General features: G+C 69.2%; 50 protein-coding genes and 2 tRNA genes (1 of these 52 running past the window's edge). 22 read left to right on the top strand and 30 right to left on the bottom strand.

From position 1 onward, the window contains the following. Together IEZ03_RS27905 and IEZ03_RS27900 are read right to left on the bottom strand one after the other, a co-directional pair. A protein-coding gene (locus tag IEZ03_RS27905) for a C40 family peptidase (RefSeq protein ID WP_229808628.1) crosses the window boundary here: on the bottom strand, positions 1-395 show its start. Its footprint begins 829 nt before the window's first position; 395 of the gene's 1,224 nt are visible here — the first part of the coding sequence; the start codon lies at positions 393-395; the stop codon falls past the left edge of the window. Positions 396-558: 163 nt separating this feature from the next. Then, positions 559-2,340, bottom strand: a complete 1,782-nt coding sequence (locus IEZ03_RS27900; protein WP_184889471.1) for a hypothetical protein — start codon at positions 2,338-2,340, stop codon at positions 559-561. 557 nt (positions 2,341-2,897) lie between these two features. Here IEZ03_RS27900 and IEZ03_RS27895 point away from each other — a divergent pair. Then, a complete protein-coding gene (locus tag IEZ03_RS27895; protein ID WP_184889474.1) occupies positions 2,898-3,755 on the top strand; it encodes a helix-turn-helix domain-containing protein in 858 nt (285 codons plus the stop codon). Next, positions 3,752-6,121 carry a VIT domain-containing protein gene (locus IEZ03_RS27890; protein WP_184889476.1) on the top strand — a complete coding sequence of 790 codons (2,370 nt, stop codon included), beginning with the start codon at positions 3,752-3,754 and terminating at the stop codon, positions 6,119-6,121. Before IEZ03_RS27895 ends, IEZ03_RS27890 begins: the two co-directional genes overlap by 4 nt. 151 nt (positions 6,122-6,272) lie before the next feature. Here the strand turns inward: IEZ03_RS27890 and IEZ03_RS27885 are convergent, their stop codons facing one another. After that, the gene (locus tag IEZ03_RS27885; RefSeq protein WP_184889478.1) at positions 6,273-7,751 is read right to left on the bottom strand and encodes an MFS transporter; all 1,479 of its coding nucleotides are present in this window, start codon (positions 7,749-7,751) and stop codon (positions 6,273-6,275) included. A 75-nt stretch (positions 7,752-7,826) separates the two neighbouring features. On the opposite strand from IEZ03_RS27885, the gene IEZ03_RS27880 reads away from it, so the two are divergent. After that, positions 7,827-8,207: a MarR family winged helix-turn-helix transcriptional regulator gene (locus IEZ03_RS27880; protein ID WP_184889480.1), complete on the top strand. Its 381-nt coding sequence runs from the start codon at positions 7,827-7,829 to the stop codon at positions 8,205-8,207. Between the two features lie 122 nt (positions 8,208-8,329). Here the strand turns inward: IEZ03_RS27880 and IEZ03_RS27875 are convergent, their stop codons facing one another. After that, positions 8,330-9,046, bottom strand: coding sequence for a VOC family protein (locus IEZ03_RS27875; RefSeq protein WP_184889482.1), 717 nt, complete (start codon positions 9,044-9,046; stop codon positions 8,330-8,332). A 73-nt stretch (positions 9,047-9,119) separates the two neighbouring features. On the opposite strand from IEZ03_RS27875, the gene IEZ03_RS27870 reads away from it, so the two are divergent. Next, positions 9,120-9,587, top strand: coding sequence for a MarR family transcriptional regulator (locus IEZ03_RS27870; RefSeq protein WP_184889484.1), 468 nt, complete (start codon positions 9,120-9,122; stop codon positions 9,585-9,587). 293 nt (positions 9,588-9,880) lie between these two features. Here IEZ03_RS27870 and IEZ03_RS27865 read toward each other — a convergent pair. Both IEZ03_RS27865 and IEZ03_RS27860 read right to left on the bottom strand, forming a co-directional pair. Beyond that, positions 9,881-9,953, bottom strand: a tRNA-Thr gene (locus IEZ03_RS27865). Positions 9,954-10,018: 65 nt separating this feature from the next. Then, positions 10,019-11,500 (bottom strand): alpha/beta hydrolase, encoded by a 1,482-nt coding sequence (locus IEZ03_RS27860; RefSeq protein ID WP_184890973.1) that lies wholly within the window; start codon positions 11,498-11,500, stop codon positions 10,019-10,021. A gap of 293 nt (positions 11,501-11,793) precedes the next feature. Here IEZ03_RS27860 and IEZ03_RS27855 point away from each other — a divergent pair, with 293 nt between their 5' ends. Both IEZ03_RS27855 and IEZ03_RS27850 read left to right on the top strand, forming a co-directional pair. Further along, on the top strand, positions 11,794-12,873 hold the full coding sequence (locus IEZ03_RS27855; RefSeq protein WP_184889487.1) for a ferredoxin reductase: 1,080 nt from the start codon (positions 11,794-11,796) through the stop codon (positions 12,871-12,873). A 13-nt stretch (positions 12,874-12,886) separates the two neighbouring features. Further along, complete coding sequence (locus IEZ03_RS27850) at positions 12,887-13,996, top strand: fatty acid desaturase family protein (protein WP_184889489.1); 1,110 nt, start codon at positions 12,887-12,889, stop codon at positions 13,994-13,996. Positions 13,997-14,006: 10 nt separating this feature from the next. On the opposite strand, the gene IEZ03_RS27845 is transcribed toward IEZ03_RS27850, so the two are convergent. The 9 genes from IEZ03_RS27845 to topA form a co-directional block, all read right to left on the bottom strand. Further along, positions 14,007-14,816, bottom strand: coding sequence for a GNAT family N-acetyltransferase (locus IEZ03_RS27845; RefSeq protein ID WP_184889491.1), 810 nt, complete (start codon positions 14,814-14,816; stop codon positions 14,007-14,009). A 66-nt stretch (positions 14,817-14,882) separates the two neighbouring features. Then, positions 14,883-15,722 (bottom strand): PSP1 domain-containing protein, encoded by an 840-nt coding sequence (locus tag IEZ03_RS27840; RefSeq protein ID WP_184890974.1) that lies wholly within the window; start codon positions 15,720-15,722, stop codon positions 14,883-14,885. A 65-nt stretch (positions 15,723-15,787) separates the two neighbouring features. Then, positions 15,788-16,798 (bottom strand): hypothetical protein, encoded by a 1,011-nt coding sequence (locus IEZ03_RS27835; RefSeq protein ID WP_184889493.1) that lies wholly within the window; start codon positions 16,796-16,798, stop codon positions 15,788-15,790. A gap of 89 nt (positions 16,799-16,887) precedes the next feature. Next, positions 16,888-17,826 (bottom strand): fructosamine kinase family protein, encoded by a 939-nt coding sequence (locus tag IEZ03_RS27830; RefSeq protein ID WP_229808627.1) that lies wholly within the window; start codon positions 17,824-17,826, stop codon positions 16,888-16,890. Continuing rightward, entirely contained in the window at positions 17,810-18,310 is a 501-nt protein-coding gene (locus IEZ03_RS27825) for a low molecular weight protein-tyrosine-phosphatase (RefSeq protein ID WP_184889495.1), read from the bottom strand. Before IEZ03_RS27825 ends, IEZ03_RS27830 begins: the two co-directional genes overlap by 17 nt. 129 nt (positions 18,311-18,439) lie before the next feature. Next, positions 18,440-20,104 carry a S8 family peptidase gene (locus tag IEZ03_RS27820; RefSeq protein ID WP_229808626.1) on the bottom strand — a complete coding sequence of 555 codons (1,665 nt, stop codon included), beginning with the start codon at positions 20,102-20,104 and terminating at the stop codon, positions 18,440-18,442. Between the two features lie 173 nt (positions 20,105-20,277). Next, positions 20,278-21,417: a DNA polymerase III subunit delta' gene (locus IEZ03_RS27815; RefSeq protein WP_184889499.1), complete on the bottom strand. Its 1,140-nt coding sequence runs from the start codon at positions 21,415-21,417 to the stop codon at positions 20,278-20,280. 27 nt (positions 21,418-21,444) lie between these two features. Further along, entirely contained in the window at positions 21,445-23,541 is a 2,097-nt protein-coding gene (tmk, locus tag IEZ03_RS27810; RefSeq protein WP_184889501.1) for a dTMP kinase, read from the bottom strand. Positions 23,542-23,569: 28 nt separating this feature from the next. Continuing rightward, entirely contained in the window at positions 23,570-26,284 is a 2,715-nt protein-coding gene (gene topA, locus IEZ03_RS27805) for a type I DNA topoisomerase (protein ID WP_184889503.1), read from the bottom strand. A 247-nt stretch (positions 26,285-26,531) separates the two neighbouring features. On the opposite strand from topA, the gene IEZ03_RS27800 reads away from it, so the two are divergent. Beyond that, positions 26,532-26,717, top strand: a complete 186-nt coding sequence (locus IEZ03_RS27800; protein WP_021596264.1) for a DUF5703 family protein — start codon at positions 26,532-26,534, stop codon at positions 26,715-26,717. 163 nt (positions 26,718-26,880) lie between these two features. Here IEZ03_RS27800 and IEZ03_RS27795 read toward each other — a convergent pair whose 3' ends face one another. From IEZ03_RS27795 to IEZ03_RS27785, 3 genes are all read right to left on the bottom strand, one after another. After that, the gene (locus tag IEZ03_RS27795; protein ID WP_184889505.1) at positions 26,881-28,782 is read right to left on the bottom strand and encodes a chaplin family protein; all 1,902 of its coding nucleotides are present in this window, start codon (positions 28,780-28,782) and stop codon (positions 26,881-26,883) included. 129 nt (positions 28,783-28,911) lie between these two features. Beyond that, the gene (locus IEZ03_RS27790) at positions 28,912-29,571 is read right to left on the bottom strand and encodes a hypothetical protein (RefSeq protein ID WP_184889507.1); all 660 of its coding nucleotides are present in this window, start codon (positions 29,569-29,571) and stop codon (positions 28,912-28,914) included. An 82-nt stretch (positions 29,572-29,653) separates the two neighbouring features. Beyond that, entirely contained in the window at positions 29,654-30,973 is a 1,320-nt protein-coding gene (locus IEZ03_RS27785) for a M20/M25/M40 family metallo-hydrolase (RefSeq protein ID WP_184889509.1), read from the bottom strand. Positions 30,974-31,089: 116 nt separating this feature from the next. Between IEZ03_RS27785 and IEZ03_RS27780 the strand changes: the two genes are divergently transcribed. Next, positions 31,090-31,175: transfer RNA gene (locus IEZ03_RS27780), tRNA-Leu, on the top strand. Here IEZ03_RS27780 and IEZ03_RS27775 read toward each other — a convergent pair. The 6 genes from IEZ03_RS27775 to istA all read right to left on the bottom strand — a co-directional run bounded on the left by IEZ03_RS27775 (position 31,140) and on the right by istA (position 38,160). Further along, complete coding sequence (locus tag IEZ03_RS27775) at positions 31,140-32,864, bottom strand: recombinase family protein (RefSeq protein WP_221480917.1); 1,725 nt, start codon at positions 32,862-32,864, stop codon at positions 31,140-31,142. The two genes, IEZ03_RS27780 and IEZ03_RS27775, sit on opposite strands and share 36 nt — an antisense overlap. 324 nt (positions 32,865-33,188) lie before the next feature. Next, positions 33,189-34,076 carry a TRM11 family SAM-dependent methyltransferase gene (locus tag IEZ03_RS27770; RefSeq protein WP_184889512.1) on the bottom strand — a complete coding sequence of 296 codons (888 nt, stop codon included), beginning with the start codon at positions 34,074-34,076 and terminating at the stop codon, positions 33,189-33,191. Continuing rightward, a complete protein-coding gene (locus IEZ03_RS27765) occupies positions 34,073-34,978 on the bottom strand; it encodes a hypothetical protein (RefSeq protein WP_184889513.1) in 906 nt (301 codons plus the stop codon). The genes IEZ03_RS27770 and IEZ03_RS27765 overlap by 4 nt, the downstream gene beginning before the upstream one ends. A gap of 153 nt (positions 34,979-35,131) precedes the next feature. After that, a complete protein-coding gene (locus tag IEZ03_RS27760; RefSeq protein WP_184889516.1) occupies positions 35,132-35,788 on the bottom strand; it encodes a DUF6461 domain-containing protein in 657 nt (218 codons plus the stop codon). A 309-nt stretch (positions 35,789-36,097) separates the two neighbouring features. Beyond that, complete coding sequence (istB, locus tag IEZ03_RS27755; RefSeq protein WP_184889518.1) at positions 36,098-36,925, bottom strand: IS21-like element helper ATPase IstB; 828 nt, start codon at positions 36,923-36,925, stop codon at positions 36,098-36,100. Then, entirely contained in the window at positions 36,925-38,160 is a 1,236-nt protein-coding gene (istA, locus tag IEZ03_RS27750; protein ID WP_184889520.1) for an IS21 family transposase, read from the bottom strand. The genes istB and istA overlap by 1 nt, the downstream gene beginning before the upstream one ends. 251 nt (positions 38,161-38,411) lie before the next feature. On the opposite strand from istA, the gene IEZ03_RS27745 reads away from it, so the two are divergent. The 9 genes from IEZ03_RS27745 (at position 38,412) to IEZ03_RS27705 (ending at position 49,052) form a co-directional block, all read left to right on the top strand. Then, positions 38,412-39,233: a hypothetical protein gene (locus tag IEZ03_RS27745; protein WP_184889522.1), complete on the top strand. Its 822-nt coding sequence runs from the start codon at positions 38,412-38,414 to the stop codon at positions 39,231-39,233. A gap of 232 nt (positions 39,234-39,465) precedes the next feature. Then, a complete protein-coding gene (locus tag IEZ03_RS27740; RefSeq protein WP_184889524.1) occupies positions 39,466-39,876 on the top strand; it encodes a pilin in 411 nt (136 codons plus the stop codon). A 128-nt stretch (positions 39,877-40,004) separates the two neighbouring features. Further along, complete coding sequence (locus IEZ03_RS27735; protein WP_184889526.1) at positions 40,005-41,540, top strand: TrbL/VirB6 family protein; 1,536 nt, start codon at positions 40,005-40,007, stop codon at positions 41,538-41,540. Then, a complete protein-coding gene (locus tag IEZ03_RS27730) occupies positions 41,537-42,502 on the top strand; it encodes a PrgI family protein (RefSeq protein ID WP_184889528.1) in 966 nt (321 codons plus the stop codon). The genes IEZ03_RS27735 and IEZ03_RS27730 overlap by 4 nt, the downstream gene beginning before the upstream one ends. Next, on the top strand, positions 42,499-42,921 hold the full coding sequence (locus IEZ03_RS27725; RefSeq protein ID WP_184889530.1) for a hypothetical protein: 423 nt from the start codon (positions 42,499-42,501) through the stop codon (positions 42,919-42,921). The genes IEZ03_RS27730 and IEZ03_RS27725 overlap by 4 nt, the downstream gene beginning before the upstream one ends. Beyond that, positions 42,918-44,720 (top strand): VirB4 family type IV secretion system protein, encoded by a 1,803-nt coding sequence (locus tag IEZ03_RS27720; protein WP_229808625.1) that lies wholly within the window; start codon positions 42,918-42,920, stop codon positions 44,718-44,720. Before IEZ03_RS27725 ends, IEZ03_RS27720 begins: the two co-directional genes overlap by 4 nt. Before the next feature lie 2 nt (positions 44,721-44,722). Beyond that, positions 44,723-47,176 (top strand): type IV secretory system conjugative DNA transfer family protein, encoded by a 2,454-nt coding sequence (locus IEZ03_RS27715; protein WP_221481806.1) that lies wholly within the window; start codon positions 44,723-44,725, stop codon positions 47,174-47,176. Beyond that, a complete protein-coding gene (locus IEZ03_RS27710; protein ID WP_184889534.1) occupies positions 47,176-48,090 on the top strand; it encodes a replication-relaxation family protein in 915 nt (304 codons plus the stop codon). The genes IEZ03_RS27715 and IEZ03_RS27710 overlap by 1 nt, the downstream gene beginning before the upstream one ends. Further along, complete coding sequence (locus tag IEZ03_RS27705) at positions 48,081-49,052, top strand: C40 family peptidase (protein WP_184889536.1); 972 nt, start codon at positions 48,081-48,083, stop codon at positions 49,050-49,052. Before IEZ03_RS27710 ends, IEZ03_RS27705 begins: the two co-directional genes overlap by 10 nt. A gap of 113 nt (positions 49,053-49,165) precedes the next feature. On the opposite strand, the gene IEZ03_RS27700 is transcribed toward IEZ03_RS27705, so the two are convergent. The 4 genes from IEZ03_RS27700 to IEZ03_RS27685 form a co-directional block, all read right to left on the bottom strand. Then, the gene (locus IEZ03_RS27700) at positions 49,166-49,582 is read right to left on the bottom strand and encodes a hypothetical protein (protein WP_184889538.1); all 417 of its coding nucleotides are present in this window, start codon (positions 49,580-49,582) and stop codon (positions 49,166-49,168) included. 202 nt (positions 49,583-49,784) lie between these two features. Further along, positions 49,785-49,961: a recombinase family protein gene (locus IEZ03_RS27695; RefSeq protein WP_184889540.1), complete on the bottom strand. Its 177-nt coding sequence runs from the start codon at positions 49,959-49,961 to the stop codon at positions 49,785-49,787. Between the two features lie 1,045 nt (positions 49,962-51,006). Next, positions 51,007-51,207: a DUF397 domain-containing protein gene (locus IEZ03_RS27690; RefSeq protein WP_184889542.1), complete on the bottom strand. Its 201-nt coding sequence runs from the start codon at positions 51,205-51,207 to the stop codon at positions 51,007-51,009. Further along, positions 51,204-52,088, bottom strand: coding sequence for a helix-turn-helix domain-containing protein (locus IEZ03_RS27685; RefSeq protein WP_184889544.1), 885 nt, complete (start codon positions 52,086-52,088; stop codon positions 51,204-51,206). The genes IEZ03_RS27690 and IEZ03_RS27685 overlap by 4 nt, the downstream gene beginning before the upstream one ends. 338 nt (positions 52,089-52,426) lie before the next feature. Here IEZ03_RS27685 and IEZ03_RS27680 point away from each other — a divergent pair, with 338 nt between their 5' ends. From IEZ03_RS27680 to hemC, 5 genes are all read left to right on the top strand, one after another. Continuing rightward, positions 52,427-52,783: a hypothetical protein gene (locus tag IEZ03_RS27680; protein ID WP_184889546.1), complete on the top strand. Its 357-nt coding sequence runs from the start codon at positions 52,427-52,429 to the stop codon at positions 52,781-52,783. Beyond that, positions 52,780-53,409, top strand: coding sequence for a hypothetical protein (locus IEZ03_RS27675; protein WP_184889548.1), 630 nt, complete (start codon positions 52,780-52,782; stop codon positions 53,407-53,409). Before IEZ03_RS27680 ends, IEZ03_RS27675 begins: the two co-directional genes overlap by 4 nt. Before the next feature lie 14 nt (positions 53,410-53,423). Continuing rightward, positions 53,424-53,876, top strand: coding sequence for a hypothetical protein (locus IEZ03_RS27670; RefSeq protein ID WP_189241243.1), 453 nt, complete (start codon positions 53,424-53,426; stop codon positions 53,874-53,876). Positions 53,877-54,046: 170 nt separating this feature from the next. Further along, positions 54,047-54,943, top strand: a complete 897-nt coding sequence (locus IEZ03_RS27665; protein ID WP_184889552.1) for a porphobilinogen synthase — start codon at positions 54,047-54,049, stop codon at positions 54,941-54,943. Positions 54,944-54,955: 12 nt separating this feature from the next. Continuing rightward, on the top strand, positions 54,956-55,969 hold the full coding sequence (gene hemC / locus IEZ03_RS27660; protein WP_184889554.1) for a hydroxymethylbilane synthase: 1,014 nt from the start codon (positions 54,956-54,958) through the stop codon (positions 55,967-55,969). 200 nt (positions 55,970-56,169) lie between these two features. Here hemC and IEZ03_RS27655 read toward each other — a convergent pair whose 3' ends face one another. Both IEZ03_RS27655 and IEZ03_RS27650 read right to left on the bottom strand, forming a co-directional pair. Further along, entirely contained in the window at positions 56,170-56,451 is a 282-nt protein-coding gene (locus tag IEZ03_RS27655; RefSeq protein WP_184889556.1) for a hypothetical protein, read from the bottom strand. A gap of 97 nt (positions 56,452-56,548) precedes the next feature. Continuing rightward, positions 56,549-57,367, bottom strand: a complete 819-nt coding sequence (locus IEZ03_RS27650) for a GAF domain-containing protein (protein ID WP_131951836.1) — start codon at positions 57,365-57,367, stop codon at positions 56,549-56,551. Positions 57,368-57,671: the final 304 nt, after the last annotated feature.

The raw sequence follows: 57,671 nt of genomic DNA, 5'->3' as shown, positions 1-57,671 counted from the left end.
TGGTCATAGCCGGTGTTGTTCCGGTAGAGCTGAGCGGCGAGCAAGGCCAGCCCGGTGCGTGCCTCCTCCAGCCTCTCGTTCGCGGCCGCCATCCGCGCTTGGGCGTCTCCATGGGCCCGCTGGGAGCGTTGCTGGGCGAGCCGTTCGCCGTTGTAGCGTTCCACGGCCGCCGCGGCGGCGACGGCCAGCCGGTGGAGTTCGCCGTCCGCCTGCGCGAGCTTGGCCTTCGTCCGGCCGACCTCGGCGGCCCGTTCCCTGACCTGTTGCTCGCTGCGTTCGACGTCCCCCGCGCTGGGGGAGGGATCAGCGGCGGTGGGCCGGGCGGAGGCGACAGGTGCCAGCAGGCTCATCCCGATCAGCGCGGTGGAGGAGAAGGCGACCATTCGTAGCGCCATGCCACGGGACGAGTATTTCCTGAGGGGAAGCGAGGGCGCGCGACGAGCCTCTGCTGCACCAGGTGCCATGAGCACGTCCTCCCCCAAGGCGATACTGCTTAGCGCAAACGATCACCTACGAAGAGTAGTTGAGTCAGGCAAGGGTGAGTACGCGCCACTCCAGTCAGGAGCTGGACGTCGGACTCGCCCCGGAAGAGGCCGGCGTAGTGGGCGCCGGCTCTGCCGCGGGCGGCGGAGGCTCCGGTTCTGTATTGGACGGCGGTGGCTCGGAAGGCGACGGCTCAGAGGGTGGCGGTTCGGAGGACGACGACGGCTTCGTTCTGGAAGGCGATGGATGTTCGGGACGGTGCGTCCCCGGCGGTGTGGACGGGTCCGCGGGGTTAGAGCGCGTCGGTGTCGGTTCGGGGGTCGGCGTGGGGTCAGGGTTCGGGGCGTCGGGTCGCCAGGTGACCTGCACCTGGCTCCCGCCGGGTTGGAACGTGACGGTGCCGCTCCCCTTGGAATTGGTCCGGCGCGAGACATGAACGCGCACGGTGACGCTCTGATCGGCCGCAAGGCGTCCGGACGAGGGGTGGACCCTGAGGGCGCCCTGGGTCTTCGCCTTCCAGGTGACAGGTCCGCCTTCTGCCCGTAAGTCGATGGATCCGTCCGAATCTCCCGCCAAGTCGAGAAAGAGCGGGGAGACCGCCAGGGTGCCTCGGGTCGAGGCCCCTACCGGGAGGGCCACGTTCGCGTTAGTGGGCATCGTCTCTGGGGGCGATGCCCAGAGGGCGGTCGGCGGTGCGGACGAGACCTTGGAGCCGAGCGGGAAAGTGGCCGACACCGGGGCGGTGTTGAGATAGCCCACACTTTCCGGGTGGCCAAGGGTTCGCCGTCCGGGCACGGGTTCCTGTGTGTGGCCCGGAATCACTGTCGGGTGCGGACCGGCGACAGTGTCAGCGTTGTCGGCGCCCAGGAGCCCGTAGATGGAGACGATCCCACCGCCGGACAGCAGTGCCACCACAGCCAGCACCATGGCGACACGGACGGCTTGCGCCCTGAACTCGAGCCCTTCTGGCGGGGACAGCACTCTGCGGAGGCGGCGCAGCCACGACGGTCCACCAGAACTCGGTGCCCGGGGCGGACGGGCCGGTTCCATGGCCTGGATGGGAAACCCGTCGGGAGTGAACTCGGTGACCCGGCCGCTGACGAAGAGCCTGTAGCCGACGAGTTCCGGGTCTAGGAAGCAGCTCATCACCCGTAGGCGCAGCTCCGGTGGGGGACTGGTCTTCGGGAGTAGGCCGTAAACCTTGGCGGCCGATACGTTCCGGGGACGGAAGGCGGCACATGTAGCGCATTCCTCCACATGCTCCATCAGCCGGTGGTTCAGGCCCTGGACGGGCCCACCGTGCCTCTGCCTCAGCAGCACGGCACGTTCTGCACAACCGTAAGGACCCTGGTACGCGAGTACCTCGGCCGTCAACGCTTCTTCAAGGGATCGGCGCGCGCCTTCGAGCGTGGTCTGCGCGTCCTTCAGCGGCACGTCGAACACTGCGGCGAGGTCGGGAACCGAAAGCCGGTGCCTCACCCCTAGCTCCAGGATCTCCCGGGAGTCCGGCGGCAGGGCCAGGACGGCGTTCCAAGCGATGATGCGCTTGTCGGCGTCCTGCTGGTCGTGGCTGGCGATCGGCATGTCCGGCGCCTGGTTCCGGGGCGGCAGCCTGCGTGCACACTCCAGCCTGGCGATGGCATAGAGCCATGGCGTGAGCCGGCCCGGGTCGCGCAGCTTGCCGATGTGCGCGTCCGCGAGGATGAACGTCTCACGTAACGCGACCTGGGCCGCGTCCCGGTTCCGCAACTGGAACCAGCAGTAGGCGTAGAGGCGGTCGGCATAGGCGTCGTACACGGCGGGCCGGGCGTCCGGTTCACGTTCACGGAGCGCCTCGACCAGAAGATGGACGTCCATGCCACAAAAGGTAAATGGTTCAAGCCATCCTTACTGGCAGATTCAAGAGATCAAACTCGGCCGCCAACCACCATTCTCACTATATGTAGAGTGATTTGTAGAGTGTCGCGATTGCAGGCACTTGGTCGATTCGTCGGAAGTAGGGGCATCTGGGGAGCGGATTTTACTCGGCAATGAGGATTTCCATCATCGGCGGCAGCAGGCGTTCGGCGGCGGTCGCAATGGTCGCGACCTGGGCGCTGGGTACACGACCGGCTCCCTCGCGATGGCACGCGGGATCGTCCTGGCCGCACAGAACAGCACGAGATTGGCCACCGGCCTGAAAGCGTCCGGCAAGGCCCGGTCGGGCAGAACGTGATAGCCGGCCGGATCCAGTAGGGCCAGCCTCCGCCCAGTACGCCGTTCAGCGAAGCACCCCGTCGCCATCCCGTCACCGGTCCCGAGCCGCACCTGGCGGCACAAGCGTGCGTCAGCCCGGCGGCCGCGGCAAGGCCGCACAGAAGTTGATCTCCGCGCGGATTTGACACTGTCACCGTGACAGTGTCATCATCGGACACATGGAAGGCACCTGGACGATCAGCGAGCTGGCCGAGCGGGCCGCCGCGGCACTTGCCGTGGACGGATCCACGCAGGTCAGCGGCCGGGTGCGCGACATTCCCAACGAACGGCTGATCCGCTGGTACACCACGATCGGCCTGGTCGACCCGCCCCTCGGCCGCCGCGGCCGCACCGCCCTGTACGGACCGCGCCACCTCCTGCAGCTCGTCGCGGTGAAACGCCGCCAGGCCGCGGGTCTCTCGATCGCCCAGATCCAGGTCGAGCTCACCGGCGCGACCGACGCGACCCTCGAACGGATCGCCGCCCTCCCCTACCCGGCGCCTCAACCGCCCGGAGGACGCGGCGCAGCAGGACGTGGCACAGCAGGGCGCGCGGCCCGCCCTCCGGCGCCCTCCACGCCGGCTCCTTCAGGCCAACCCACAGTCCCCGCCGGCCTTCCGGCGCACCTCGACTTCGGTGACATCGAACCGGCCCCATCCGCGAACTCCGCAGCCGAATCGGCGCCCCGCCAACCCGAGGACGGCGCCGCGTCGGCCGGCCCTACCGGCGACGAGCACGACACCGCGCACTCCGCCTTCTGGCGGGTGCGCCCGGACATCTCCTACACCGAGGCGGCCGTCGCCGATGACTACGGGGCGGACGCCCCCGCCGAGTCTCGTCCCACGGTCGTCCAGGGCGTACGACTAATTCCCGGCCTCACCCTTCTCCTGGACGTCCCCGCGCTGAACGGCGAAGACCTGGCCGCCATCGAGACCGCCGCACGTCCGCTGCTCGACGAGCTGCACCGGCGCGGTCTCCTCGCCCCCGCCTCAAGCCCCGCGTTCCTGCCCGCCGATCCCACCCGGAGGTCCCAGTGACCGTGCGCATACTGCCGCTACCCGACACCGAGCCCCCGGCCACCGACCGCGGGATCGGCGCCCTCACCACCGAAAGGGGCAACCTGCCGCTCGACTCCGTGAGCGTGCACGCCTCGATCACCGGGCTGGCCGCCGGCATCGAGGTCGTCCAGGAGTTCCGCAACCCGTTCGACGTGCCGCTGGAGGCCACCTACATCTTCCCGCTGCCCGACCGCGCCGCCGTCACCGCGCTGCGCATGGAGGCCGCCGACCGGGTCATCGAGGGGACGCTGAAGGAACGCGGCCAAGCCCGGCAGGACTATGACGCGGCCATCGCCGCCGGGCAGCGCGCGGCGATCGCGGAGGAGGACCGCCCGGACGTCTTCACCATGCGGGTGGGGAACATCCTTCCCGGCGAACGCGTGACGATCACGCTGACGCTCGACCAGCCCCTTCCCCACGAGTCGGCCTCCAGCGCGGTGTTCCGTTTCCCGCTCGTCGTCGCGCCCCGCTACATTCCGGGCACCCCCGTGGAGGGTGAGCGTTCCGGCTCCGGAGTCGCCGACGACACCGACGCCGTGCCCGACGCGTCCCGCATCAGCCCGCCCGTCCTCCTCCCCGGGTTCCCGAACCCCGTCCAGCTCGCCGTCAGCGTCGACATCGACCCCGCCGGGCTGCCACTGACCCAGATCCGGTCGGCGCTCCATGTAGTCGCCGAAGAAGACGAGGGCGAGCGCACCACCGTGCGGCTGCAACCAGGTGAACGCCTCGACCGCGACTTCATCCTGCGCCTCGACTACGCCCCGCACGAAAGCGCGGCGCTCTCCCTGGTCCCGGACGAGACCGGCGATGAGGGAACGTTCACCCTGACCGTCCTGCCCTCCGGAGAGGCACGCCCCAGGCCACGGGACGTGGTGCTCGTCCTCGACCGCTCCGGCAGCATGCAGGGCTGGAAGATGGTCGCGGCCCGCCGCGCCGCCGCCCGCATCGTCGACACGCTCCGCACCGAGGACAGGTTCGCGGTCCTGTCGTTCGACACCGTCATCGAACGCCCCCGAGACCTCGGCACCGGCCTGGTCGAGGGCACCGACCGCAACCGGTTCCGCGCCGTCGAACACCTGGCGGCGCTGCACGCGCGCGGCGGCACCGAGATGCTCACGCCCCTCGACGAAGGCTGCCGCCTCCTCACCGAGACCGGCCGCGACCGGGTACTGGTCCTCATCACCGACGGTCAGGTCGGCAACGAAGACCAGATCCTGGCCCGCCTGGAACCGCGGCTGCGCGACGTTCGCGTCCACACGGTCGGGATCGACCAGGCCGTCAACGCGGGCTTCCTCAACCGCCTCGCCGCCGTCGGCCAGGGCCGATGCGAACTCGTCGAGTCCGAAGACCGCCTGGACGAGGCGATGGAACACATCCACCACCGGATCGCCGCGCCGCTCGCGACCGGGCTCACCCTCCACGCCGACGGCCTGGAGATCATGCCCGACTCCGTGGCCCCAGCCCGGCTGGGCGCACTCTTCCTCGGCGTGCCCCTGGTGATCGCCGGACGCTTCCGCGGAACCGCCACCGGGTCGCTGACCGTCCGCGGCACCGGCTCCACGGGAACGGCCTGGCAACAGCGGGCCACGGCCACCGTCGCCGAGAACTCCGCCACCACGTCCATCTGGGCTCGCGCACACCTGCGCGACCTGGAAGACCGCTACACGACCGGCGGCCCCGACGACCTGGAACAACGCATCGTCACCGCGTCCCTCCGCTTCGGCGTCCTGTGCCGCTTCACCGCGTTCGTCGCGGTCGACAGCCGCGTGGTCACCGACGGCACCGCCCCCCACCAGGCCGTCCAGCCGGTGGAGACGCCCCGAGGCTGGGCCGCCCAGCCCGCCGCGGCCCCGCTGATGGCCGAATTCGCGGCCGCTCCGGACAGCGCAACCGTGGCCTGGGCAGCACCGCCTCCTGCGCCTTCCGGCCCGCCGCCCCCGTCCAGCACCGCCGGCATGCCCACGAGAAGCTCTGGCCGCCCCCGCAGCGCCGCCCCGCGTCCGGGATCGATGCCACGGCGGACCCGCACGCCGGCACCGACCGAGATCCAGCGAGAACTGGCCAACGTGCTCGACCGTCTCCGCCAGGCTCCGGACACCCCTGACCAGCGCGTCCACCACCTGCTACGCGATCTCCTCCCCGTCCTGGAGTGGATCGTCCAGCGCATGGAGACGCAATCCCCGAACGCCACGCCCCTAGCCAACCTCCGCGACGACCTCCGCCGCCTCACCCCCGCAGCGGACCAGGCCACCGTGGACGCCCTGTGGACTCGCGCCCTCCAGACCCTCAGCGACTTCACGGGCTCCCCAAGCCCTCGCCGCCCCTTCTGGAAACGCCACCCCTGACCCGCCCACCGACTCCCACCGAACGCCGACCAGTCACCTGACGAACCGCAGAACCAGCGAGCAACCCAGCTGCACCTAGGGACTCGCCGGGGGGCATCATCTGGCCTTTCTGGGGTGGGTAGGCGGGGCGGTTTGTTGGTGGAGGGTCGCGTTAGGCGGGGGTGTGGTGGGTGGAGCGGCGGCGGAGGGCGAGGAGGTTCAAGAGAAGGCCGGTTACGGCTACGGCGCTGACGAGGTTGACGCCCGGGGTGAAGTCGGAGAAGCCGTCTCCGCCGGTGGTGGTTCCGGTCGCGACCAGGGCGGTCACGAGTGCGAGGACCAGGGCGGCGCCGACCTGGCCCGAGGTGTTGACCAGACCGGAGGCGAGGCCCTGCTCGGAGTCGTCGATGCCGTCCGTCGCCTGGCTCATGATCGAGCTGAACCCGAACGCGAACCCGCCGCCCAGCAGCAGCATCGTCGGCAGGATGGTCAGGACGTAGTGGGGGGCGCTCCCCGCCGTGGCCAGGAACCATCCGTACCCGAGGGTCAGGGACGTCATGGAGGTGATGATCAAGCGGGCCGTCCCGTAGCGGTCGATCAGGCGGCCGACGAACGGCGACCCGAAGGCCACGAAGAGCCCCGCGGGCAGCAGCGCCATCGCCATCTTCAGCGGCGACCAGCCGAGCACGTCCTGCAGGTAGAGCGTCATCATGAACTGGAAGCTGAGGTACGAGCCGAAGAGCGCGACGATGCTCAGGTTGGCCTGGACGACCGCCCCGATCCGCAGGATCCCCAACCGGACCAGCGGGTGCCGCACCCGGTTCTCGGCGACGAAGAAGGCGACCAGCAACGCGGCCGCCGACGCGGCGACGCCGAGCGTGACCGGGTCGAGCCACCCCCGATCCGGGGCGGAGACGACGGTGTAGACGGCCAGCAGCATGCCGCCGCTCAAGGTCACGGCGCCGACGAGGTCATGACCGCCGCTCGCCGCCGGCTTGTCCCGGGGAATCAGCGCGGCGCCCGCGACCAGGGCGATGAGGGCGATCGGCACGGGCGTGAGGAACGTCCAGCGCCACCCGAATCCGGTGAGCAGCCCACCGAGGATCAAGCCGGACGAGTAGCCGCTGGCCCCGAAGACCGAGAACACGGACAGCGCCCGGTTGCGTGCGGGCCCCTCATGGAAGGTGGTGGTCAGGATGGAAAGTGCGGTCGGTGCGGTGAACGCGGCCGCCAGTCCCTTGACGAAACGGGTGGCGATCAGGAGCACCCCGTTGTCCACGAGGCCGCCGACCAGGGAGGCGAGGGCGAACACGGCCAGTGCGGTGAGGAAGACCCGGCGGCGTCCCAGCAGGTCGGCGGTGCGCCCGCCCAGCAGGAGCAGACCACCGTAACCGAGCACGTAGCCGTTCACGATCCACTGCAATGACGTCGTCGAAAGGCCCAGCTCGGCCCCGATCGACGGGAGCGCCACGCCCACCATCGAGACGTCGAGCGCATCGAGGAACAACACGGCGCACAGCACCGCGAGGACCCCCCAGAGCCGGGGGCTCCAGGCCTGTCCGGCCGCATCCGAGGCGGCCGGCCCACGGACTGCAGAAGCGGTTGAGGTGTCAGTGATAGTCACGTCGGAGGACGGTACATGCGTGTGCATCAAATGTCTACGCACTAGATTCTCGCGAATTTAATGACCGAGCATCTGATGCGTACGCATGCTAGGATGCGCGCCATGAAGGCGGAGGCTGACCTGATCGTTCGGTGGCGCGAGCTCGCGACCTGCTACAACGCGGTCGCGTGTGCTCTCGAGCGCGCCCTGCAGGACGCTCACGGCCTCACCATGAGCGAGTACGAGACCCTCGACCGCCTCGTCGACCTCAACAGTAAGAAGTGCCGCATGCAGGAGGTCGCCGCGGCCATGTACCTGAGCCAGAGCGCCCTGTCCCGCACCGTCGCCCGCCTGGAAAAACAGGGTTACGTCCAGCGAGCCCTATGCCAGAACGACCGCCGCGGCATCTTCGTCGAACTCACCGACGCAGGCCGCCGCCACCACGCCGAGGCCCGCGAAACCCACCTGAAGATCCTCGCCGAACACCTGACCCCGAATCCCTAACCCCGGCCTTACCGCCCGCCCCTACCGCCTCATCGCCCGCCCCTACAGGCGCTGGCAAGCCACCCGACCACCTCCGTTCATGACCGGACGGGTGGCGGACGGGCTTCGCCGGCCGTTTGCGGTCACGCTTCTTGGGCGGCGAGTTTCGCGAGGCCGGCGGCGGCCGAGGGGGCGCGTAGGGCGATCTCTGCGCCGTCCCCGGTGGTTAGCCCTACGCCGTGCAGGCCCGCTGGGCCGTCGACGAACCGGAGTGGAAGCGCGGCGAACGTCTCGGGGCCCACGTGCTCCTCCAGTTCGGACGGGTCGCCGCCCACCTCCAGCCAAGAGATCTCGCGGAGCGGGCGCTCGTGGGTCATCGCGGCACGGCGCGCGGGGTGCTGCGTCAGGTCCTCGTGGAAGTACCAGTTCGGCAGTCCGCGCGCCCACGTCACCGCGGCGTCGCCGGGCGCCATGATCGTCGTTGTGGTGGTGCCGTCGGGTCGCCGGGCACCCGGGGCCGTCACCACCTCGCCGCCGAAGCGCCAGGCGACCTCTTCCAGGTCGGCGCGGCTGCGGGCCCTCAGGTTCCAGGTCATCCAGTGGTTCCCGCGGCGGGTCGTCTCCGCGAACCAGGTGCGGAACGCGTCCACCCCGGGCGGCAGCTCGGCTTGGTGGTCGATGACCGATTCGACGTTGACGTAGACGTCGCCCGGCAACGGGATGACGCGGTGCGCGGTCGGCATGACGTCCAGCCAGCCGCCCTCGTGGCTGCGCAGCCCGGTCTCGACGCGCAGCTGCTCGGCGGCGGCATACAGATGCCGCACCCCGAGCGTGAAGTGATCCAGGTCGTGGACAGCCATGGGCCCCTCCGCCAGGATGAAGGTGTTGCTTGACAAACTGATTTGAAAGCAAATCTAAATTTGGAGAGGTCCGATGTCAACGGGCGAGCCCAGCGTCGATCAGGGTGTGCGCGAGATGATCCTGCTGATGCCGCGGCTGATGGCGCGGGCGAAGCGGACGCCGATCCCGGAGCGGTTGCGCGACTTCGCTCTCACGCCCCGGCACCTGTCCCTGCTGGCACTGCTGCTCTACGACGAGTCCGCCACGGTCAAGCAGCTCGCGGCCCAACTCCAACTCGCCTCCACCACGGTCAGCCTCATGGTGGGAGACCTGAGTCGCCAGGGCATCCTGCTGCGCCGGGAGGACGAGCGTGACCGCCGCAGGACGATCGTGAGCATCTCCGACGTCCACCGCCCCGCGATCGAGACGTGGCTGGGGGCCGGCGCGGCGGCGTGGCGGACCGTCTTCGAGCCGATGTCCCCGGACGAGCGAAAGCTGGTGATCGACGCCCTGCTCACCTACGAGCGGGAGACCATGGCCCTGACCCGCCAGCCGGACTGAGCCGACCTCTGCCGCCGTCAGCCCGCACCGCCAGGCGCCTCCTGGGCGGCCGTGGCGTCGCCGGCCGGGGGCGGCATTACGGGCCGGGGCGGGGTTTTGCGGGTGCGGTAGGCGCGAGCAGTCGCCGCTCCCCGGAGCGATGATGCCCGGAACGTCCGCGTGCTCGGCCCGGTCGGCCAGCCAGCTGATGACAGGCGCTGGCGGTCCGTTCGCGAGGTCGCTTAGACGCTGCTGTTGGCAAGCCTGTTAGCAAAGAGGCCCCTTCCATGATCGGAAGGGGCCTCTGACGTGGGAGCCGCCTATCGGAATCGAACCGATGACCTATTCATTACGAGTGAATCGCTCTGCCGACTGAGCTAAGGCGGCTTGCCGGGTCGGGCACGGCGGGAAAGAGTCTACCGGGTCCGCGGGGGTGGGTGTGCACTGGTTATTCAGCGGCACCTGGTTCCGTTGTCGGGCGGGTCGCCGGTGATCAGGTAGTCGCCGGTGGCCTTGGTGATGCAGGGGTTGCCCTGGAGGTAGGCGGTGTGGCCGTCGCCGTCGTAGGTGAGCAGGACGCCGCTGGAGAGCTGGTCGGCGAGGTTCTCGGACCACTTGTACGGGGTGGCGGGGTCGCGGGTTGTGCCGATGACGAGGATGGGGGCGGCGCCGTTGGCGGTGAGGGGTTTGGGTTCCTGGTCGGTCTGGGTGGGCCAGTAGACGCACGGGACGCCGCCCCAGACGACGAAGGGGCCGAAGCGGGGGGCGACCTTCTTCGCTTCGGCGGCGGCCTTGCCGTAGGTGGCGAGGTCCGGGGGGTTGGGCTTGTCGACGCAGTTGACGGCCATGTTGGCGTCGGTCTGGTTGCTGTAGGTGCCGTCGGGTTCGCGTTCGACCATCTCGTCCGCGAGGCCGAGGAGGGTGGTGCCGTCCTTGTTCTGCATGGCCGCGGTCAGGGCCTGGCGGAGGACGGGCCAGTACTCCTTGACGTAGAGGGACCGGGCGATGCCCATCACGGCCAGGGACTCGGTGACCTTGCGGGAGTCCCGGGAGCTGGTGAGGGGCTGCTTGTCGGTTTCGGCGAGGAAGGTGGAGATGCTCTCGATGACGGCGTCGGCGGAGGTGCCGAAGGGGCAGTTGCCCGTCCCGACGCAGTCTTCGGCGAAGGCGCGCAGGGCCGTTTCGAAGCCCTTGGCCTGTTCGATCAGGAGGTCGGTCGAGGAGAGGTTGGGGTCGACGGCGCCGTCCAGGACCAGGGCGCGGAAGTTCTTGGGGAACTGCTCGGCGTAGAAGGCGCCGAGGTAGGTGCCGTAGGAGGCGCCGTAGTAGGTGAGCTTGTCGTCGCCCAGGGCGGCGCGGAGGATGTCCATGTCGCGGGCGGCGTTGACGGTGCCCACGTAGGGGAGTTTGTCCTCGGCCTTGGTCTCGCAGTTCTGCGCGAACTTCTCGCCTTGGGCGCCGAGTCGCTCGGTCTCGCGCTGGTCGTCCGGGGAGGCGTCGGTGGCGAAGAAGGCGTCGAGCTGGGCGCCGGTGTTGCAGCGGACCGCGGCGCTGTCGGCGACGCCGCGGGGGTCGAAGCCGACGAGGTCGAAGCGGCTGCGGAGGTCGGCGCCGAAGGCGCGGGCGGCCTGGCGGATGAAGTCGACACCGGAGCCGCCGGGGCCGCCCGGGTTCGTGAGCAGCGAGCCGATGCGGTTGGAGCCGTCCGAGGCCGGGAGCCGGATGACGGAGATCCCGATCTTCTCGCCGGACGGCTTGGAGTAGTCCAGCGGCACCTGGACGGTGGCGCACTCGAAGTCGTCCTTGCAGTCCTTCCAGGACGGCTTCTGCTCGTAGAACGTGTCGAGCCCGGTGGGGACGGCGGACCGGGCGGTGTTCTCGCCGCCCCCGTCGCTGCACCCGGCGACCGCCGTGAACGCAAGCACGGTGGCCACGCCGATGGTCTTCGCTGCCCGCACCCTTGACCCCGTCTCGTCGTAGCGGCACGTACGCCGCCGCCTACGCTACGTCGGCGCGGCCGCCGGCGGCCACTTCCCGGTGTTCGTGTTCCATCCCTTCGGGCACGGAGTTCCAAACACCCGGCCAAGAAATCGGGGCGATGACACCGCCGGATGAAACATCAGCCGATGGTGTGATTCCGATCGCTTTAGCGGCCGATGTCTTGAAACCTCTGGTTACCTCTCCGTAGCTTACGGAACCGTAAGTTACGCGCCATCGGGGAGGCATCTTGGCCGCCGCAACCCGGAACACACCCACCACCGCGAGCCGAGCCACGGTCGCGCAGCGGCTCACGGCGTTCGCGCGGCAGCTGACCACGCCGCTGCTGCCGGAGGACTACCTCGGCCTGGTGAACCCGCTGCTGTCCACGGAGGAGCTCCGGGGCCGGGTCGAGGCCGTCCGGCACGAGGCGCCGTCCGTGGCGACCCTGCTGATCCGGCCGGGCCGGATGTGGCGGGGGCACCGGCCGGGCCAGTGGGTCAAGGTCGGGGTCGACATCGACGGCGTCCGGCACTGGCGGACGTTCTCGCTGTCGTCCCCGCCGAGGCCGGACGGCCGCATCACCGTCACGGTCAAGGCGGCGCCGGACGGCTTCGTCTCCGCGCATCTCGTCCGCGAGATGCGTCCGGGCACGATCGTCCGGCTCGCCCCGGCGGAGGGCGACTTCGTGCTGCCCTCGCCCGTCCCGGCGAAGCTGCTGTTCGTCACGGCGGGCAGCGGGATCACGCCGGTCATGGCCATGCTGCGGCACCTGCGCGGCACGTCCGACGTCGTGCTCGTCCACTCGGACCGGACGGCCGGCGACGTGATCTTCGGCGCCGAGCTCCGCCGGATGGACGGGGTGCGGCTGCACGAGCGGCACACGACGGCGGACGGCCGCGTCAAGCCGTCCGACCTGCCGGACATCTGCCCCGACTGGGCCGAGCGCGCGGCGTGGGCCTGCGGCCCCGGCGCGATGCTGGACGACCTCGCCGAGCACTGGCGGGCGGCCGGAGCCGAGGAACGCCTGCGCGTGGAACGTTTTCAAACCGTCCTGGCCGGCGGCACCGGTGCGGGCGGGCGCGTCACGTTCAGCAAGAGCGGGATCGAGGTGGACGCGGACGGCGCCACCCCGCTGCTGGTCGCCGGCGAGGAGGCCGGGGCGCTGCTGCCGAGCGGCTGCCGGATGGGCATCTGCTACAGCTGCGTCGGCCGGCTGTGCTCCGGCAAGGTCCGCGACCTGCGCACCGGCGAGGTCCACGGCGACGAGGGCGAGATCGTCCAGACCTGCGTCTCGGCCGCCGCCGGCCCGGTGGAGATCGAACTCTGAGAGGAGCACGACGATGACCGTCACCACGACCAAGGCCCCGGAGGCCGGTACCGCGGACCGGCTCACGCCCGAGGACTACGAGACCATCGCCCGCGAGCTCGACGCACTCCGCGACGAGATCACCGCGACGCTCGGGGCGCGCGACGCCGCCTACATCCGGCGGGTGATCCGCTGGCAGCGCGGCCTGGAGGCCGGCGGCCGCGCGCTGCTGATGGCGTCCTCGCTGCCGCCCGCCTGGGTCGCCGGGACCGCGACGCTCGCCGTCGCGAAGATCCTGGAGAACATGGAGATCGGGCACAACGTCATGCACGGCCAGTGGGACTGGATGCGCGACCCGAAGATCCACTCGACGACGTGGGAGTGGGACAACGTCTCCCCCGCCGAGCAGTGGAAGCACTCGCACAACTTCGTCCACCACACGTTCACCAACGTGCTCGGCAAGGACAACGACGTCGGCTACGGCATCCTGCGGATCGCGCCCGAGCAGAAGTGGGCCCCGGTCTACCTCGCGCAGCCCCTCTACAACCTGCTGCTCGCGATGTTCTTCGAGTACGGGGTCGCGGTGCACGACCTGGAGATCGACAAGATCCGGACGGGCCGGCACGACGAAGAGGTCACCAAGGAGAAGCTGCGCGCGATCGGCCGCAAGATCCGCCGCCAGTGGGGCAAGGACTACCTGGCGTTCCCGCTGCTCACCGGCCCGCAGTTCGTCCCCACGCTGGCGGCGAACTTCACCGCGAACGTCGTCCGCAACTTCTGGGCCCACATGATCATCTTCTGCGGGCACTTCCCGGGGGACGTGGAGGTGTTCGAGGAGGAGCGGCTGGAGGGCGAGACGAAGGGCGAGTGGTACGTCCGGCAGCTCTGCGGGTCGGCCAACATCACGGGCGGGCCGCTGCTCCACCTGATGAGCGGCAACCTCAGCCACCAGATCGAGCACCACCTGTTCCCGGACCTGCCGAGCAACCGCTACGCCGAGATCGCCCCGCGCGTCCGGCAGCTCTGCGAGAAGTACGACCTGCCGTACCACACGGGGTCGCTGTCGAAGCAGGTCACGAGCACGTGGAAGAAGATCTTCCGGTACGCCCTGCCCGGTGGGGCGCGCACGGCGAAGGCCGGCTGAGCGGCGCGGTTCAGCCGAGGGCCTGCGCCACCGGGAGGAAGAGGCGGGACGGGTCGTTCGCGACGGGGGCGCCGAACTCCATGATCGTCGTGGTGAACGCGGGACGCAGACCGTGCCGCTCCGCCCAGTCGATCAGCTCGGGGTGCCGGTGGTCGATGTCGAGCCTCACCAGCCCTTCGGGGACGACCTCGTCCACCAGCGTGAGCGCGGTTTCGGCGTCCTGCGCGATGATAGGGCCGACGATGACCTGGGCGCCGTTGCGCCACGCGCCGCCGTAGCCCGCGATGCCTGTCCCGTCCCGGACGACCCGTAGCGTCTCGCAGAACGTTGGCAATCCGTCGACCACCTGCGAGCGGTCGGCGCCGAACACTTCGGTATCGAGTGCGTGGACGGCGGCCATGTCGGCTTCCTCTACCGGCTTGGTCGCGCTCCGGTGGGACGACCCCTCGGACACTCCCGTGTACGTGGTGCACAGCCCCATGGACCTGAAGCCCATACGCTCGTACAGCGGACGCCCATAATCCGTGGCAGTCAGGCAGGTGCTGGCGGTCCCGGCCTCGTCCATCACGTGGCGCATCATCCGTCCGCCCAGGCCGCGCCGCTCGAAGCGCTTGGCGACCAGCACCATGCTGATGGCGGCGACGTCCTTCCCGTAAGGGGTGCACACCACCGTCCCGGCAAGTTCGCCGTTCCCGTCGTCCACGCCGTAGACGTGGCCGACGGAGAACAGGAAGCGCCACTTGTGGTCCTCCGGCCCCCACCCCCGGTCCTTGGCGAGCCGCTGGCAGGCACCGAGCTCGTCTATTCCGAGCAATCGCATATCCCCATCCACGGGACGCGACCATAGATCTGCCCCGGACCGCGCCACAACCGGATTTGCGGCCGGTCAGGTCGCGTCGCCGGTGCCTTCGCCGTCGTTGTAGTGCGCGTCGTGCTGGCGGCGCGGCGAGCAGACCGAGGCGGACGGGCAGGAGCAGCGCCCGCCGCTGTTGAGCCGGACGGTGACCTTGTCGGACGGGACGTTGCGCCCCACGACCTGCCCGGGCCCGCTGGGAGTCTCCACGCGGGAGCCGAGGGCGGGCATCCGCTCGTGCGCCTTGACGTAGAGGGGGTGCTCGTACTTGAGGCAGCACATCAGCCGCCCGCACGCCCCGGCGATGCGCAGCGGGTTGACCGGAAGGTCCTGCTCCTTCGCCATGCGGACGGAGACCGGCTCGAAGTCCTTGAGGAAGGTGGCGCAGCACAGGTCGCGGCCGCAGGGACCGATGCCGCCCTGGAGGCGGGCCTCGTCGCGGGGGCCGACCTGCCGCAGCTCGACCCGCGCCTTGATGCCGCGGGCCAGGTCGCGGACGAGGGCGCGGAAGTCGACGCGGTGCGGCGCCGTGAAGTAGATCTTGAAGACGTTGTCGGTGTCGAGGTAGTCGACGCCGATGACCTTCATCGGGAGGTCGTGCTTGCGGATGAGCCGCTTGGCGATCGAGCGGCCCTCGGCGCGGCGGCGGCGGTTGGCCTCGTCGCGGGCGAGGTGCTCGTCGGTGGCGGGGCCGGCGCATTCGGGGAGGCCGCCGATGTCGTCGGAGACCCACTGCGGCGCCCACACGCACTCGGCGACCTCGGGGCCCGAGTCGGTCGGGACGAGGACCTTGTCGCCGACCTTCGGGGTGTGCGGACCCGGGTCGAGGTAGTAGAGCCGGCCGTAACGGGTGAAGCTGACTGCCATCACCATGCCCACGGTTTCGCTCCGTTCGCCCGGTTTCGTGCGATCCACTTTAGGCCGTCCAGGCGGGCCGCTCACCAGGCGGCGTCGGTGAGGTCCTCTCCGGGAACGGGGTGCGTGCCCTGTGGATAGAGGTCGCCGGCGGTGGCGAGGAAGCCATTGCCCATGGGGGTCGCGTCAAGGTCGGTGAGGTCGCCCTTCACGTTCTGCTGCCACACGACCTCGCCGGGCTGCCCCTCCAGCGTGTACGCCTGTACGGAGAGCTGGGAGTTCTTCATGATGCCGACGGCGATGCCCTTGCCGTAGAAGACCGCCGCCGTGCCGCCCTCGGGGAGGGGCATGAGGGCCTTGCTCACCCTCAGGTCGCCCCCGGCACCGTCCGTGTCGAGGGTGCGGACCTCGTGCTTGGTCTCCTTGACCTCGCCGCCCACCGCCCGGACAGGGCTCCAGACGAACGACAGCGTCGCGCCGGACCACGAGAGGCTGCCGATACGGCCGGGCGACTTCGTCGTCCACACCTTGCGGGCACCGTCCTGGAACGACACGACCTCCACGCGGGCGCGCATGCCCTTGTAGGTGACGTAGGCGAAGCGGTCGCCGTTCGAGCTCACGGCGAGTTCCGACCACTTGGTGGACGCGCCCGTACCGGAGATGCCGGCCTTCGCGATGTCCTCCAGGGACTTGGGGCGCCCGTCCTCGTCCAGGAAGAAGCGCTGGAACGCCACGTCCCTGCCGGCGTAGGACGCGACGACGTACGAGCCGTCCCGTGCGGGGGCGACGCGGTGGAAGCGGCGGTCCGGCGGCGCGGCGACGGGGAGGCCGACGTCGTCACCGGTCTGCGTGTCCCGGACGACGAGCGCGGCACCGGACTCGGTGATCCCGACGACGTAGCGCGCCGGGGTCTGCGCGGCCTCAGCCGAGGTTTTGGCCTCGCTCTCCTTCTTCGCGGCGCGCTGGTGGCTCCGCACCACGTCCACGCCCGCGCCGATGACGAGCGCCGCGGCGGCGGCGACGCCGATGGGGACGAGTCCCTTCCACGAGCCGAGGCTCGTCCCGGGGGGTGGATCCTCGCGCCTGTCGCTCATGGGGTCGACCCGCACCTGCCCTTCCGTTGCCCGTGCCCGTCGTTTCTACCTCATGCAAGCGCCGCTCCGCACCGGAGTCGCGGGCGGCGTCAGCCGAGCGCCGCCCGCGCGGCATCGACCAGGGAAGCACGATACGACCCGCCGAAGAGCGCCACGTGCACGAGGAGCGGATGCAGCTGGTGCAGCGGGACCCGTGCGCGCCAGCCGTCCGCAAGGGGCGCGGCCTCGTCGTAGGCGGCTAGGACGCGGTCCAGGTGCGGCGTCCCGAACAGCGCCATCATCGCCAGGTCGGTCTCGCGGTGGCCGCCGTGCGCCGCGGGGTCGATGAGCATCGCCCGGTCGCCGGTCCACAGGACGTTGCCCGACCACAGGTCGCCGTGGATGCGGCTCGGCGGCTCCGGCGGCCCGGCGAGCGCCTCGACGTCCGCCATCACCCGCTCGACCAGCCGGACGTCGCCGGACGAGAGGTGCCGGGCGCCGCGGCGGAGGAACGGTTCGAGCCGGCGCTCGGCGTACCAGCGGGGCCAGCCGCGGTCGTCGGGCGTGTTGTCCAGCGGCAGGTCGGCGATGTAGCCGTCCCAGGGCGCCCCGTAGGCCCGCGGGCGGGCGCCGGTGTGCAGGGCGGCCAGTTCGCGCCCGAGGCGCTCGGCGGCGGCCGGGGTGGGCGACGCGGACGGCAGCCACGGCAGGACGAGCATGCCGCCGTCCGCCGCGACGACCTCGGGGACGGGCGTCCCGGGGCCTGCCTCCCCCAGCCACCGCAGCCCGGCGGCCTCTGCGGCGAAGACGTCCTCCTGATCAGAGGCGGTTGCCGGGGGGTTTGGGGGGTCGTCCCCCCAAAACGACGCAGAGGCGGTTGCCGGGGGGTTTGGGGGGTCGTCCCCCCAAAACGACGCAGAGGCGGCCTTCACGAAGACTTCGCGGCCGTCGGCCAGGGACGCGCGGTGCAGCGTCCAGGAGTGGCTGGACCCCAGGTCGGTCAGGTCGTCGACCGGTGTTCCGAGCAGGCGCTCAAGCCCGTCCCTCACCCGGCTCAGCCTCCTTGAGCGCGGCGCGGATCTCCTCCAGGAGGCCCGGCATGGCCGCCTCCACCTGCTCCATGACGAGGTCGAAGTCGTCGCGGCCGCCGTAGTAGGGGTCGGGGACGTCGAGATCGGGGCCCGCGTCCGGGTCGAACTCGCGCAGCAGCCGGATCCTTCCGCGCGCCTCCTCGTCCGGCGCCATCGCCCGCAGTGCGCGCTTGTGGCCCTCGTCCAGCGCGACGATCAGGTCGTAGCGGTCGAACCAGCCGGCCTCGAACTGGCGGGCGATGTGCGCGGACCGGTATCCCGCCCGCGCCAGCGCGGCGACGGTCCGCTCGTCGGCGTCGTTGCCCACGTGCCAGTTCCCGGTGCCCGAACTGTCCACCTCGACGTCCAACCCCTCCTCCTCCACGTGATGGCGCAGGACCCACTCGGCCATGGGCGAGCGGCAGATGTTGCCGGTGCAGACGAACGTGACTCGGTACGACATGCCCTCATCATGCCCGAGGCATCAAAACCGGAGCCTGCCGATGCCGCAGCCCAGGGGCTACGCAAAGAACGCGGCCCCCGGCCACGTGGGCTGGGGGCCGCGTCCCTGGGGTGGGTCTCAGGCCAGGGTTCAGCGGACGGCGTTCAGCGCGTCCACGATGCCGTTGCCGAAGAACCCGTTCCTCTCCTTCGACCCTTCACAGGTCTGGGTCGAGGTCCGCTTCACCCATTCGTCGCCCGACCGGGCGTACCAGACGTACTCCACCGTCCGGGGGCTCGGGCAGGGCTTGGCGGTGGCGGTACCGCGCAGGACCTGCTCGACCCGGCGCGGGCTAAGGGTGAGGCCGCCGTTGTGGCGGTCCCGGTGGCCGTACTTGCTGACGATCAGCGCGGCGACGCCGACGGCGTGCGGCGACGCCATCGAGGTGCCCTGGATGGACTGGTAGTAGGCGCAGTCGTCGGCCTTGCAGCTCTGGACGAGGTACGGCACGTTCGGCGTCCCGTCGGCGTTCAGCTCACCGCGGGCCTTCGCGAGCCGCTCGGGGTAGGCGGCCCAGATGCCGGCGCGGTCGTCCGGACGCTGGTCGGCGGTGTCGACCTTGTCGCCGCCGGGCGCCGCGACCGCGACGTAGCCGTCGCCGAAGCTGCTGTAGTACGACTTGCGGCCGCTCGGGCCGGTCGACGACACCGGGATGACGTGGTCGCCCTCGGACGGCATCGACACGCACTCCGGCGGGATCGTCCGCTCGTACGGCTCCTCGCCCGGCACGGACGGGAAGCCGGGGCTGCCGCTGTCGGTGTTCGTCTTCGTGTAGTCGACGAAGTCGTTCCCGGCCGCGGAGATCAGCGTGACGCCGCGCTCGTGCGCGAAGTTCAGCGCCCGCTGCGTCGCCTTGATGATGGTGCTCTGCTCGAGCTGGGCCTCAGGGCTGTCGGCCGGGTTGCTCACGCAGTTCCAGAGCCACGGGTCGACGTAGTAGCTCATGTTGACCACGTCGATGCCCGTCTTGCCCGCGTAGGTGAGGCCGTCGACGGTCGGCTGCAGGAAGAAGTAGCCGGAGTCCTGGCCGACGCGGAGGTTGACGAGCGACACGTTCGGCGCGACGCCCGCCATGCCGAGCCCGTTGCGGGGCGAGGCGATCGTGGACGCGACGTGCGTCCCGTGGTCGTTGTCGTCCCAGTCGTCGGGGTCGACGCACGACTCGAACTCGCAGGGCCCGTCGAGCTCGTCGCCGTTCCCGTCGGTCGGGATGTCGCGGGTGAAGTTGCGGCTGAGCTTCCGGTTGAAGTTCGGCTTGATGTCCGGGTGGTCACCGTCGACGCCCGTGTCGAGGATGCCGACCAGGACGCGCTTGTCGCCCGGCTCCCTCTGGTACGAGCCGTCGGCCGTCGCGTGGATCTGCTTCATGTCCCACTGCAGGTCGGCCAGCGGTTCGGTGTCCTTCGACGGCTTGCCGGTCAGGGAGACGGTGGCCTTGTCGCCGACGGTCTCCTCGACTTTCGCGACCTTCTTCTTCGGCGCCTTCGGCGCCTTTCCGATGATCCGGTTGTGCGCGACACCCTCCAGTTCCCTTTCACGCATCGCGGCGCGGATGAACTGCGGATTCTTCGAGCGGACGGTCGCGACGCCCACATCGCGGTTCTCGTGGACGACCTTGCCTCCGGCCTCCTTCACCGCCTGACGCGCTTTGCCGGGCTGCACGCCCTCCCTGTAGAGGACGACGTACTCCGACTCCTCGCCGTTCGCGTGCCCCGGATTCGGGGCCGCGGACGCGGGGAACGCGAGGGCCGTCACTGTGGTGACGGCACACGCGGCGGAAATCAACGCTCGCCGCAAAGCAGAACCTCCTGGCCGTTGGGGGGATAGCCCGGTTCGGTCGATGATCAGCCAGGTGACGTTACTCGTGTGTTCATTGAGAGGTGCGTACGGAAATGTAACGAATGGGAGCAGTTTTTGTAAGGCTCACGTCATCCGGTACGCAGCGTGAGCGTCAGCGCTTCGAACGCCAGCAGCGGATTCACGTTCGCGTCCAATCGCTCCCGGCACATCATGATGGCGTCGAGGCGTTTCAGCGTGTCCTCGGGGCGGCCGTTCTGCGCGGCCGTCCGCAGCTCCGGGCCCAGGTCGATGTTGACGAGGTCACTGCCCGCCCCCAGTTGCAGGGTCAGCACGTCCCGGTAGTAGGAGGCGAGGTCGAGGAGCGTACGGTCCAGCGCATCGCGCAGCACCCGCGTCGCCCGCGACTTCTGGCGGGCTTCGAGGTCCTTGAGGGGGCCCGCCGTCCCGCGCGGCATCCGCCCCTTCTCGCTCTCCCCCAGCGCCTTGCGCAACGCCGACGTCTCCGACTCGGCCAGCTCCGCCGTCTGCGAGTCCCGCTCCGCCTCGGCGGCCTTCACGAGCGTCCCCGCCGCCGCGACCGCCGGGCCCACCCCGGTCAGCCGGCGCGGAACGGCCACCACGTCGTCGCGCACCTTGCGCATCCGGGGGTCCGAGGCGAGCCGCCGCGCACGGCTGATGTGCCCCTGCGCGGCCCGCGCCACCACCTCGGCGGTGTCCCGGTCGACACCGTCCCGCTGGACGAGCATGTCCGCGACGGCCGCGATCGGCGGGGTCCGCAGCGTCACCAGCCGGCACCGCGACCTGATCGTCACCAGGAGATCCTCCGGCGACGGCGTGCACAGCAGCCACACCGTCCGCCGCGGCGGCTCCTCGATCGCCTTCAGCAGCGCGTTCGCCGCGCCCTCGGTGGCCCGGTCCGCCTCCTCGAAGAGCACGATCTGCCAGGCACTCCCGCTCGGCGACGACGACGCCCGCAGCACCAGTGCGCGCGCGTCCTTGATCCCGAAGGACAGCCCCTGCGGACGGACGACCTCGACGTCCGCGTGCGTCCCCTGGAGGACCTGGTGGCAGGACGCGCAGTGCCCGCAGCCCCGCGGCGTCTCCCGGCACTGCAGCGCCGCGGCGAACGCCCGCGCCGCGGCGACGCGGCCCGACCCGGGCGGCCCGGTGAACAGCCACGCGTGCGCCGGGGCGGCCGGTCCCGCCGCGGCGGCCGACAGCTCCGCGACGACGGGCTCCTGCCCCACCAGGTCATTCCAGACGCTCATGGCAAGAGGCTAACCGCGCCGCGGCGGTCAGAAGTCCCTGATGACCGGGAAGGTGCTCGTGGCGTCCTCGGTCCCGGCGGGGACGGGGTCGGGGAGGATCTCGCGGATGCGGTACTGGATCTCGCGGCTCAGCTCCCCCTGCGGGCGGCTCGCGTCCAGGATCAGGTACCGGTCCGGGTCGGCCTCCGCCAGCGCGCGGAACCCGGCGCGGACCCGCTCGTGGAACTCCTGCGACTCCGACTCGATGCGGTCGGCGGGCGCGGACAGCCGGCCGAGGCCCGTCTGCGGCGGCACCTCCAGCAGGACGGTCAGGTCCGGCACGAGCCCGCCGGTCGCCCAGGCGTTGACGCGCGCGATGTCCTCGACCGCCTGCTGGCGCCCGAACCCCTGGTAGGCGAGGGACGAGTCGACGTACCGGTCGCTCACCACGATCACGCCGCGCTCGATCGCCGGCTTGATCACGTTGGCGACGTGGTCGGCGCGGTCGGCCGCGTACAGCAGGCTCTCGGCGCGGTCGGACAGGCCGGTGGTGTCGCGGTCGAGCAGCATCGCGCGCAGCCGCATGCCGATCTTCGTGGCGCCGGGCTCGTGCGTCGTGACGACGTCGTAGCCGTGGTCGCGCAACCAGATCGCGGCGAGCCGCGCCTGGGTGGTCTTCCCGGCGCCCTCGCCGCCCTCGAACGCGATGAACACGCCGCGCTCGCGCCGGACGGGCTGCTGCTGCGCCGCGGCGGCGGCCTGCTCCGGCGGCGTGTAGATCTCGCCGTGCAGCGCGGCGCGCAGGTCGGGGCCGAGGGGGATGCCGCGCCGGTCGTCCAGCCGCCGGTACGCGACAGCGCCGAGCAGCAGCGCGACGACGGCCGCGGCGAGCATCGCGGCGCCGGACCCGTCGACGTCGTAGACGGCGCCGCCGAGCTCGATGCGGTGCGAGCCGACCACCCCGGCGATCAGCGGGACGGCGGCGAACGCGACCACGGCGGTGACGAGCACGACCGCGCGCAGGTAGGCGGCCGGGCGGCTGTCCTCCGGCGCCTCCGCGTCGGCCGTGCCCTCGCGTGCCGCGGCGGTGCCGGTCGACCACGCGGCCCCCGCGAACACCCCGAGGAAACCGGTCACGAACACGACGACGACGAGGTTCTGCACGAGGGCGATCACGACGAGCGCGAGCGCGGCGGCGATGACCGCGAGCCCGTTCAGCCGCCGGCGGCTGAACGGGACGAGCGCGCGGGGTCCGAGGAACAGCCCGAACGCGAGCCCGAACGCGAGGCCGGCGAGGACGCTGCCGTACCCCGCGTCACCTCCGCCCAGCTCGCCGGTGTGCACGCGGGCGACGGCGACGACCGCGCCCGCGGTGACGGACGCGGCGGCGACGGCGAGGCCGAGCCCGCGGGCGGCGGCCGTGCCCGGCCCCTGGAAGAGCGACTTCAGCGGCGCCGGCACCGGATGCGGCGGCTCCGCGGGGATCTCCCGGATCATGGCGACGGCCGCGGCCGAGGCGAGGAACACCGCGGCGGTCACGTACAGGGCGAGGTCGGCGCGGGAGCCGCGGCCGAGCGTCCCGTCCGCGACCAGGGCGAGGACGGCGAACAGCGGCGCGGCGAACAGCGCCGGGCCGAAGATCGCGCGGGTCGCCCAGCGGCGGGCGCCGGGACGCAGGTCGTCGTGCGCGACCATCGCGGGCAGCGACACCCGTGCCGTGGGCGTCCACAGCAGGTTCAGGCAGGCGACGAGGAACGCGGCGGCCAGCGTCCACGGCAGCAGGTCCAGCAGCGGCACCGTCACGATGACCACCAGCCGCAGCACGTCGGCGATCAGCAGCATGAGCCGGCGGTCGGCGCGGGCGGCGAGCGCCGCGCCGACCGGGGCGAGCAGCACCGCCGGCAGCAGCATCAGGGCCAGCACGCCTCCCACCGCCTGCGCGCGGGTGGCGGCGTCCTCGTCGCGGGTCAGCGCCGCGGCCATCGCGGTCAGCGCCGGGACGGCGAGCCACAGGCCGAGGGCCGACAGCGACAGCGCGAACCGCAGCCGCCGGAACGGCCCGTCCGCCGAGCGTGACGAATGTGACGAAACACCCGGCGGCTGGGACGCTGCGGGGTACGGCCGGTGTGCGCCCGTTCTGGTCATGTCGGTCAGGGTATCGGCGTAGATGTCCCTAGGAGCCGGACTTCGCGGAGGTTCGGCGACGCGTTGTGGTCTTCTTCGCGGGCTTCTTCTTCCCGCCGCTCGCCGCCACCTTCTCGCGCCGCTCGGCGAGCAGTTCCGCGGCCCGCTGGATGGTGATCGACTCGACCTCGTCGCCCTTGCGCAGGCTCGCGTTCGTCTCGCCGTCGGTGACGTACGGGCCGAACCGGCCCTCCTTCACCACGACCGGCTTCCCGCTGGACGGGTCGTTGCCGAGCTCGCGCAACGGCGCGGCGGCCGCCGCCCGGCGCCCCCGCTGTTTCGGCTGCGCGAACAGCTCCTTCGCCTGCTCCAGCGTGACCGTGAACAGCTCCTCTTCCGAGCCGAGCGAACGGCTGTCGGTGCCCTTCTTGATGTACGGCCCGAACCGCCCGTTCTGCGCCGTGACCGGCTCGCCGTCCAGCTCGCCGAGCGTGCGCGGCAGCGACAGCAGCTTCAGCGCGTCGTCCAGCGTGATCGTGTCGAGCGACATCGACTTGAACAGCGAGCTCGTGCGCGGCTTGGCGGCGTCGGCCTTCTTCGTCCGCTTCTTCTTCTCCCCTTCGGCGGGCGGCGCCGCCTCCGGGAGGATCTCGGTGACGTACGGGCCGAACCGCCCCGACTTGGCGACGATCGTGTGCCCGGTCTCCGGGTCGGTGCCGAGTTCCCGGTCGCCGGACGGCTGCGCGAACAGCTCCTCGGCCTTCTCGGCGGTCAGCTCGTCCGGCGCGATGTCGTCGGGGATGTTGACGCGCTCGCCGTCCCGGTCCAGGTAGGGGCCGTAGCGCCCGACCCGCACCATGATGTCCGTGCCCTTGATCGGGAAGGAGCTGACGCCCTTGGCGTCGATGTCGCTGATGTCGCTGACGAGCTCCTTCAGGCCGTCCTCGGAGTTCTCGCCGTCGCCGAAGTAGAACCGGCTCAGCCAGCGGACGCGCTCGGCCTCACCGCGGGCGATCTCGTCGAGGCCGTCCTCCATGTGGGCGGTGAAGTCGTAGTCGACCAGGTTCCCGAAGTGCTGCTCCAGCAGGTTCACCACGGCGAACGCCAGGAACGACGGGACGAGCGCGGTGCCCTTCTTGAACACGTACTCGCGGCCCAGGATCGTGCCGATGATCGCGGCGTACGTCGACGGCCGCCCGATCTCCCGCTCCTCCAGCTCCTTGACCAGGCTGGCCTCGGTGTAGCGCGCCGGGGGACGGGTCGAGTGGCCCTCCGCGTCCACGGCGGCCGCGGTCAGCGGGTCGCCCTCCGCCAGGTTCGGCAGCCGCCGCTCCTGGTCGTCGCGGTCGGTGGCCGGGTCGTCCGCGCTCTCCACGTACGCCTTGAGGAACCCGTGGAACGTGATCGTCTTGCCGGTCGCGCTGAACTCGGCGCGCTCGTTCCGCGTCGACAGGCCGGTCACGCGGATCGTCACCGACTGGCCCGCCGCGTCCTTCATCTGGGACGCGATCGTCCGCTTCCAGATCAGCTCGTACAGCCGGAACTGGTCGCCGGACAGGCCCGTCTCCGCCGGGGTGCGGAACGTCTCGCCCGCCGGGCGGATCGCCTCGTGCGCCTCCTGCGCGTTCTTCACCTTGGAGGCGTACACGCGCGGCTTGTCCGGGACGTACTCGGCGCCGAACAGCGCCGCCGCCTGCCGCCGCGCCGCCGTGATCGCCGTCTCCGACAGCGTGATCGAGTCGGTTCGCATGTAGGTGATGAAGCCGTTCTCGTACAGCTTCTGCGCCACCGACATCGTGTACTTCGCGGAGAAGTTCAGCTTGCGGCTGGCCTCCTGCTGGAGAGTGGTCGTCCGAAACGGGGGGTACGGCTTGCGCGTGTACGGCTTCCGCTCGACGGACTTGACCTCGTACGGCCGGCCGCGCAGCCGCTCCGCCAGGCCGCGGGCGGCGCCCTCGTCCAGGTGCAGCACGTCCCGCGCCTTCAGGGTGCCGTCGGACGCGAAGTCGCGGCCCTGCGCCACCCGCTTGCCGTCCACGGACACGAGCCCGGCCTTGAACGCCTTCGGCTCCTCGTCCCGGCCGGTGTCGAACTGCGCCGCGATGTCCCAGTAGTGGGCGGGGACGAACGCGATCCGCTCCCGCTCCCGCTCCACGACCAGCCGCGTCGCCACCGACTGCACCCGGCCCGCCGACAGCTTCGGCATGACCTTCTTCCACAGGACGGGGCTGACCTCGTACCCGTAGAGGCGGTCGAGGATGCGGCGCGTCTCCTGCGCGTCCACCAACCGCAGGTTCAGCGACCGCGGGTTCTGGGCGGCCTGCTGGATCGCGTCCTTGGTGATCTCGTTGAAGACCATCCGGTGCACGGGGACCTTCGGCTTGAGCACCTCCTGGAGGTGCCAGGCGATCGCCTCGCCCTCCCGGTCCTCGTCCGTCGCGAGGTAGAGCTCGTCGGCCTCGGCGAGCAGCTTCTTCAGCTTCTGGACCTGCTGCCGCTTGTCGGCGTTCACGACGTACAGCGGTTCGAACTCGTGCTCGACGTTCACGCCGAGCTTGGCCCACGACTCGCCCTTGTACTTGGCCGGCACCTCCGAGGCGCTCCCCGGGAGGTCCCGGATATGGCCGATACTGGACTCCACGATGTAGCCACGACCCAGGTACCCGGCGATCGTCTTCGCCTTCGCGGGCGACTCGACGATCACCAGGCGGGTACCGGCGCCGTTGCCCCGGCCACTGTTCGCGGTGCCGTTGTTGGCTGGCACAGTCGCTCCAACCTCGCTGTCTCGGTCCTCTAACACAAGCTCTTTCTTACCGGCTTGGTACAACGTCGCAGGACGGCACGTTCATGCCCGCGGTCCGCATCCGCCGCCTCACCACCGTCATTCCGCCCCGGGACGGGATTCTCATCGCCGCGCGCCCCAGACAGGATGACATGCCGCCGGACGCCGCGCGGACCGGGTCGCCACGGTACGGTGCCGCATCCCGGTAGACCAAGTAATAATGGTCCCAATGGCGGAGTACACCTACCTCGTCCTGTCACTGCCCCGTGGAACGACACGCGACACGGCGCGGCAGATCCTGACCGAGCACGCGGAGCGCGGCGGCTGGGAGATCGACCGCCTGCGCCTCTACCCGGACGGCCGCCGCCGTATTCAGCTCCGCCGCAAGGTCATCCGCGCCGTCCGCACGTTCTGAACCGTTCCCGCCGGTCCGCCCGGAGCGTAGCACTACGTACGTCCCGAATGACGCAACGTGAACATAATTCCTGATGAGAAGGCTTCGCCCGCCCCGGGCCGCGCCAACCGGGACGGGCGAAGCGTCTCTCACCGGCGCAGAGCGCGGCGGTTCCGGCTCCGGCTCAGCGTCGGCCGAGCCTGAGCCTCCGGGTCAGCCCCAGCGCCCCGGCCATGAAGGCCAGCAGCGCCGCGGCCCCGAACGTCCACGTGGCCCCGGCCGAGTCCTCGGCGGCGATCGCCTGCTCGGCCGAGACGTGCTTCACCGGCCCGAGCCCGGCCGGCAGCTCGATCCCGCCGTCCTCCGCCAGCCCCACCGCCTGCAGGGACGGCACGACCGGCGAGCCGGGCACGACCACCCCGCCCGCGGTCCCGGGCACCTTCCCGTCCAGCCCGCGCGCCACCGGCAGCCGGACGACCTCCGCACCCTCCGAAGGAACGCCGATCGCAGGCACGTGATGCGAGTTCGCGCGCGCACCGGCCCCCGGCACCCCGGCCAGCGCACCCGCCGCAGGCAGCCTGACCACCTTCAGGTCGCCCGCCCCGGGAAGCGCGCCGACCGGGGAAGATGCGCTCAGCCCGGGGATCACGCCACCCGCGGACCGCTTGGTCAGTCCACCCGTCGCGGGGAGCTTGACCACCTCGAGGTCACCGGCCCCGGGAAGTGCACTGACCGGAGAGGAACCGCCCTGCCCCGGGATTACGTCGTCTGCGGACCGCGCTCCGGGCACGCCCTTCACCTCGGTCAGGCCAGCCGTCGCAGGAAGCTTGAGCGGCTTGAGGGCAGCGGACGGGGGTGCGTGGTTCGGCTTCGTCCGTGCGTCGGACGCGGGGACGCCGAGCTCTTGGAGTGCGCTGATGGGGGACGTGCCGCCCAGGCCCGGGAGGGCGTTGAGCGTGACCATGTCGCCCGCGTTCGGCTGGGCGTTGAGCAGCGGGAGGGTGGGCGGCGCGGTCGTCCGGTAGCCGTCGTGGTCGCCGTAACCGTCGTGGTCGCCGTAGCCGCCGTGGTCGCCGTGGCATAGGGCGGACGCCTGGCCGACCAGTGCGGCGGCGTTGCCGCACACGTTCGCGGGGATCTTGGCCGGTGCGTGGGCCTGGTCGCCGGCGAGGATCCCGGCCGTTCCGGACGTGTGCAGGTCGCCGCCCGAGGGGCTCCGCACGTGGGAACCGCCCTCGCAGAACGCGCCCGCCTGCCCGACGATCGCGGCGGCGTTGCCGCAGACTGTGAGGGGGAGGCTGATCGGGGCGTTGGCCTGGTCGCCCGCGATGACGCCGAGGGCGCCGTTGGTGACCTGTCGCCCCGTCCGGTGGCCGCCGTTGCGGACGGACGCGCCGCCCCCGCAGGCCGCCGCGGCGTTGCCGACCGCGTTGCCGCAGATGTCGACGGGAATGGAGATCGGCAGGTTCGCCTGGTTGCCGCTGCCGACGCCGAGAACGCCGGACGTCTCCTGCCCCGACCCCGTGTGCCCGCCGTTCTTGACCTTGGCGCCGCCCTCGCAGCCGGCGACCGCGGCACCGGCGACCGCGACCGCGTTGCCGCACACGTTGACGGGGAGGGAGATCGGCGCGTTCACCTGGTTGCCCGCCAGGATGCCGCCCGACCCGCTGGTGGCCTGGTCGCCGCTTCCGCCGTCCTCGACCTTCGCGCCGCCCTTGCAGCCCGCGTCCGCGTGCCCGAGGACGGCGGCGCCGTTGCCGCAGACGTTCACCGGCAGGGAGATGGGGGCGTTGATCTGGTTTCCGGACGCGATGCCGTGGTTGCCGGAGGTCTGCTGCGCGCCGCCGCCGGTCTCGCGGACCTTGGCGCCGCCCTTGGACGCGGCGTGGCTCGTCCCGAGCAGGGAGGCGCCGTTGCCGCTGACGTCGACCGGCACGGAGACCGGTATGTCGATCTGGTTGCCGCTCAGCACTCCGCCGTTGCCGCTGGTGACGTCGGCGTGGGACGGGGTGGCGGTGACGCCGAGGGCGACAAGGCCCGCGGCGACCACGGCGGCACGAGATATGCCTTTTGCCCGCGTTCGCATGATGCTCCGTTCGTGAAGGGGGGACGCACGTTGCACGTGTGTCTGGGGGAATTGCCGTGCGAGGGCACGGCGGATGGCCGGATCGGCGCGCCCGAGCCGCACGGGCACGCGTCCGGAGAATGTGGGGTGTCAGTCAGGCGCGAAGGACGGCTCGTCCGCGGCGGTGCGGACGGCCGGGGGAACCACGCTGAAGACGTGCGAGCCCGACGTGCGCGGCGGGGCGGAGGCCCACGCGGCGACGTTCGGGACGGCCGCCGTCACGCCGGAGAAGGCGGATCCACCGGCGGCCGAGGGCTCGGCGGGACGGTCCGGCGCCGGCATCGGAGCCGGAGGATCCTGGACGGCCGGTGGCGAGATCTCGTCCTGGGCCGCTGGGGCCTTGACGGCCGCCTCGGCGCGCTCACGCTCGGGGGCACGACGCTGCAGCTGCGGCCTCTGCACGGGAGCGGCCGAAACGCCGGCCTCGTGCACTTCGGGAGCCGCCGCAACCGGCGGCACGTCCCGTACCACTTCCGTCCCGCGCGGCTTCTCCGCCACGGACCGGACGACCTGGCGCACCGGTTCGGGCCGGTGGACGGTCTTGACCGCGTCGCCCAGCACGGGCGCCTCTTCGATGATCTTCGAGGGCTCGACGGGCAGCTCGCTCGCATGCGCGGTCTGCGCCGCGCTCCCGAGAAACCAGGCCGCGATCAGCAGCCCACCCAGGATCAGCAGCCGCCGGACGGCCCGCGAGGCGGCGACGCGGCGCAGCCGGACGGGAACCGTCCCGAGCCGCGTCGCGTACCCCACCACCCGACGACCTCCGTAGCGCCCGCACCACCCTCAACGAATGGTGACGATAGCACCACGCAACGCAATGGCGTCGGCAAATTCAGGAGCGATCAAGGAATTTGTCGAGCACCCTGACGCCGAATCGAAGGCCGTCCACCGGAACGCGCTCGTCCACCCCATGGAACATTCCGGAAAAGTCCAACTCTGGGGGCAATCTCAGCGGCGCGAAACCGAAGCAGCGCATGCCGAGGCGCGCGAACGACTTGGCGTCCGTCCCGCCGCTCAGGCAGTACGGGACCGGCAGGGCGCCCGGGTCCTCCGAGGTCAGCGCCGCCTCCATCGCCGCGACGAGCGCACCCTCGTAATCCGTCTCGACCGCATGGTCGTAATGGACGAAATCCCGCTTGACGTCCGGACCGAGAAGTTCGTCCACCACTGCGAAGAACTCCGCCTCATGTCCGGGCAAAAAGCGTCCGTCCACCTGAGCCGTGGCGCTCTGCGGAATGACGTTCGTCTTGTACCCGGCGTCCAGCCGCGTCGGATTCAGCGTGTTCTTGAGCGTCGCCCCGATCATCCGCGCCATCGGCCCGATCTTCTCCAGGCACTCCTCCGGCCGCTCCGGATCGAACTCCACCCCGTACGCCATGCAGACCCGCTCCAGGAAGGCCCGCACCGACTTCGTCAGCCGCACCGGAAACTCGTGCGACCCGAGCCTGGCGACGGCCGCCGCCACGGCCGTCACCGCGTTGTCCGGATGCACCATCGACCCGTGCCCCGCGGTCCCGTCGGCGGTCAGGTTCATCCACGCGATGCCCTTCTCCGCCGTCTCGATGAGGTACATGCGCCGGTCCCCGGGCACCGTCAGGCTGAACCCGCCGACCTCCCCCACCGCCTCCGTGCACCCCTCGAACAACCCGGGATGCTCGTTCACCAGCCACTGCGCGCCCCACTTGCCCCCGGCCTCCTCGTCGGCCAGGAACGCGAGCACCACGTCCCGCGGCGGCCTGCGCCCCTCCCGGAGCCGCTGCCGCACCACCGCGAGGATCATCGCGTCCATGTCCTTCATGTCCACGGCCCCGCGGCCCCAGACGCACCCGTCCGCGATCTCCCCGCCGAACGGGTCCCGCGTCCAGTCCGCCGCCTGGGCCGGCACCACGTCGAGGTGCCCGTGCAGCAGCAACGCGTCCCGCCCCGGGTCCTCCCCCTCGATCCGCGCCACGAGACTCGCCCGCCCCGGATGCGACTCGAGGATCCGCGACTCCACCCCGACCTCGTCGAGCTTCTCCGCGACGTACTCGGCCGCAGCCCGCTCCCCCGGCCCCGAATGATCCCCGGGGTTGCTGGTGTCGATCCGGATCAGCTCCTGGCAGAGCCGGACGACCTCGTCCTCAGCGGTCGGCTGCTGGCCCACAGTGATCACCTTCGCGCCTAGTCTCCACACCTACCGTCCCCATGGTGCCCCCCGATCGACTTCGCCGCGACTCGTCTCCTTTGGTATGGTGAACCGGCCGCAGCGCAGCCTGCGGCCTGCAACCGGTCCGGGTGGCGGAATAGGCAGACGCGCTAGCTTGAGGTGCTAGTGCCCTTTACGGGGCATGGGGGTTCAAGTCCCCCCTCGGACACGCACCATTTGCACATGTGGAAGTCGGGATGACCTCGGCTTCCACAAGTTTTTTCTCGGGGTAGTACGTCATCTTCAGCCCCAGCTTCGCGTAGAGATCCGCCTTGTCGTCAGGGTGCGCACGGACGACCGCCTGAGCGAGTTCACCCGTCTGGCGCAGGAGCTCCGCGAGCCCGTCACTGCTCATCGCCTGGCCTGCTGGCACAGTCTTCAACTCGCCTTCCAGCCGGGCGCGTTCCTGTTCCGCCTCGTTGATCCATTTCGCGACCTGGGCGGGGTCGGCGCCCGCGTTGAGAGCGGCGCGGTACTGGTTCAGTTGCTGGTTGCATGTGGCGAGCTGCTTGCGCAGGTGGGTCGCGGCCGTGTTCTCGGTACCGGTGGCCTGCGCGGTCATCGCCTCGATCGTGGCCTTGATCCGGGCCGGTGAGAACGCTGTGACGAGCCAGGTGTCGATGTCCTCGATGATTTCGGCCTCGCGGAGGTAGACGACCTTGGGGTGCACGACTTTGTTGGCGAGCGCGTACTCGGCCGGGAACCGGCACCGGTAATACGCCTGGTCGTTGTTCCAATTGCCCTGCATCCTGCGTTCGCAGTAGCCGCAGTGCAGGCACCCGCGGAACGCATACGGGCGCCGGGACCGGTGTGGCTTGTGCGTCGTCGGACCGCGCCCGCGCGAGGCCAGAATGGCCTGGGCGCGCTCGAAGTCCTCGACCGACACCAGCGGTTCGTGGGCCTGCTGCTCAGACCACACCCACTGTGCGCGGTCGTTCCAGCGCAGCTTGGTCGTGTGGCCGAGAGCGACGTCATCGACGTCGAGCAGTACCTCGTCCTTGCGCTGCTTATTCCAGACCTGGCGACCGGTGTAGCGCGGGTTGGTGATGATGACCCGCACCGCAGACTTCGACCAAGCCACCTGGACACGATGCGGGTTGCGATCCGGGTCGGCTGCCGACGGGGACGGCACGCCCTGACGGGTGAGTTCCTCGGCGATGTCGAAGTAGCCGCGCCCGCCGATGAACTGGGCGAAGATCCACTTCACGACCAGCGAGTAGGCCGGATGAGGGACGAGGCGGCGGAGGCGTTTGCCGTCTGCCGCCTTGGCCGGGTTGGGGTGCGGTCCGGCGTCGATCAGCTCGTACCCGTAGGGCGGGCGTCCGCCCAGGTAGCGGCCTTCGGTCGCGGTGATCGCGGCCATGGCCGACCGGACGCGAATCTTGATCCGGTTGCGTTCACCCTTGGACAGGCCGCCGAAGACTCCCATGATCATGTCGTGGGCCTCGTTGGCCGGATCGATCGCGCCGCCGACCTCCGGCACCCACAGCGGCACCCGGAAGTGCTCGAACAGCGGAAACGTCAGCGAGTACTGGTTGCCGTAGAAGGCCCGGTGCGGCTCCCCCACGACGACCGCGTCGAAGTCGCGGACCGGGTTCTTCAGCGCCTCGATCAGCGCCGAGGCTTGCGGACGGCGGGCCCACGGGATCGAGCGAGACTTGTCGACGTCGAAGTACTCGGCGACGATCGCTCCGCCCTTGGGCTCGACGAGGCCCCGCGCGCGGCGGAGCTGCCAGGCGCGTGAAGCGGCTGGGTCCTGGTTGTCCTCGGTCGAGACCCGCCCGTAGAAGGCGAACCTCAAGCCCTGCTGCTGGACGGCCGCTTGAGGCAGCGGCACTGGCACGTTCGACAGTGTCATTCGTTCTTCTCCTGTTGGCGCTTGGGTTCCGGGCCTGGGCGGGAGCTTCCGGCAAGCACGATCCGCAGCAGGACGCGAGCGGCGTCCGGTGTGAGCTGTGGTGGATCGTCCGGTACCGAGACCCGGATCTGTCGTCTTCTCTTGTCCGGGGCCCTCATCGAGTGACCGCCCCGACCGGCCCGGTGGCGCTGCCGAACCGGAACCGGCCGGTCGATGTAGCCCGACCTCGTAGAACAAGGTCAAGCCCCGTCAAGCCCGCGACGCTGCGCGACGAACAGGTGATCGGCGAGCAGCCGGCCTCCTCACCGGAACGACGATGAAAGTTCACTGGCCCCCTCCGGGACGCGGTCCCGTACGCGCCTGGAACAGCAGCAGGTCCTCGTGGGCGGTGGCCATGGCAGGGATGCCGTGTTCCCGAAGGCGGCGAGCTTCGATCATTTGGAAGAACGACGCGCGGGTGACGATCTGTCCGTCGCGAAGTCCGCACAGTAGGGCGGCAAGCCTGTCGACCAGGACCAGGCCGTGTTCGTTGGCGGTGGTGATGACCTGGCCGGGCAGGTCGACGAGTTCGCCGGCCACGCGGAAGGGGCGGACGGTGACGGCTACGACTCCGCCGGGGCGCAGCAGCGCCGCGCACCCGGTGAGGATCTGACCGAAGCCCGCGACGAGTTCGGCGGTCGGGCGGTGGGCGAGATTACGACGGTCGGTGGAGTACCGGTTGTGGGCCTTGTCGATCTTTCCGCCACCGTTGTCTCTGCCGGTGCGTACGTGCCCGTGGGTGGTCGCGCCGTAGGGAGGAGAGGTCAGCACGAGCGCGGCGGTTCCGGTGAGGTCGGCGAGCGCGGTGGCGATGTTGCGGGCGTCGCCGTGGACGACCTGTCCGGTGCCGGTGGCTCCCTGGGCGCGGGCGTGGCGGAGGTTGCTGGCGGCCATCTGCGCGAAGTGGGCCTCGTACTCCATGCCGGTGGCGTCGCGTCCCAGATGGACGGCTTCGACCAGCGTGGTCCCGATGCCGCACATGGGGTCGATGACCAGGTCCCCGGGCTCGGTGTAGACGGTGATGACCTGTTCGGCGATGGCGGGCAGCATCTTGGCCGGGTGCGCCATCGACTCGGGTGTGTAGCGGCCCTTGCGCTGGACGCGTGAAGGTTGCTGGCCGGTGAGCAGGACGGACGCCAGCGCGCCGGTCTCGGTGCGGGTGTTCATGTTCATCGGCGACCTCCCTGGTCGCTGCCGCCCGGTCGTGTCAGCAGGCAAATATCGGCGTGCACGCGAGCCGCCGGGGGCATGGCACGGGAGCGGATGTCGCGGAGCTGGCCGATGCTGCCGGGACCGGCCTGGATGAGGAGGGTGTCGCCCTGGACGGGGACGCGGACGGCGATGATGTGCTGGCTGTAGCGGAACCCGGCCTTGCGGGCCTCGCGGATGATTGCCGGTGCGGGGTCGATGAGGCGTCCATGGTGGTGTCTGGCCGTGGTCACGACTGCGAGGTGGCCTCCGGGGCGCAGGACCCGGTAGGCCGCCGACAGGAAAGTCTGGGAGCGAAACGCGCTGTTGGTCAGGACGTCCGAAAGGCACGCCGGGCACGACCCTCGCGCTTGCCTGGGCTTCGGTTCGGCGATGTGGATTCCGGCCGTGGGCGGTGCCGCGACCACCAACGCGACCTCTCCGGACTGGTCGGCGATACCGCGGTGCATCTGGTCGGCCCGGCAGGGCCGCATCGCGACTCGGCCGAGCTGTTCATGCGACAGGTGTTCACGCAGCTGCGCGCCGATGTGCCGGGCGAGCGGGAAGTGCGGGACGCACGCGACGGCGCGGCGGTCGAGTTCAGCCGCCGCGCGCAGGGTGGCGGCGTTGCTGGTGAACGCCTCGGCGATCAGGTCGTGTTCATCGGTTGTGGTGGTGATGAGGTGGCGTGCGAGCCCGGAGCTGCTCGTGCCGAGGTGCCGTTCGCAGGTACGAGTTTGTGGAGCCCGGTGGGCCGGTCCTTGGCAGGGCTGCGCGTCATGGGTGGGCTGGTCGGCGGTGTCGTCCGGGCAGAGCCAGACGGTGAGCGGAAGGAGCTGCCGCGCGGCGCTGGCCGGTGTCGGGTTCGGCTTGTTGGTGCTGGTCATGTTGGGTGACCCGTGATGGTCGCCCGGTCCCCTGTCTCACCAAGTAACTGACCCCGACACCCCCGATCTTGGACAGGCGCAGCGCGTTTTTCTGCCCGCGTTCACTCTGCCGGCGCATCACGAGTCGTATTGACCGCGCCGCTGGGCCGTCCTCTATGCCTGTTGGGTAATGGGTCCCACCAAGAGCGGCCCGTCGAGGAGGCTGGATGTGAACACTACGCCCGTGATCTCCGCTGCCAGCGCAAACGCACGAAGGATTCTTTGGTCGTACAGGCGGTGCCAGGATTTCTCCCAAGCCTCATCGTGCAAGATCTCTGTGGGGAGCCCCAGCTTGTGTAGGTCCGGGTTGATTCTGTCTGGCTCGCTGCCCCACCGTGAGCCCGGCAGGTGAGGGTCGAACCCGGTGATCAGCTCGCCGTCAACCGCGTACACGAAAGAGTCGTCCGCGTAAGCGTGCCGTGAGACAGCGACCATCTCGCATCCTCGAGAAAGGCGGGTGAGGTAGTCAGGCCGCACGGCATACCAGCCCAGCAGCTCGATGGCCATGCTCCACCCATCGACCTGACGTACCCCGACGTATCCGCCACCGGATCCGCCCTGCGTCTTCCTGACGAAGTCTCCGACGACCTCCCCAAGATCATGGATCGTCATCTCTCGTCCGATACCAGTCGTTCCTTCGGGGCCGAACCGATCCAGGACTTCGACCGGGGAGAGCCCACGGAAGAACGACACGCAGAAGATTTCTCCTAGCCATCGGGCGTTCTCACCTGGCTTGTCGAGCCAGGTGAACTGAGAGAGCCGATCAGCCACCTTGCCTCCTCCTCGGGGTCCGAGAAGCAAGCGTTTCACAACAGATGCCGTCTACGACTGACATGCCCAGCAGCAGCGCAATTGGGCTGCTGCCGCATTGTTCTCGTCTTGGCACCTCGCTCAGTGACATCACGGCCGCAACGGGTCGCCTAATTTTGATCTTTCTTGGTTGGGGTTCTCGCGAGCACGTGTTGATGCTGGTCAGCGGCGTTTTAAGCACATGGCTGTGCTTGACCTCTGTGTCAACGGCGCGCCAAGCGTGACCCCCTGAGGGCGCGTGAACCGTAACCCCCTGGTGTTTTCGTTGAGTTACTGTTCGTGGTCGTTTCTGGCCGCTGGTGGGCGGCCGAGGTCTCTGTTCTTGAGCCGGTAGCTGTCTCCCTTCAGCGAGATGACCTCGGCGTGATGGACGAGCCGGTCGATCATGGCCGCGGCGACGACGTCGTCGCCGAAGACCTCGCCCCAGCGCCCGAAGGGCATATTGCTCGTCACGATCAAGCTCGCCCTCTCATATCTGGACGAGACGAGCTGGAAGAACAGGTTCGCGGCCTCGGCTTTGAACGGGATGTATCCGACCTCGTCCACCACCAGGACCGGGATGCGGGAGAGCTTGACCAGTTCTTCCTGCAGGCGGCCGGCGGCGTGAGCGTCGGCCAGGCGGGCGACCCACTCGGCCGCAGTGGCGAACGCGACCCGGTGTCCGGCCTGGCAGGCCCGGATGCCCAGCCCGGTCGACAGATGCGTTTTTCCTGTTCCGGGCGGTCCCAGGAAAATGACGTTCTCCTTGGCCGTGACGAAGTCGAGCGTGCCCAGGTGCGCGATGACGTCCCGTTTCAACGATCGCTGGTGGTCGTAGTCGAAGTCCTCCAGCGATTTGCGCGCGGGGAAGCGGGCGGCTTTGATGCGGCCCTCGCCGCCGTGCGCCTCGCGGGCGGCGACCTCGCGTTGCAGGCAGGCGGCCAGGAACTCCTCGTGCGTCCACGATTCGGCCCTTGCCCGTTCGGCGAGCCGCTCGATCGAGGCGGCCAACGACGGTGCCTTCAGCACGCGGGTCAGATAGGCCAGCTCGGCGATGACGTTCCGGCCGCTGGTAGTGACCTGGGCACTGGTCGTGGTGGTGGTTTTGCCGGTGGCCATCACGCAACACCGCCCTCAACATCGGCACCGATGCCGAACAGCGCGTCATAGCTGGCCAGCTGCCGGAACTCGACCTCGGTCTCGGCCGGGGCGACGGCCTGCAGCCGGGCGCGGCGCATCTTCTGGGCGGCCTGGTCGTGGTCGGGGTCGGTGAGGGACTGGTGGATGTCCCAGCACCGGTCATGCCGGGCAACGGTGCGTCCGGCGCAGGCCACCGTCACCTGCTCCAGATCGGCGACGATCTCGACCAGGCGGCCGATCGCCGAGGGGTGGACCGAGTAGTCGTTGGAGGCGACCCGGACGTAATGGTCGCGGGCCAGCCGGGTCGAGGTTCGCCAGCCCACCAGCGGTGGGACGGGCGGCAGCTCGACCATCGCGGCCAGGTCCGCGGGCAGCCGGTCGACCGGACGGCACTGGATCCGGCGGTGCTGCCGCTGGTTCGCCCGCTCCAGCCAGCCGGCCAGCTGGGCGTTGAAGTCCTGCGGTGAGGTGAAGATCCGGCCGGGCAGGAACGAGGTCTCCAGATAGCCGTTCGCGCGCTCCACCAGCCCCTTGGCCTCCGGGTCACCGGGACGGCACTGCCAGATCCTCACCCCCAGGCTCCCGGCGAACGCGACGGCGTCCTTGGTGGGCTGCGGGTGGCCTTGCCGCCATCCGCCGACTGCGGACTCGTTGTCCCAGACCAGCGTCTTGGGCACGGCGCCCAGCACGCTGAGCAGCGCCCACATCCCGGCGAACAGGTCCCCAGCCGCCCGCGAGGGCAGCATCCGCGCCATCAGCCAGCGCGAATAGCCGCAGACCATCACCAGCACCGGCAGGTTCGTCCGGACGGTCCCGCCGACCGGCACCTGAACGGGCGGAAACCACAGATCGCACTGGGCGAGCCCGCCCGGACGATAGCTCGTCCGCGATGCCGGGTCGGTCGGCTTGTATTCCGGCCGCAGCAACCGGACCCGGTCCTTGAGCACCGTCATCGACCGTTCCCAGCCGATCCGCTCGGCGATCACCGTCGTCGGCATCTCGGGAAACTCCTTCAACAGCGCACGGATCTGCGGCTCGACCGCGTCCACGATCGACCCCTTCCGCGCCCGCTGGTACTTCGGCGGCTCCGATGCGGCCAACGCCTTGCGCACCGTGTTCCGCGCGATCCCCAACCGCCTGGCGATCGCCTTGATAGGCATCCCCTCGGCCCGATGCAGCCGACGGATCTCAGCCCAGTCCTCCACCTTGATCACCCTCCAGAGAGTGGAGGGGGTCAGGGTTCGCGCGCCCACAGGGGGTCAGTTTTGCAGCGCCGCCGACACTCTGGCGACTGACGCCGTGTGCACACGAGCAGCGGACCATGTTTTCCCTGGTCAGAGCGATTATGAACAGATCATGAACAGATCCAGTCGCGGGTCGCTGCTCATGATCTGCTCATGATCTGCACATGGCCTCTGGCGAGATGTCGGTGACCGATTCACCGACCGCTCTCTCGGGGGTTCCCATGGCCACCAACATCCGCCCGGTCGACCGCTCCGACCAGCGCACCCGTCGCACCGGCGGGGAGTCCGAGCACGTCCTGGACGTCGCGGAGACGACGTTCGATCTCCTGACACGCGGTCCGGCGCCGCTGTCGGTGGACGGCGCGGTGCTCGGGCACGGGCTGCCCGCTCGCATGATCGCGCTGGATGAGCTTCGGGCGATCATGCTGCACCCGTCCACCCGGCAGGAGGCGCGCGACGCCGCGTGGAAGGACTTGGTGACGCGCGCCCGCAGCGAAGGCCCCGCCTGGGTCATGGCGTGCGTCGGTGTCGCGCTGCCGGGGCTCAAGGCGGTCGTGCGCGACCGCCTGCGCCGTCTGGATAACGACCCGGGAGCAGGTACCTCCCGTGTTGCGGCGGACCTGCTGTCGCAGTTCCACGAGACGCTGCACCAGATCGACCTGGAAGAGCCCTGGATCCCGCAGCGGCTGGTGGCCCGCTCGGCCAGGACGGTTGAGCGCGCCTACCGCGCGCGGGTGCAGGTAATCCCGGTGGATCCGTGCACGCTGGCGGAGATCACCCCCTCCGCCTCGTCGGACGCACACGTGGACCTGCTGCTGGCCTCGGCCGTCCAGCAGGACGTGATCACCGCGGTTGAGGCCGAGATCATCATCATGACCCGGCTGGAGGGCATGGCACCGAGCGACCTCGCTAAGCGGCTCCGCACCAACTACCAGGCGTTGATGAAGCGCCGCCGCCGCGCCGAAATGCGCCTGGTCGCCGCGATGCGCGACGGGGGTCTTCGCGACGACTTCGCATCGCTGATGTCCAAGAACGGGATGTGAGCTGTCAGTTACTAGGTGAGAACAACACAGGTTGAAGACGGGTCCGGGCCGGATAGTCACCCGGTCCCCACTGTCTGACCATCCGCCGAGTGCCCTTGCCGAAGGAGGACACCCGCAAGGCCCGGCTCGTCTTCACCTCCGTGCTTGCTCGCCTTGTCCGCCGCACGCCGCAGTCCCGATCAGCCGCTCTGTCCCGCCCGTTGCTCCGTGTTCCTGCCTGGAGGGCTGCCCGTTGAGCATCCGTCCGTTGTCCGATCTTCTTCCGTCACGCCGGCCCGATGTGAGCACGGGACGCCTCGCCGCCGCGGTTCTGCTCTGGTGCACCGGCATCTTGCTGTGCGGTCTGGTGATCGCCGCGACCCTGGCATCGGCGTCTGACGCGCAGGTCGCCTCTGGTGTCCTGGCGTCCGATAAGCGGATCGAGCAGGTCATCAACAACCTGCGGAACGTCATCGTCGGACTGCTGGTCGCGTTGGCCACCCTGTTCGCCACCATCGGGGGCGTCCGGTACCTGCTGGCCGGGGGCGACCCCGGCGAGGCCGAGGCCGGTAAGCGCACCTTGCGCAATGCCGCCGTCGGTTACGGCATCGCCATGCTCGCCCCGGCCCTTGTGCAGATCCTCAAGTACGTCGTCGGGTCCTGACCGTGCGCGCCCAGACCCGCTGCATTCGGCGCAGGCGAGCCTTCGTCGCAGCCCTCCTCCTGGCCGGTGGGGGCGTGCTGAGCCTGGCTCCTCATGCCAGCGCCGAGCCCCGTCCGGCTACTCGGCAGGTGAGCGCCGTCTCTGTCGCCGCCCCTGCTGCCGACCCTTCAGACCCCGAGGAGGGCGGTTCCTCCGATGGCGACCAAGGCGAAGAGGAAGGGGACGACTGCGGCTGGGTGAACGTCGGCTGCCACACCAAGGAGGCCATCACCGACTGGTTCCGGTCGCTGGCCAGGGACTCTCTGGAGCCGGTGCTGGGCTTCTTGGCCGACACGCAGCTCGCCACGCCTGAGATCGGGTCGCCGGGCATGAACGCGGCCGAGCAGATCTGGGCGACGTCTCGAACGATCGCCAACACCTGCTTCGTGCTCATGGTGCTGCTCGCCGGCGTGATGCTGATGGCCGGACAGACTCTGCCCGGAGTAGCCGCGCCAGGGCAGACGATCGTGCGGCTGGTGGTCGCGTTCATCGCGATGAACACCAGTCTCATCGTGATCGGATACGGGATTCAGCTCGCCAACGGACTGGCCCGGTCGATCTTCATGAGCGGCGCCGACCGGATCGATCCCGACCAGGCCGGACGGGTTTTCGCTCAGGGCATCGAAGCCTCGATCAACACCGGGGGCAGTTTCTTCGTCTTGGTCACGCTGGTGGTCGTCGTCCTGGCGTGCATCTTGGCCTTCATTTATGTGATGCGGCTGGCGATCATCATGGTTTTGGTCGGGGTCGCACCGATCGCGCTGATGTTCCACGCGCTGCCTCTCACCGATGGCCTGGCGCGGTTGTGGTGGCGAGGGATCACCGGCGCCTTGGCGATCCAGGTCTGCCAGTCGTTCGTGTTCATCACCGCCCTGCAATTGCTGTTGTCGCAGCACAGCAACGACGGCGGTTCTTTCCTCGGTGCCCCGACCGCGCAGGCGGAACTGGTCGACCTGCTGCTGGTGATCGCGCTCCTTTACGTGCTGATCTGCATTCCGCGGTGGGTCGCGCGCACCGTGTGGCAGCCCGCGCAGCCGCGCATGCTCTCCCAGCTCGTGCGCACGTTCGTCGTCTACAAGGGCGTCGGCGCCGTGGTGGGCTTCGCGGGCAAGGCGGCACGTGGCACTCGAGGCGCCGCCCGTACCGCCAAGGCCAGTACAACGCACGGCCGACCCCGCCCCGGTAACGGTGGCGGGCCGCGCAACGGGCCCCGCGGCGGCCCCTCTGGCGGGCCGTCAGGGGGAACCGGTCCCCGTCCCGATCGCGGCCCCGGTCATGGCCCCCAATGCCGCCAACCGCGCGGCCCCGACCGGCGACACCGGCCGCGCCCGGGTTCGGCGAACGGGCCCCGCAGCGGCCCCCACAACGCCGCACACGGCCGCCCCGGACCCCATCACCGCCCCGGACACGGTGCGGCACCCAGGGGCGCGCCACACCGGCCACACGTCCCGCCCGTTCCCGGCCGGACGGGTGCGGGTGGCCCTGCCCGGCCGCACCCGCGCATACCGACGCAGCCACCGACACGCCCCTACCGGCGCGCCGAGAGTCCCCGTCGTCCAGCACCGCGCAGGTTCATGCGGCTCGATCCGCCCCGAAACCGCCGCCACGGCAGGAGGAACCGTTGAACGACGACCACGAGCCGCTGTCGGCACGTATCCCGGCCGATGTGGAGCAGCCCGACAAGATCATGTACGGGCTTACCGCACGCCAGCTCGTCATCCTCGGCGCAACCGCCCTGATCACGGCGCTGGTGTTCGTCATCATCTCGCCGCTGCTACCGGTCGCGGTCACGGCGGGGGTGTGCTTCCCAGTGCTCACGGCAGGGGCCTCGATGGCCCTCGCTCGCCGCGACGGCATGGGCCTGGACCGGTTCGCCCTCGCCGCCATCGATCATCTTCGTCGGCGACGCACGCTCATCGCCGCACCCGAAGCGATTCCCGAGGCGCCGGCCTGGTGCAAGGTCCGAGGCCGGTTGCCGGGCGCCATGCGGTTCCCCGTCCGTGCCGTCCGCCAAGACGGCGTCATGGACCTGGGCAAGGAGGGAACGGCCGCACTCGTCCGGGCGGGAACGATCTCCTTCGGTTTGCGGACGTCCGCCGAGCAGGCAGCGCTGGTCGGCTTCTTCGGACGGTGGCTCAACTCGCTTGAGGCCCCGGTGCAGATCCTCATCCGGGCCCGCCCCGTTGATCTGTCCGACCTCGCCTCACGGGTGGCGGAGGCCGCGCCCGATCTCCCGCACCCGGCCTTGCAGCGGGCGGCCGAAGATCACGCCGCCTACCTCGACGAGGTCGGCGACTCCCGGACCCTGCTGGTGCGAGACGTGTTCATCGTCGTCCGCGATCAGCCCGCCCCGGGTTCGGGACGCCGGGAACGCGCCCGTGAGGCGAGCGCCGCCATCGTCGCTCGCCGAGCCGCCGAAGCCGTCCGCACGCTGAGCGGCTTCGGCGTGACGGCGGAGTTCCTAAACGCCGACGCCTGCGTCCAGGTGCTGTCGGACGCCTTCTCACCCGGCCACGAGCGCCCCGCTCCGCCCGCCGACCTGGACGAGCCCATCACCGCCCACACCACCGAAGGAGCCTCGGCATGACCCACGCTCATCGGCGAATCAAGCGACCGTCCATGAACAATCTGGCCAGCGGGCTCCTCCGATACGCAGAGGGCCTGCGGGGTGAACTCGCGGCCGTCGAGCTACTGATCGTGCACGGGTTCTGGCTGACCCGCGCCGACTTCCGCTCTCACTTCATCGAGCGGGACACCGTCCCAGGCGCATCCGATGAAGTCCTCGCCTGGGTGAAGTGGGACCAGGCCGTCACCGCTCTGCGCCGCGGGCGCCTGGTGTGCTCGTCGGGCGAGGCCGCCGTTCTCCAGGTCGCCGCGGCACTGGCCACCGGCGGCGCTTTCCCTGCATCGGCGCTGAGCAGCCTGGACCGCGAGAACTTCGCCCACGTCCTGACCGCGACCGCACAGGCGAGCGGTCACCCGGTCGCCCAGGTGGTGACCCGGTGAAGCTGTCCGCACTCACTCGGTCCTTCCTCACCTCAGCCGCACCCACCCGAGAAGACGACCAGGACCGGCCGGGCGGTGTGGGTGATCTGCTCGCGCCCTCCGCGCTCCGCGTGAACGCATCGTCCCTGGAGATGCCGGACGGCTGCTGTGCGTCGTTCGCCATCACCGGATATCCGCGCGAGGTCGGAGCCGGCTGGCTGGAACCGCTCCTCACCTACCCCGGACGGCTCGACGTCTCAATGCACGTTGAGCCGATCCCGCCGATGGTCGCCGCTCAACGGCTCCGGCGGCAGCTCGCTCGCCTGGAGTCCAGCGCCCGCGCCAACGCCGAGGCGGGCCGACTGGCCGACTTCGGAGCCGAGGCCGCCGCCGACGATGCCGCCGACCTGGCCTCCTCGCTGGCGCGCGGAGACGGCCGTCTTTTCCGCGTCGGCCTGTACCTCACCGTTCACGCCTGGGACGCCGCGGAACTGGACGCCGAGATTCAGCAGGTCCGAGCCTTGGCCGCGTCCCTGCTGCTGGACGCGCAGCCGACAACCTTTCGCGCCATGCAGGGCTGGGTGTCCACGCTGCCACTCGGAACCGATTCGATCCGGCAGCGCCGCACCTTCGACACCAGCGCCCTGGCCGCATCGTTCCCGTTCGCGTCACCGGACCTGAACGCCCCCACCGGCTCCAACGAGGTGCTGTACGGGGTGAACGTCGCCAGTTCGGGCGTCGTCATGTGGGACCGGTTCGCCCAGGACAATCACAACTCCGTCGTCCTGGCCCGGTCCGGCGCGGGCAAGAGCTACTTCACCAAGCTCGAAGCGCTGCGCCTGCTGTATCACGGAGTCGAGGTGTCGGTGATCGATCCAGAGGACGAATACCGGGCCCTGGCAGAGACGACCGGCGGCACCCACCTGGGCCTTGGCGCGAGGGGCGTGGCGTTCAATCCGTTCGACCTGCCCACCGACCAGGGCGACGACACCCTGATCCGCCGCGCCCTGTTCACCCAGACACTCGTTGCCGCCATGCTCGGCGAGCCGCTGACACCGGCCGCGCGGCCCGTCCTTGACCGCGCCGTCCTTGCCGCCTACGCCGCGAAGGGCATCAACTCCGACCCCGCCACCTGGAGGCGTCCGGCACCGTTGCTGGCCGACCTGGTCGAACAACTCGCCATCAGTTCCCATCCTGAAGGCGAGGCGATCGCCGAACGCCTCACGCCGTATGTCGCCGGTTCCTACAAGGAGTTGTTCGCGCAGGCCACGACCACCCGCCCGGACGGGCACCTGGTGGTGTTCTCGCTTCGAGACCTGCCCGAGGAGGTCAAATCCGTCGGGGTACTGCTCGCGCTGGACGCGATCTGGCGCAAGGTCGCCAACCCCGCCGACCGCCGTCCCCGCCTGGTCATCGTCGACGAGGCGTGGATGCTGATGAAGGAGGCCGAGGGCGCCCGCTTCCTGTACCGGCTCGCCAAGTCCGCTCGAAAGCACTGGGCCGGGCTGACTGTCGTCACCCAGGACGCCGCCGACCTGCTGGCATCCGACCTCGGCCGTGCCGTCGTCGCCAACTCCGCAACCCAGATCCTGCTCCGCCAGGCACCCCAAGCCATCACCGCCGTCGGCGACGCGTTCGCGCTGTCCGAAGGCGAACGCGCATTCCTCTTGTCGGCCGAAAGAGGCGAGGGCCTGCTGTGCGGCGGAAACGCCGGCGACAGGGCAGCCTTCGCCGCCATCTCCTCCCCCGCCGAGCACAAGGTCATCACGACCGATCCCGCTGAACTACTCGACCACGAAGGGGAGGGCGACCCGCTGTGACCATGCTCCAGGACGTCCCGCACTGGACGCACATCTTCGACCAGAGCCAGCACATCCCTACGCTCGTCACGCATTACGGCGCGATCGCCGCTGTTGTCGCGGGAGCGGCCTTCTCGGTGTACAAGGCGGCTAGCGCGGCACTGTGTCACTGGCACAACCGGCGGTTCCACCAGGACGACCGTCTGATCACGGTGTCGGTTCCGCCGCAGGTCGATCCGGCCAGCGCGCCCGCCTGGTTGGCCCACCAGACCGCCCTGCTCGCCCCGGCATGGAAGCGCTGGATCTTCGGACAGCCGTACCTGGCCTTCGAGTACGTCGGCGACGCGTCCGGAGTCCGCGTGCAGATCTGGGTGCCCGAAACGGTGCCGCCCGGCATGGTCGAGGAGACCATCCGAGCTGCCTGGCCAGGCGCCACCACCACAACGACCCGCCCCGCCGCGCTTCCCATCCCGACGAGGGCAGCGACGGTCGGTGGCCGTCTCGTGCTGTCCCGCGATGACTCCTATCCGCTGAAGACCGATCATCAGACCGATCCGGTCCGCTCCCTTCTCAGCGCGATGTCGGGACTTGACGAGGGGCAGTACGCCGCCGTCCAGATCCTCGCCCGGCCGGTCACCGGCCGTCGCCTCATGCGCGCGCACCGAGTCGCCTCCAGGCTGAAGGATGGGCGCTCTGCCTCGTCGCGGGGCTTCTTCTTCGACCTGATCACACCTGGAATGCGCGCGAGTACCTCCGGGCACGCATCCCCCGCCACACGGGCAAGTGCGCATCCCGAGCGCGCCGAGCAGGTTCGCGCGATCCTGGCCAAGGCGGCTCAACCACGCTTCGAGGTCGAGATCCGTTACGCGGTCGGGGCACCCGACACCGAACACTTCCAGAAATGGCTGCGCGGTCGAGCGCACGCCCTCGCATCGATCGCCGCGCTGTACGCATCCGGCCACCAGCACCTACGCCGCCGCAGGCTTCCAGACCCGACCAGCGCCCTAATGTGGCGTCGATTCCGACGCGGCTACCTGCTGGGCGCCGCCGAACTGGCCGCCCTCGCACACCTGCCCCTGGACCAAGACGCGCCCGCGATCACGCGCGCCGGAGCCCGACCCGTCGCCCCGTCACCCGACGTCCCCACCGGCCCGGACGCCGTCAACGGTCCCGCACGGCTGCTGGGCGACGCCGACGCGAGCCACCGGCGCCCGGTCGCGCTACCGGTCACCGGCGGACGCCAGCACGTTCACGTCCTCGGACAGACCGGCGTCGGCAAATCCACCCTGCTCGCCTCACTCATCCTGGACGACGCCCATGACGGCCGCGGCGCCCTGGTCATCGACCCCAAAGGTGACCTGATCGCCGACGTCCTCGACCGCCTCCCCAGCCGCATGGCAGGCCAAACGGTGGTGTTCGACCCGTCCGACCCCGCACCGCCGCCCTCGGTCGGGATCTTGTCCGGCCCCGATCCGGCGTTCGCGGTGGACTCGGTCGTGTCGATCTTCCATCGCTGCTTCCGTTCGTCTTGGGGGCCGCGCCTGGACGACCTGTTGCGCTCGGCCTGCCTGAGCCTCATGCACGCTCACGGTTCCCGCGCCACCCTTGCCCAGGTCCCGCAGCTCCTCACCGACTCGGCATTCCGTGCCCGCGTGGTCGGACGACTCTCGGACGATCTCCTACGCGGGTTCTGGTCCGGCTACGAAGAACTGTCACCTGCCGGAAGGGCCGCCGCGATCGGCCCCGTGATGAACAAGCTCCGCGCCGTCCTGCTCCGCCCGTTCGTCCACCAAGCCCTCTCCGCGACCGGATCCACCGTCGACTTGGCCCAGCATCTCGACCACGGCGGCCTCGTCCTGGCCCGGCTCCCCAAGGGCGTCCTCGGCGAAGACGCCGCCCGCCTCATGGGGTCACTGCTGCTCGCACACACCTGGCAAGGCATCACCCGCCGCGCCGCACTGCCCGAGCACGAGCGGCCGGACTCGGCCGCCTACATAGACGAGTGCCACAACTTCCTCAACCTGCCCGGATCGGTCTCCGACATCTTGGCCGAGGCCCGCGGCTACCGCCTCTCGCTCGTCCTGGCCCACCAACACCTCTCCCAACTGCCCAAAGATCTGCGCGACGCGGTGTCCGCCGACGCCCGCAACAAGATCTACTTCGCGGCCTCACCCGAAGACGCGAGCGACCTCGCCCGGCACGCCGGCCCCGTCCTGTCCGCACACGACCTCGCCCACCTGGGCGCCTACCAGGCCACCGGGCGCCTCGTCACCGCCAGCCAGCCAACCCAAGCGTTCACCTTCCGCACCCGCCCGCTCCGCGACCCGATCCCCGGACGCGCCGACGAGATCCGCCACGCCTCACGCAAACGGTTCGCACCGCACCCCATCACCTCTAAGGCAACCGCGTCTCCGGCCAACACGGTTCTCCTCGATCCCCGCACCAACCACGCCGCCGAGGACGAGGAGCGCAAGTAATGGCCAAGACCATCCGTCACCGCCGAGGCTCCGGAACTACCGGACGCGCGGCACCGGAGAAGCTCCTCGAACTGCGCCGGCGGCTCACCGACCGGGACCGAGCGATCCTCGAACTCGTCTGGGAACACCGCGTCCTCACCACCCACCAGATCGCCGCCATCTTCTTCACCGCGCCCAACAAGGCGCGCGACCGGCTCCTGCAACTGTTCCGGCTTGACGCGCTGGAGAGATTCCAGCCGTGGGTGCCAGTCGGTGCCGCACCCTTCCACTGGGTACTCGGCCCGGTCGGCGCCCAATGCCTGGCCGCTCACCGAGACACCGACCTCGCCGGACTCGGCTACCGGCGCACCACCGTCCTACGGATCAGCCACTCCAAGCACCTCGCCCACCAGGTCGGCGTCAACGAGTTCTTCATCCGCCTACACGCCCATGCGCGCCACGTCCCCGGTGCGCGCCTCGAGAAATGGTGGCCCGAACACCGATGCGCCCAACTCTGGGGCGACCTCGCCCGCCCAGACGCCTACGGCCGATGGAGCGAGCCATCTCGTGAAGGCGACGGACCAGCAACGATCGACTTCTTCCTCGAACACGACACCGGCAGCGTCACCCTCGCCAAGGTCGCCGCCAAGCTCAACGGATACGAGGCCCTCGCCGAAGCGACCGGCATCAACACCCCGGTTCTGTTCTGGTTGCCGAGCAGCCGCCGTGAAGCCAACCTCCGCAGACTCCTGGGAACACCACCCGTCCCCGTCGCGACCGCCGTCCACACACCAACGACCAGCAGCCCGGCCGCCCCCATCTGGCTACCCGCAGGTACGGACGGACCACGCCATCCGCTGGTCGCCCTGGCAACCACGCCGCTCCGGCAACCCCTTCCCGGGTCCCGCGAGACGGAGGACGGCCGTTGCCCGTAGTCGCCGGACTGGTCGCCCTCGTCGTCCTGGCCGTCGTCCTGATAGGCGCTGTCAGCGGATCATCTTCTTCGCCCAACGAATGCGGCCTGGACACGGACGGTCCACCGGTCGCCGGAATCCCAGCCAACTACCTCGCCCTCTACCGCAAGGCCGGAGCCCAGTACCGCATCCCATGGGAGATCCTCGCCGCCGTTGGCGCAGCCGAGTCCGACCACGGCCGATCCCGCGCACCCGGCGTCCGCTCAGGCGAGAACCACGCCGGAGCCGGTGGCCCCATGCAGTTCCTCGCAGCCACCTGGGCCGCCTTCGGCATCGACGGCAACCACGACGGCAAGAAAGATCGCTACGACCCCGCCGACGCCATCCCCGCCGCCGCCCGCTACCTCCAACACAACGGCGCACCCCAGAAGATGCACGCCGCCCTGTTCGCCTACAACCACAGCGACGCCTACGTGGGGGACGTCCTCCACCGCGCCCGCCGCTACAAGGCCACGCCACCGATCGCATGCACCGACTCCGGAACCATCGCCGCCCCGAACGAGACGATCGCAAAGATCATCGCTTTCGCCATGGCCCAACGCGGCAAGCCCTACGTCTTCGGCGCCACGGGCCCGCACGCATGGGACTGCTCCAGCCTTGTCCAGGCCGCCTACCGAGCCGCTGGCCTCGCCATCCCGCGCACAACCTTCGCCCAATGGCCCTTCGGCATACGAGTCCCCAACCACCGGGCACAACCCGGAGACCTGGTCTTCTTCAACTCAGGCCCCGGCACCTCCACAAACCGCCCCGGCCATGTCGGCCTCGTCATCGCCCCAGGCAAGATGGTCGCCGCCCGCTGCTCAACCTGCCGCCCCGCCATAGGCGTAGAAACCTACCGCCGCCAAGACTGGGTCGGCACCACCCGCCCTCTGCTCAAGCTGAGAGGCCGCCCCCACTCCCCAGACGATCGATGGAAGACTTGAAAGGGCCTCTCACTGCGACCTGCCGAGCACGAACGGTCGAATAGGTCAGATTGCCGATCAAGTCGGAAACAAGCGCGGCACGGCGCTGCACCCGGCCGAGCGGCGGCCCTTCCTCACATCCACGATTCGGACGTGATCGTCACCTCGCGGTCCACGAGATACTTCTCCCGGTCATGGCGCATCGTCAGCCGGACGCGCGCGGTCTCCTGGAGTTCCCGGAGTCTGACCTGCTCCGCCTGCAGATCGGCAGCGATCTCGGCGGCCCGTGAACGAGTGCCCGGGTCGGCTCCTCCAGGCTCTCCTGCGGATCGAGTACGCGCGCTTGCCGCCGGCCAAGTCTTTGATCCTGGCTTTGACCGTGGCGACCTGCGTCTGGTGCCCGCCGTCCATCCGGGCGAGAACCACCTGAAGGCGTTCGCGTCGGTGAAGATCTCCCGGGTGTTGAACTCGTCCAGCCCCTCTATCAGCGGCTTTCCCCCACCCGTTACGGCGGGTTGCCCGTCGGGCAGGTAGGCGCGCTGGAGCTGCACTTGTAGGAGGTATTGTCGAAGTCCTCCTTGCCGAACATTTGCCGCCCGCACAGCCCGCAGGTCCTGTAGGAACTCAGCACGAAGAACCGTCGAGGCTTCTTGGGCCTGCTGGGGCCACCTGGGCGACTGCGGCACCGCGCGCTAGTGCGGGCGACCCGCTGCGCCTCGGTGACGACCTCGATCGTCACCAGACCAGGTGGGCTCACCGGACCATATCCACGCTTCGGGCGGGTTGTTCCTCCCGCTCGCCGGAGAGGTCGCGGTTCCACACCATGTAGCCGGTGCACTTGGGGTTGCACAGGACGTCGCACACCGAGGAGTAGGTCCACCGGCCTACCATCCGGGACTTGGCCGGGCGCCCGGTGCTGGATTCAGCCACCACCTACCGAAACACTCCTGCTCCGCCCCCCAGAGTACTGCGGTGCCAGTTCGATCTCCGACTGGTAGCCGGTCGGCGCCATCGGGTCGAGTGGGAGGAGTCGGGAACGGGATCGCCCTGACGGGAGTCTTAAGAGGGGTGGCTCTTCGATGATCGCTGATCTGGAAGGTTGCGATGGACGCAAACACCGTGACTGCGGTCTGCGCAACCGCAATAGCCGTATTGTCTCTCGTGGTTTCCGTCATGGCAGTAAGAAATCAGCAGCAACACAATCGGAATTCGATTCGACCGCTTCTAGAATTTCGTCACGCGAGAATCAACGGCGGAAGAACTGGAATTAGGTTAGCCAATTGGGGGCTCGGGCCGGCAATCATTCGCAAGACGGTACTGATTCTAGATGGCAACCCCCTTGGTCCCTGGGAGGAGTCTATTGTAAATAGTATGCTGAAAAACCTGCCAGAATGGCCTGGCGCAAGAACCTTCCGTGCGGGTCAGCCAATTCCTGCCGGATCTGACATCTTCCTCATTTGTCTTGAGAATTTCAACGTAAATCAGCATTCATGGTTTTTGGATTTGATTCGATGTCGGATTCAAATAGAGATACATTATGATTCCATGTATGGCGGTGAAGGTTTCAAGATCGTCTCGGAAAGTTGGCCGTGGCCCAATCAAACCCCGTCCAGTCATGGTTCTCCAATGCTCGAATAATAGAACTGCAGTTGAGATGCTCCCGGCTTGCGGCGCGGGACCACCGATAGTACGTAGCTATAAGTGCGGCCCTGGCGATCGGTCGACCCGCCAAACAACTATCGACATGCGTCGATCTAATCTTCGGCGTCGATGATCCCAAGTTCGGTACAATATTTGACCTGGCTGCCTGCCTGACGTATGAACATGCAGGACACGCCTAGCGATAAACTTGACCGATGAGGCATTAGCCTAGATCGAGCGGACGACCGCGCAGGCCCCGATGGCGTTCCACCTACCCGGGGCCCGCGTACACCTCGCGACATCGTCAAACTCACCCATGCCGGGACGCACCCGGCTAGATGTCGAAGTCGCCAGCCTTCATGCGGTTGAGGAGGCCGGCAAAAACGGCACGCTTGAGGGCGAGATGACCGCCGTTGGGGTTCTTGCTGTCACGGATACCGATGGCCGACGATGCCTCTGCGATCTCCACACACTCCTGCTCGGAGTTGCTACGGCTGCTTTTACGCCACTTGGCCGCAGCGAAGTCAGCGCTCATGGTTCGTTCATCTCCCTTGCTATCTGCCGGAACAACGCCGAACTGTCCTCCGAAGGCAAGGCGTTGCTCCAAATGGCCGCGAACGCTTCGGCGTAGCGGTCGATCTCACGGGGTTTGTCCAGATACAGGGCCCCGGTGAAGCCTTGCACATAGACTGTCGGCGGTTCGTGGTCGCGACCGTCCGCCGTCGTCGGGAACCGGAGGACGATGAACGGTCCGGTGTCCAGCCCCTTATGCGCGCCCGTCGAGAACGGCACGACGCGGACAGACACGTTGGCGCGTTGGTTCACCTCTGCGAGGTGGCCGAGTTGAGCGGCCATGATTGTCGGCCCACCCACCACCCGACGCACCACGGCCTCGTTCAAAACCACCTTCAGTTCGGGAGGCGCCGTTGGACGAGTGACCAGCGTCTGTCGCTGGACTCGCAGTTGCACCCTGCGGTCAATCTCCTCGTCCTGTAGACGGGTGTTGTTCCGGATGACCGCCCGGGCATAGTCGGGGGTCTGAAGAAGGCCAGGGATCAACTCAGGTGAGTACTCCTCTCGGCTGCGTGCTGCCTCCTCTAGGCCGATGAACAGGTCGAAGCCGTCCGGGATGACGTCGCCGTAGGCGTGCCACCACCCCTTTCCTTTGGTTTCCTTGGCGAGGCCCATCAGGGCCACTTTCAGCTCGTCGCGTGCCCCGTAGACGCGGCACATTAGCTCGACGTCGTGAGACCGCAGGGACGTTTGCCCGGTCTCGATCCTCCACATCTTCGCCTCGGACCATTCGAGCGCTTTCGCGGCGGCTTGCACCGTTAGGCGTGCGTTCGTCCGAAGTTCGCGCAGGTACCGGCCGAGCTGCCTCCGAGGGACGGTCGACCCCGTCGCGGCTCCCGTCATCCGCTTCACCTCCATCCCGGGGCGGTCTTTCACTCGAAATGAAAGCATCCCCCCGCACGATTCGCAATGAGTCTCCGACCTGCGGAAATTCGGCACGGAGATTCACTCTGACACCTTGCAGTCCTGGTTTTCATGGTGCTCTACTCGGTGTCAGCACGGAGGTAGTTCGCGACAATCCGTGATCTCGGCGAGCCGGTCAGGGCGCCCGTTCCGCGCTTCGCCACAGCAGAGGAACAACTGCCCCACGCACGAAGGAAGCCGATCATGAAGATTATCGACGAATACCGGAGCCCGGACGGCAACGGCCATGTCTTCGGAGCCTGACCATGGGAGCACACGTGCGGTCTCCCAAGGCGCGATACGTCCCCCCGCCCCCGGAGGCGAAGCGGACGCGCGGCCCCGCCACCCTGATCCCCCAGCGCGAGCGCGTTGCGTTCCTGGCCAGCCTGTCTAGGGCATTCGCCCATTTGGAGGGCATCGTCACGGTCTTCGCCGAGGCCGAGGGTTACGTCGTCCTCAACGTGATCCCCCTGGGCGTGCCCGGACGAGCCGTCACGGTCGGCTGCCACTACTGCCGGGACGGGGCGTGGTGGCTCTACGACATCCGCACGGGCGAGTTCATCCGGCCGGCGAACGACTCCAGGGCGGCGGCACACCAGATCAGAACCCAGATGAAAGAGGCAGTAGCGGCATGACCTTGGTGGTATCGGACTACCCCCGAAAGCAGCTCGGCAAGGTTGCCGAGATCAACGGCATGACCACCGCCGACGGCCCGTGGATCGCCGCGCGCGATGCGTTCGCCATCACCGGCCTCCAGGTCGGTGTGCTGGTGCGCTGGGAGGAAGAGGGCCTCATCTCGGTGGTTCAAGACGCCGTCGGGTCGCCGCGGCGGTATCTCAAGCCGGAACTCGAAGTCGTCGCCAAGTTGGGGACGTGCGGACCGCCGAACCTGCGAAGCCTTCGCCGCTACGTGAGGACCCAACCCGCGGACGCGAGCGGCAATGCCTTGCCTGTGAACCGTGACGAGCAGGAGAGCAACCCCGGGCCGGCAGCTTCGGAGGGCGCGGCGTACGTGGTCACGCTGGCGAACCTCCTGCGAGGACAGAATCTCACCGTCGACATGGTCGAAGAGCACCGGTTGCGCGTGTCCAAGGGCGCAAACTCGCGCGGGGTCGCAATCGAATGCCAGCGCCGCGCGAGTGATGCCGACCGCTGGTGGTTCAGCTGGGGCGGAGGCGTCTGGCTGTGCGAGGCCGACAACCCGACCGAGGCCGTGGTCCAGGTGAAGGCGGCGCTGCGCACCGTGGGGGCACCCCGATGACGGCGAGCGGACCGATGGCGTACGCGGCCAAGCCGGAAGCCATGGGTGCGCTGATCTCGACTCTGTTCGCCGACCGGCTTTTCGAGCACGGCATCCCCTTCGTGCGCGTCGGTCTGATGACCGCCTACGTGCAGGACCGCACAGCGGCGGAGCTGGCGGGCATGAAGCGCCGTCCCGCTGATGAGGCCATTGGAGCGGCCCTCGGCATCGTGGCGCAGGCGTGGGACGAGGCGATGACCATGCACGGCATGTTCCGCCGGACGATCGACCAATGCCAGCAGCAAGTTCGCCTGGAACTCGAAGAGGTCGTGGACGAGCACATCACGCTCGTGAGGAAGGCGACGGAGGCAGGACAGCCCGTGCCGAACGCGCATTCGGCGGTGCCACAAACCGACCAGGACGAGCCGTCGCGCGTCCAGATGCGCACCTCGGGCGCGGACCCAATCCCACAGCACTGCGCGCCTTGATGCAGGTCACACCCCACAGCGCCAGAAGGGAAGAGGGTTACGGGGTGCGGGTCCTGGAGCCGCGTTGATTCATGCGGTTCCAGGACCCTCCAGGCCCCGGAGGACCTTCGCCCCTCTACGGTCCCGCTCCGGGCCCTTCAACAGCACTTCGGTAAGAGAGGACACGTCGCGTGCTCAAGGGCTCACCCCTGAAGCTCTCCGCTGAGCGCCTCGTCATGGTCGTGCTCGTCCGAGAAGACAGCAGCGCCGGCGGCTCCATGCCCACCTACTCCTTGGACCAACTCCCTCGAGTGACGGCGCGCGCCCATACGGCAGGCGTAACCGCCGTGAAGGTCTTCGCCACCGACCGGCGTGATGTCTCAGGGACAAGAGCAGCAGCCCATGACTCGGTGATGACACGTGCGATCTGCGTCATCAAGTCGACGCAGCCGAGTATGGAGGTGATGACCGAGACCTGTTTATGCGCCTACGCCTCGACCGGCGAATGCCACCTCACCGGGCGCGCTGGGAAGCCCGACCAGGCGGCAACCAATGCGGCGCTGGCGCGCCAGGCCGTGACGCAAGCCAGGGCCGGAGCCGACGTGATCGGCCCCGCCGCCATGATCCCCGGCTCGATCGCGGCGTGCCGGAGCGCGCTCGACGCCGCTGGGTTCGACCAGGTCCGCATCATGCCGCATCTGATCGTGAGCTCACGCCTCTACGGCGGATACCGCGCCGCGATGGACATCCGGCCACAGTCAGCGCGTCGGCCCTTCCAGCTCTCCGTTTCGGGATCAACGGCCACGGCTGTTGAGCGGGGGCTGATGATGGTGGCCGAAGGCGCCGACTCGCTATTGATCGAGCCCGCCCTGTTCGCCACCGACATACTCAGCGGCCTGCACACCAAGGCCGACGTGCCCCTATTGCCTTTCTCCGTCTCTGGAGAGTGCATCACCCTTCCGCCCTCGCTGCTGGCCGAGGAGTACGCCATGCTCCTGCGCGCCGGAGCATCGCGTGTGGTCAGCCATGCCGCACTGACGCTCGCAACTACGCTCGGTGATGCGTCGCCCACCGTCCCAACGTCCTGAAAGCACTCCGTGATGACCGTCGTTCCTTCCGAATCGAGCACCTCTCTCACCCCAGCCGCCACCTACTTCCGTGAGGCACTGCCCGCGAGGGCGTTCCGGCTCGGTGGGCGCACCAGCCACCTCGCCCGCGCCTACGCCCGGCGCGTCATCGACGCCCTCACGGCCGTAGTGCCCGGCCTGGAAATCGAATACATCCCCATCGAGACATCGGCGGACCGATACAAGGGCGACCTGTCGGAGCTGGGCGGCAAGGGCCTGTTCATGAAGGAGATCGACAAGGCCCTGATGATGGGACAGATCGACGCCGCCGTTCACTGCATGAAGGACGTTCCGGGCGACGTCCCCCTGCCGAAAGAGTTCGTCTTCGCCGCTTACCTCCAACGTGACGACGTGCGCGACGCCGTGGTCTTCCCCGACGGCTCGAAGTACAGCACGCTCAGTGACCTTCCGCCCGGGGCGCGCATCGGGACGTCAGCCGTGCGGCGCAAGGCCCAGCTGCTGCGCAACCGCCCCGATCTCAACGTGCAGCGGTTCCGCGGCAACGTCGTCCCGCGCCTGAATCGACTCGACGAAGAGCGGGAGGTGGATGCCCTGGTCCTGGCGGGCGGTGGCCTGGCCAAGGTCGGCATGGAACACCGCATCTCGCAGCTCCTCAGCCTGGAGGAGATGTGCCCCGCCATCGGGGCCGGAGTGGTCGGCGTCCAGTGCCGCAAGGCCGACGAGGGAATTGTGGAGCTTCTCCAGGTCATCGATGACGCCGTGACCCGCACGCATATCCTCGCCGAGCGAACCATGCTCCACGCGCTCCAAGGGCACTGCAACAGTCCCATTGCCGGGCACTGCAACACCACCGACGACGGCCAGCTCAGCCTGATCGGCATGGTGTTCAGCCGCGACGGCGCGACGTTCGCCTACGCCCACGAATGGGACATCCCCGAGCACGCGTACGAACTCGGTGCCTTCGTAGCCGCGAGCCTAATCCGCAAGAACGCCCGAAGCATCATCGCCGGCACTCGTCTGCACTGAACGATGACGACAGGTATCGCATTCGAACCGAGGGGTTCACCTCCGGCTGGTACACCAACGCACGCGGTTTCTATGATCTCTACCCGGAAAGACAGCAAGAGGTTTGGATCGAGCGACTCTATGCCCGAACTTAAATAAGGGCAAGACCAAATATCACTGCCCGACTGCAGGCTCGCTCAAGTGCCGCTTCATCGCACGTCCTAGCCGCGCCTGGAGCTGCGTCGGCGAATAACAAGCTGGATTCCGAAACCGCGCAAGGCAAAAGAGAGAGCGCTGATCAGCGAAATTAGCGCCAAGGCCACCGGGACGATCCACCAGCGGGTATCCAGCATCTGGAAGAGGAAGACGCCGCTAAGTATCAACGAGGCAGTGGCGAGCAACGCAATGATTGAACGGGGAAACGCCTCTTCATGCTCTCGTCCCAGTTCGCTATCAATCCTCTCGGTTGCCTCCTGGAAGGCCGCGCGCCGCTCCTCGATCATGGCACCGTAGACCTCCCACAACCTGGCGCGCCGTTCCTCTTCGCCCTGCTCATGGGACGAGCCACTCGCAGCCAAGCCAGACCACCGTCCTCGCTACTCAGTTGTCGGTCAGGAGTTTGCTGGCAGCAATCAGGTCGGCCAGTGCACGGATCAAGTTGCGGTGTTCAACGATGAAGTCCTTGGCGGTCGGTGCGTCGATCGAAAGAACGCCGAATTGCCTGCCATTACAGATGACCGGTGCAGCGATAACAGCCTCATACGAGTTCACAGATGTTGGTTTCAGATAACTAATATTGGGGGGCGTACCGTCGACCACCCATATAGCGTCCTTGTCCAGGATGTCGACTTTAATGTGGCTGCCACCAGGATGCGCGCCCTCGATCTTCGCGCGTGGCGAAGGCGCCGTCACTGGACTGAACTTGACCAGCTCATAATCGTCGGCTGCGGTCCGTGAGTAGAACGATGCTCTCGCCCGGGTATGGAAATTGGGAGGAGCTGGCGGGGCGATGAGACGCACCGCGCCTTCGAGGATCTCTTCGAGGAACCGTTCGAAGTTCTGTTGGGACGCGACATCGATAGGTGTGGTCCGGGGGTGGTCGCTGACGTATTTGGAAACCTGGTCACGCATGCGCTGTGCGCTTGGCAGAAGGATGTTGTTGTAGAGGAGCGTCATCTCGGCCTCGGCCTTGATCGCGCGTTCGCGCGCACGGGCGCGTGCGCGTTCCGCCATGTGGTTCTCGATGAACGTGCCGAGCACCGCCGTCAGCGCGAGCACGCCCCCGACCAAGTACATGAGCCGTTTGTCGTCGTCTTTGGCGAAGCCCTCGCCATAGACACCGATCGCAACCAGGCCGGCGCCGGAGGCTGCTGAGATGAAGAAGAATCCAAGAACCTTACGCCAGTACTTCCAACCCATGCCCACCTCGCCGCCCTCAACTAAGTATGCGGTAGCTCAAGCCTGACATTCCCGCATCGGTCAACGTCGGTGGATGCCGCAATCGTTAGGTTAGCCGCGTGGCCGCCTCTGGCCGTGACCTGACATCTCTAGATCGTTCTTGAGCGGTTTCACTGGATCCGGCGGATGACAACCGTGTACGAGGGCGAGATGCCCTCCACAATCTCGCCTGCGAGATAACGCAAAGAGGGCCGCACGCCCGGCGGCGCGCACGGGGCCGCACGCCCGGCGGCGCGCACGGGGCCGCACGCCCGGCGGCGCGCAC

This window comes from Actinomadura livida, assembly GCF_014648675.1.
In the GTDB taxonomy this organism is placed as follows: domain Bacteria; phylum Actinomycetota; class Actinomycetes; order Streptosporangiales; family Streptosporangiaceae; genus Spirillospora; species Spirillospora livida.
This window is presented reverse-complemented; position numbering and strand designations above follow the sequence as displayed.

Excerpts from the sequence above, each read along its gene's own strand:
- IEZ03_RS27745 (WP_184889522.1), top strand. The coding sequence starts at position 38,412 with ATGGCCACCAACATCCGCCCGGTCGACCGCTCCGACCAGCGCACCCGT.
- hemC (WP_184889554.1), top strand. The coding sequence starts at position 54,956 with ATGACCGTCGTTCCTTCCGAATCGAGCACCTCTCTCACCCCAGCCGCC.
- IEZ03_RS27880 (WP_184889480.1), top strand. The coding sequence starts at position 7,827 with ATGAAGGCGGAGGCTGACCTGATCGTTCGGTGGCGCGAGCTCGCGACC.
- IEZ03_RS27675 (WP_184889548.1), top strand. The coding sequence starts at position 52,780 with ATGACCTTGGTGGTATCGGACTACCCCCGAAAGCAGCTCGGCAAGGTT.
- IEZ03_RS27765 (WP_184889513.1), bottom strand. The coding sequence starts at position 34,978 with ATGACCAGCACCAACAAGCCGAACCCGACACCGGCCAGCGCCGCGCGG.
- IEZ03_RS27800 (WP_021596264.1), top strand. The coding sequence starts at position 26,532 with ATGGCGGAGTACACCTACCTCGTCCTGTCACTGCCCCGTGGAACGACA.
- IEZ03_RS27775 (WP_221480917.1), bottom strand. The coding sequence starts at position 32,864 with ATGACACTGTCGAACGTGCCAGTGCCGCTGCCTCAAGCGGCCGTCCAG.
- IEZ03_RS27655 (WP_184889556.1), bottom strand. The coding sequence starts at position 56,451 with ATGATCGAGGAGCGGCGCGCGGCCTTCCAGGAGGCAACCGAGAGGATT.
- IEZ03_RS27650 (WP_131951836.1), bottom strand. The coding sequence starts at position 57,367 with ATGGGTTGGAAGTACTGGCGTAAGGTTCTTGGATTCTTCTTCATCTCA.
- IEZ03_RS27690 (WP_184889542.1), bottom strand. The coding sequence starts at position 51,207 with ATGAGCGCTGACTTCGCTGCGGCCAAGTGGCGTAAAAGCAGCCGTAGC.
- IEZ03_RS27845 (WP_184889491.1), bottom strand. The coding sequence starts at position 14,816 with ATGCGATTGCTCGGAATAGACGAGCTCGGTGCCTGCCAGCGGCTCGCC.
- IEZ03_RS27710 (WP_184889534.1), top strand. The coding sequence starts at position 47,176 with ATGGCCAAGACCATCCGTCACCGCCGAGGCTCCGGAACTACCGGACGC.
- IEZ03_RS27825 (WP_184889495.1), bottom strand. The coding sequence starts at position 18,310 with ATGTCGTACCGAGTCACGTTCGTCTGCACCGGCAACATCTGCCGCTCG.
- tmk (WP_184889501.1), bottom strand. The coding sequence starts at position 23,541 with ATGACCAGAACGGGCGCACACCGGCCGTACCCCGCAGCGTCCCAGCCG.
- istB (WP_184889518.1), bottom strand. The coding sequence starts at position 36,925 with ATGGCCACCGGCAAAACCACCACCACGACCAGTGCCCAGGTCACTACC.
- IEZ03_RS27815 (WP_184889499.1), bottom strand. The coding sequence starts at position 21,417 with ATGAGCGTCTGGAATGACCTGGTGGGGCAGGAGCCCGTCGTCGCGGAG.
- IEZ03_RS27685 (WP_184889544.1), bottom strand. The coding sequence starts at position 52,088 with ATGACGGGAGCCGCGACGGGGTCGACCGTCCCTCGGAGGCAGCTCGGC.
- IEZ03_RS27895 (WP_184889474.1), top strand. The coding sequence starts at position 2,898 with ATGGAAGGCACCTGGACGATCAGCGAGCTGGCCGAGCGGGCCGCCGCG.
- IEZ03_RS27840 (WP_184890974.1), bottom strand. The coding sequence starts at position 15,722 with ATGGTGATGGCAGTCAGCTTCACCCGTTACGGCCGGCTCTACTACCTC.
- IEZ03_RS27795 (WP_184889505.1), bottom strand. The coding sequence starts at position 28,782 with ATGCGAACGCGGGCAAAAGGCATATCTCGTGCCGCCGTGGTCGCCGCG.
- IEZ03_RS27850 (WP_184889489.1), top strand. The coding sequence starts at position 12,887 with ATGACCGTCACCACGACCAAGGCCCCGGAGGCCGGTACCGCGGACCGG.
- IEZ03_RS27900 (WP_184889471.1), bottom strand. The coding sequence starts at position 2,340 with ATGGACGTCCATCTTCTGGTCGAGGCGCTCCGTGAACGTGAACCGGAC.
- IEZ03_RS27870 (WP_184889484.1), top strand. The coding sequence starts at position 9,120 with ATGTCAACGGGCGAGCCCAGCGTCGATCAGGGTGTGCGCGAGATGATC.
- IEZ03_RS27875 (WP_184889482.1), bottom strand. The coding sequence starts at position 9,046 with ATGGCTGTCCACGACCTGGATCACTTCACGCTCGGGGTGCGGCATCTG.
- IEZ03_RS27715 (WP_221481806.1), top strand. The coding sequence starts at position 44,723 with ATGCTCCAGGACGTCCCGCACTGGACGCACATCTTCGACCAGAGCCAG.
- IEZ03_RS27725 (WP_184889530.1), top strand. The coding sequence starts at position 42,499 with ATGACCCACGCTCATCGGCGAATCAAGCGACCGTCCATGAACAATCTG.
- IEZ03_RS27770 (WP_184889512.1), bottom strand. The coding sequence starts at position 34,076 with ATGAACATGAACACCCGCACCGAGACCGGCGCGCTGGCGTCCGTCCTG.
- IEZ03_RS27885 (WP_184889478.1), bottom strand. The coding sequence starts at position 7,751 with ATGCACACGCATGTACCGTCCTCCGACGTGACTATCACTGACACCTCA.
- IEZ03_RS27670 (WP_189241243.1), top strand. The coding sequence starts at position 53,424 with ATGGCGTACGCGGCCAAGCCGGAAGCCATGGGTGCGCTGATCTCGACT.
- IEZ03_RS27835 (WP_184889493.1), bottom strand. The coding sequence starts at position 16,798 with ATGAGCGACAGGCGCGAGGATCCACCCCCCGGGACGAGCCTCGGCTCG.